The following is a 56,629-nucleotide window of genomic DNA, read 5'->3' on the forward strand; positions in this document are numbered from 1 at the left end:
GGGTGCGTGACCCGCACTAACCGCTGATCTGTGCCGGTCGGGGCTGCATTCTCAGATGAGGTACAAGCGCCTGGAGGAGCACACCTTTACTTGGCCAGATATCCGGGACGGCCTGATAAGCCTGGGACATGCCCAGTTCGAGGCACTATTTGCGGGGCTCGACTGGCGTCGGGTTCGTGCTGTTGGGGCAAGAGCGCCGGAAGGCATCGAGTAGATGCGGCACGATGACTCGGGCGGCAAATTCCGACGGCGAGCCGGGGCGGAATTTGATAAGCTTCGACCATGTTGGATGCCGCCGATCTTCCCGACGATATTGCTGCCCTGAAGGCGATGCTGATCGCGGCCCAGGCGCGTGAAGATCGCAAGGATGAGCGGATCGAACGGCTGGAGAAGCTGGTCGCCGTTTTCAAGCAAGCTGCCTTCGGCCGCAAATCCGAGAAGGCTGATCCCGAGCAATTCGATCTCGCACTGGAGGACCTGGAAACGGCCATTGCGGCCATCCATGCCGAAGATGAAGCCGATAGCCCTTCGGACAAGCCGCGCGCCAAACCACGCTCCGCCAATCGCGGCTCTCTTCCCGCCCATCTCCCTCGCGTTGAGGTGACCATCGAACCGGAAAGCCTGATCTGCGCCTGCGGCGGTGGCCTACATTGCATCGGAGAGGACGTGTCAGAGCGGCTGGATGTCATCCCGGCGCAGTTCCGTGTCATCGCCACTCGTCGTCCAAAATATGCCTGCCGCGCCTGCACCGACGGCGTATATCAAGCGGCAGCGCCTGCACGACTGATCCCCGCCGGACTGCCAACCGAGGCGACTATCGCGCATGTGCTGGTGGCAAAGTACGCAGATCATCTGCCGCTCTACCGCCAGGCTCAGATCATGAGCCGACAGGGCATCGATCTTGACCGCTCAACACTTGCTGACTGGGTTGGCCGGGCAGCATTCGAACTGCATCCGGTCTTCGACGCCTTGATTGCCGATCTGAAGCGCTCGACCAAACTGTTCATGGACGAGACCCGTGCACCGGTCCTTGATCCCGGTTCCCGCAAAACCAAAACAGGATATTTCTGGGCCTTGGCCCGTGATGACCGACCTTGGGGCGGAGGTGCGCCGCCCGGTGTGGCCTTCACCTATGCTCCCGGTCGCAGCGGGCAGCATGCCGAACGTATATTGCAGGGATTCACGGGCGTCCTTCAGGTAGACGGCTACGCCGGATATAACCGGCTGATGGCACAGGATCGTATCCGGCTAGCTTATTGCTGGGCGCATGCCCGGCGTAAGCTGGTCGAGATCACACGCACCGGCTTGGCTCCGATTGCTGAGGACGGCGTGAAGCGCATTGGCGAACTATATCGCATCGAAGCCGAGCTGCGCGGTCTCGACCCGGATGCTCGTCTTGCAGGAAGGCAAGAACGATCAGCAGCATTGATCGCCGACATGCGGACCTAGCTCACGCATCAGCGCGCCCGCGTCACTGGCAAGTCGCCACTCGGCGAAGCTCTCGCCTATATCGCCAAACATTGGGATGGCCTCTGCACCTTCCTGACAAACGGTCGTATCGAGATCGACACCAACACAGTCGAGCGAACTATAAGGCCGATAGCGCTCAATCGAAAAAATGCTCTCTTCGCGGGTCATGAGGCTGGGGCGAAGAACTGGGCGACCATCGCCTCGTTGATCGAGACCTGCAAGCTCAATGCCGTCGATCCGTTCGCGTACCTGACCAGCACGCTCACCGCCATAATCGGCGGCTACAAACAGAACCTGATCGAGGGTCTCCTGCCGTGGAATTACCCAGCAGGGGAGTATGTGCCCAAAGGCTTCTCTTGGTCGTAAGCGGACTTGTTGCTACCGCAGCATCTTGTTGTTGAAATCCATTCCTGCCACATTGAAGCGGTCTGGCAATGCACTGGGCTCTGCGTACATGGATTCAATCGACGACTTCCCGAAAGAACACGTTGACGCTGTCCGTGGCTACTGGGACAACCAACTCAATTATGAGGAGAAGCCCAAGTTTATCGAGCTTCTTACTAAGCTGAACCTTGCCCGAGCGACGAGCAGATATTTGGCCGATTTTACTCCAGAGGGAGAACGCATACGCGCAGTTCTGGTCAAGCAGCTTAGCGACTGGGAAAAAGACTATTATACCGTTGCACCTCTGATGAATTACGTCGAAAAGTTTATGGACGACAGAGAGAATCCGGACGCATGTGCCGAAGTTTTGAAGTTCGGCTTGGCTTTCAGAGGCGCTAACGGACGCGTTTATCTCAACATGCGGGGGCGGCGGCTCGAAAGTGGGATAATGATTGGGAGGAGGTAAGCTCCTTCAAGTATGTCCGAATAAATCGGCCCGAACTTCAGCAACGTGTCTGAACAATATCCTCTACTGGCGGAGGCAAGCTGCCGTCCCCCCCCACGTTGGCAGTCTTTGAAACGACATGGAGTCTCGCGGGTCAAGGTGCGAGAGGGACAGCGCTTACCGACGTTCTACAACTGGCGCAAAAAATACGCCGGCCTGATGCCGTCTGAGATGAAGCGTCTGCGGCAGCTTGAAGAGGAGAATGCTAAGCTGAAGCGGATCGTCGCGGACCTGTCATTGGACAAGGCCATGCTTCAGGATGTGCTGTCAAAAAAGCTCTGAGGCCTGCCCGCAAACGCAAGCTTGTCGATACGGTCAAGGCGGACTGGAAGGTCTCGATCCGGCGTGCATGCTCGGTGTTGAAGATCGACCGGTCGCTGTATGTCTACAAGTCCAGGCGTGGCGAGCAGGCCGAGCTGAAGCTGAAGATTAAGGACATCTGCCAGACACGGGTGCGCTATGGCTATCGCCGTGTTCATGTCCTGCTCAGACGTGACGGATGGCCTGTCAATCCGAAGGGAATCTATCGCCTTTACAAGGAGATGGGCCTCCAACTCCGCAACAAGGTTCCGAAGCGCCGGGTCAAAGCGAAGCTGCGGGGATCGCACGGAACCGACCCATTCCAATCATGTCTGGGCGATGGATTTCGTTCACGACCAGTTGGCTACCGGCCGTAAGATCAGGGTTTTAACAGTCGTCGATACCTTCTCTCGCTTCTCGCCGACAGTCGACGCCCGCTTCAGCTACAAAGGCGAAGACGTGGTGCAGACGCTTGAGCGGGTATGCCGCCAGGTCGGCTATCCAGCCTCCATTCGTGTGGACAATGGCAGCGAATTCATCTCGCGAGACCTCGACCTGTGGGCTTACCACAAGGGCGTCGTGCTCGATTTCTCCCGGCCCGGCAAGCCGACCGATAACAGCTACATCGAGTCATTTAACGGCAAGTTCCGCGCCGAGTGCCTGAACTCCCATTGGTTCATGAGCCTTGACGACGCGCGTGCGAAGATGGAGGATTGGCGTAGAGATTATAACGAGTTCCGGCCACATAGCGCCATCGGCAACAAGGTGCCGATTTCGCTTATGAACGGCTCATCGGCACCCCCGCCGAGCTGAGCCGATAATCCCGGAAATTCCAGCTCCCGCTGGCCCAAAATTGGGGAGCACTTCAATAATCCCGGAAATTCCAGCTCCCGCTGGCCCAAAATTGGGGAGCACTTCAAAAAACCGCTGGAGCGAACTCAAAACTGGATAAAACTTGGGGGCAAGGTCAGCGGCAACGAACACGCGTTCCTCTTGAAGGTTTCACCGGCCTGTGCAATGCAGAGGACCCAAAAGGGGGACATCGTGTCCCCCTCGCCATCCCTGAAAGCCCGCTTTCTAAGGGTTTTGAGCGATGGTGGGCGCTCCCTCCGGGCCCACCATTTTTTATCCACCTCAACTGGTTAACCAAGAAAATCACTGTATGTAGCCGGACGCGAAAATCCGGAATTTTGACACCAGGTTCTGGAATTTTGGATATCTCTTGAAGGTCCTTAGAAGGGCGTGTGATATGTGAGACGACGCTTCTTCCTGCAGCGACTCATATCCCACGTAGGCCTGTAAAAATTCAGTCCATAAAGTGGGGGTGGAAATACCTCTCGAACCGCGCTTGATATAGGAAATTCGTTGTAGCGTACCTGAGGTTGGTTTCTTGTCGGAGGAGTTTGCACCTGAAGCATCGAAGGCGCCCTGAAGTCTATTGGCATGATCAGGGCGATCGTCGAACCACCTGCCTTTCGATAAAAGTTGTGGTACTTTTTTTGTGAATGTCGTTGTTCTCGGGAGGATAGCAATTCATGGTCGTGCACAGGGATATGACGAGCGACGAATGGAAGTGGCTTGTGCGCCTTTGCCAACACGAAGCGGACAGCATTCCGAAGGAAATCGAAGCGCGGTTTACCGAACTTGGTCTGTTGGGGCCGAATGGTCTTTCGGACAATGCCAGGAACCTGGTTCAAAATGAACTGCTGGCAGAGCGGCGGAACAGACTGCAAGGGCTTCACTGATTGATACCGTTGGACGCCAAGCAGGAGTCCAAGGCGGTGATGTTCATGCGGCACGTCCAAGCCGGAATCCGACTATCTCGGTTCCGGACTTGGTCATGGATTTTCTGCCAACGGCCCGAGCCGGCCTCTAATAGCTGCAGGAGCGACCGTCGCTAGGTCTAAACCCACCGCCGCAGGCCGGGTTGAGCGGCATCTCTTCCCGATAATAGCCGCCCCCGATCGACGAGGTCTGATCGAGGTATCCGGATGATGTGCAGGCCGAAGTGATCGTGGCAAGGCTGATCAGCGTTCCGGTCGCGATAAATGCGAAAAATCGGTTCATCTGAGCTTCTCCTTCGGAGGGCCCTTGGCTTGGCCCTGAACGGAGAATTTACCACGCGATCCCGCATGTTCGCGAGGATTTATGGTGTGAGAGTGCCCTTCGGCGGCCCTCATAACGCCAATGTGATCTCCCAAGCCATGCACTGTCGCATAACTGTCATGTAAAATTGCCCATTGCGATGGCAGCTTGGGCAAAATATATGCTGCCGGCTAACAAAAAAAAGAATGAGTGAACTGCCATGAGTGCCCTGCATAAACTTTTCAACCGCAATCTCCTGACCCGTTTCGTGACCGGTCTCGGTGCGGTTCCCCAGCGTTTTCGCGACGCCCGCGAAGAGCGCAAGCCTGCGATCCATCCGTCTTTCATGGATGATTTCGGCGCTTAAATCCGCAATGTGTCCGCTGGCCGAAAGGTAAGGCAAACGACCTTATCCTGGCTGGCGTGCGCCCTCAATTCACTGCGGGCGCTGCCGGTTCTCCCCAGCTCGATATGGGCTGACCGGCCCTGGTTGCCACCCTCACATCATAGAGCGCGAGCGAAGCCTGAAGCTGCTGCGTATCGTTGCAACGGTTGATGACGCCGCCGATATATTGCACGCAGTCGCTGGCGCTGCCCTGCACGGAGCCCGTCGACCAATCCTTGACGATCCCATCGGCGCCCACCAGGAAATAGGACAGCCGGTTGCTCTGCGACACCGTGGAGCTGCCGACAAGGCCGGCAAAGTTCGTGCCGGTCTCGGTCTTGGCGGCGGGCGTCATATGCCGGTAGATCGTCATGCCGTTCTTCAACGGCGTCACGCGATCATCGGCCCATAGGTCGCGTCGGAGCCGGAAAGCCGCGCCATCGGCGATTGGACGAGATTGGCGATCTCCGTATAGTGTTTGCCGAGCGCATAGCTGATGTAGGAGCGGTTGGCGGCATTTTCAGCCTTTTCCGCCACCTGGGAGCAGCCCGCCAGGCCGATCGCGAGGCCGATCGAAAGAATTGTCATGAAGCGCATGCTGCGCCCTTGCCGGTCACAGCATGCCCGCCCCTGTTTCTTAACCCGCCGTCTTTGCTATCAGGTTTGGGGGATTTGGTAGGTGGTGGGAAGACGGAGAAATGGAGAGGCTGTGCCGTGGGCGCTACTCACCGTCGAGCCGGATTCGCGTTCCACGCCCGCACCCTCACATTTTTTCTCTCCGCACACACTCGCCCTTCTCTTCCGCCGCAATAGCTTCACAATCAACCGACAGAAAGTTCATCCGGGAAACGACAACTAGGGAATGAAACATGGCGCCGATTCTCTCCAAGACTCTTCTGATGACTGCCCTTCTCGCCCTGCCGCTCGGCAGCGCAGCGCCGGTGTTGGCGCAGGAGGCAAAGCCGCGTGAGGCGGTGATTTCGGTGACGGGGGATGGTGAATCGGCCCTTGCGCCCGATATGGCCGTCGTCAACCTTGCCGTCGTCAAGCAGGCAAAGACCGCCCGCGAAGCGCTCGACGAGAACAACAAGGCGATGAACGAGGTGCTGAAGGCGCTGAAGGACGGCGGCATCGCCGAGCGCGATCTGCAGACCTCCGGCTTCTCAATCCAGCCGCAATACAACTACCCGCAGCCGGTCGATGGTCAGCAGCAGCAGCCGCAGTTGATCGGCTACCAGACCATCAATTCCATCACCATCAGGCTGCGTGATCTTGCCAAGCTCGGCCAGGTGATCGACCAGTCCGTCACCCTCGGCATCAACCAGGGCGGCGACATCCAGTTCACCAACGACAAGCCGCAAGCAGCCCTCGAAGAGGCGCGCAAGAATGCTGTTGCCGAGGCGGTGAAGAAGGCGAAGACTCTGAGCGAAGCCGCCGGCGTCAAGCTCGGCCGCATCATCGAGATCAACGAGAACGTGCCGCGCCCGATGCCGCAGCCGGCCTATCGCGCCACGATGATGAAGGAGGCCGATTCGGCCGTTCCCGTGCAGAGCGGCGAGAACAACTACACTGTCAGCGTCACCGTGACTTTTGCGATCGAACAGTGAAATGAAAGTGCCGGCGGCAGCCAACACCCCTCCCCAACCCCTCCCCACAAGGGGGAGGGACTAAGCTGCGGTTGCCGACGGCGGCCAAAATGAAGGTCTTGCTGACTGCCACCGTTCGACGAATTGCTTGGATGGAAATTATCTGAGGCGGTGCGGCATGTTAGACCCTCCAGGGTCTACCGAGCGTAGAACAACCTCACAAAAAGAAAACCGCCCTTGCCGATCCGGGGAGACTGGCAAAGGCGGTTCTGGCCGCCGCATCGGGGAGACGAGGCGGTATTCTAGTTTATCAGCGGCGCAGAGCCGGGCAGCCGCGGACGTTGCCGAAGCTCATCTCGCCGGGGCCGCGACGCGTCCAGCCCTGGACAATGACGCGGCGCGGGGTGACGTCGACGACGCGGGCGCGGCGGAAGCCGTAATCGCGGGCCATGTCTTCGGCCATCCGCGGATCACAGCCGCGCGGACGGCGGTCGTAGCCCAACGGCGGGCGATCGTAGCCCGGAGCCGGACGGCGGTAGTCCCGCGGCGCGTCACGGTCCTGATCGCCGATAATGATATTCAACTGCGCGGCGGCGGGCGCCACCGTGCCGGCAAGGGTGCCGGCGGTCAGCATGACGGCAAGACCCGCCTTTGCCAAAAACTGCATCATCGAAAAACCTTTCGTTTCAAAGTCGGTGCGGCCGAGCCGCCTGGGAATCACCCATACGGATTAGAGAAGAAGCGGCTGAACGTGTCGCCGTCAAGGCAAAAGCGGCCGGCAAGCGCCGTGTCGGCGCCTGCCGGCGCAGTCCTCAGCGCCGGATCAGCGGGCAGCCGCGGACATTGGCGAAGACCATTCGGTCCCAGCCACGATGGTCGCGGCCGGAAACGACGACGACGCGCGGCGACATGCGAGTGATCTGGGCTCTGCGCAGACCGAAATCGCGCGCCTTGCGCACTGCATGCATCGGCGAGCAGCCGCGAATCGGCCGGTGATATTGCGCCTCGACGACGAAATTCGTCTGCGGCCCAGCGGCTGCCGCGGTGGTGACCGTGGCCGGGACGGTGCAGAGGGCGAGCAATGCGGCAAGCGAGGCCTTGGCGAGGAAATGTGTCATGGGGCGTCTCCGTCGATTGGTCCTATTTCTACGCATATCGTTATTGCGCGACATGCTTGGGTTCTCCCTTAGGGATTGCCTCGACAGTAAACGCTGTAAACTGAATGGCGTTCGAACCGACCATTCACTTCTCATTCACAAGGATTAATCCTTTCACGGGCCAAGATGCAGAACGATTTCCCGCCGGTGCGGCCGGTCGCGATGCTCGAAGAGATAGAGGCCCTGCCAAGTGCCGAGCATCAGCCGGCCCCGCGCGACGGGAATGCCGACCGAGACCTGCGTCAGCGCCGCCTTGATATGCGCCGGCATATCGTCCGGCCCTTCGGCGCGATGCACGACCCAGCCCATCCACGGATCAGAGGCCGGCGGCACGAGGCGGCGGAAGAAGGAAAGCAGATCGGTTTGCACGTCGGGATCGGCATTTTCCTGGATCAGCAGCGAGCAGGAAGTGTGGCGCACGAAGACAGTGAGAAGCCCCTCCTCCCGCCCTGATTGGTTGACAAAGGCGTCTGCCTGATCGGTGAATTCGTAAAGGCCCTGTCCGCGTGTGGACAGTGTCAGGATCGTCTGTGGCAAGGCGCTCTCCCGTCTCGGAATCTTATCGGCGCGAGGTGGCGCGTCAGAAGAGGCAAGTCAATGCTTGATCGGTTCAGAGTTTGATCAGCGTCTCGAAGCCGCCATAGATCATCCGCTTGCCGTCGAAGGGCATCTGCCATTGGTCGCCCTTGAGCCTCGGATCGGCCATCACCTTGGCGTTGACATCGTCGCGCTGCTGCCGGGACCGGTAGACGATCCAGGCAAACACCACCACCTCGTCCTCCTTGGCCTGCACAGCGCGGGGAAAGGAGGTGAGCTCGCCATAGGGCACGTCGTCGCCGATGCATTCGACATATTCCAGCGCGCCATATTCCTTCCAGATCGTGCCGGCAAATGTCGAGAATTTCTTGTAGGCCTCGATATTCTCCTTCGGCACCGCCACGATGAAACCGTCGACATAGGACACGATCATCTTCTCCATCTATCTCGCGCTGGAGGGAGAGATAGGCGCGCGGCCAGACAGATCCAGGGATGATGCGCCGGCAGCGGTAATCAACCTCCGTTCACCAGCTTGAGGATGAGCTGCTGGATATTGCCGCCGTCGCCCATTTCGACCTTGTCGAAGTCGCGGCCGCGCTGGCGCTGCTTTGCAGAGATCTCACCGAGGCGGCGAGTCAACTCGATGCGGATCTTCTTGCAATCGGGATCGTCGGCAACGGTGAGGCCGATGCTCATCGTCTCGATTTCCTTGACCATCTCCTTGATGGTCTCACCGTGCACCCGCTCATGCGCCTGCACGCCTGCGATGAAGCTCTCCCAACTGGCCTGGACGGCCGGCGGCAGCGCCGTGGAGGGTTTCGGCAGCGTATAGGTGATGATCAGTTTCGGCCTGTTGGTGGTGATCACGCAGGCGGCGCCTTGCGCCTCGTATTTCCGGGTCCAGGTCAACTTGAAGGTCGTATGCGCGATCACCCGGCCCGCACCGACTTCAGGCCCCCGCGCCCCGATCGATTCGTAGAGTTCGGCGCCGGTCTTCCCCGATATCGAATAGGGCCGCACTTCTTCCACAGCCTGCCATTCGGCCACTGCGGCGGCTGGTGCTGCGGCGACAATCGCCGCCAGGACATAGGATAGAAAAGTTTTCGTCACGCGGCCCCCGCCGAATAGTGATTTGCGCGGACCCTAACGGCAGCCGCTGCTGCTTTCAACGCACCAGATATGCATCAGCCCTGCAGCGTCTTGACCTTGGTAAGATCGGGGAAGAGCCGCATCCACAAGAGCACGACGATTACAGTGCCGAGCCCGCCGACAATGCCGGTGGCGACCGGCCCAAGTGCTGCCGCCATCATGCCGGATTCGAATTCGCCGAGCTGGTTGGAGGTGCCGATGAACAGCGAGTTGACCGCACTGACACGACCCCGCATCTCATCCGGCGTCAGAAGCTGCACCAGCGAGCTGCGCACGACGACGCTAACCGTATCCGACGCGCCGACGACAAGCAGGGCGGCGACGGAAAGCGCGATGTTGGTGGACAGCGAAAAGACGATGGTGGCGACGCCGAACACGGCGACGGCGGCAAGCATCTTGCGCCCGACATTGCTCTCGAGCGGCCAGCGGGCCAACACGATCGACATGGCAAGCGCGCCGATCGCCGGTGCGGCGCGCAAAAGGCCGAGCTCCCAGGGGCCGGCATGCAGGATGTCGCGGGCAAACATCGGCAAGAGCGCGGTGGCGCCGCCGAGCAGCACCGCGAAGAGATCGAGCGAGATCGTGCCGAGCATCACCGGCCGGCTGCGGATGAAGGAGACGCCGGCAAAGACCGAGGCCAGTGTCACCGGCTCGCGCTTGCCGGGCGCCCATTGCAGGCGGATCGAGATGACGTTGACGCTGGCGGCGGCAAAAAACAGCGCCGACACGGCGAAAGGCGCCACCGGGTTCAGCCCGTAGAGCAGGCCACCGAGCGAGGGGCCGATGATCAGCGCCGTCTGCATCAGCGAGGTGGAGGTGGCGACCGCCTTCTGCAGCATCGAAGCCGGCACGATATTCGGCAGCAGCGCCGCCATGGTCGGCCGCTCGAAGGCGACAACGGCGCCAAGCACGGTGACGGCGACAAGGATGCCTGAAGGCGTCAGCCATTGTTGCCAGGTGGCAACCGCCAGCACCAGTGCCGTCACCGCCTCGATCAACTGGCAGATGAGGCCGATGCGCCGCCGGTCGAAGCGGTCGGCGACATGGCCGACGACGAAGGTCAGCGCCGCCATCGGCAGGAACTGGCAGAGACCGACGAGGCCGAGCGCAAAGGCGCTGTGCGTCTGATCATAGATCATCCAGCCCATGGCGATGCCAATGGACTGGAAGGCAAGCGAGGAAAAGACGCGGGAGGCAGCGAAGTTCAGATAGCCGGGGTGGCGAAGAACGCTCCGCGGGCCTTGGGGTATGTCCATTTGCGATGTCACCGGCCGACGCGGCTGCGCCGGCCTTTGCAGGAGTTTGGAAGGTCAAAACGGTGTTCTGCCCGAACGGACCAATTGTCAATCGCAATGAACCGCTCTCACCGGATTGTGCGATTGCGGAGACTACAGCATTCATGTGGTGAATGACGCCAGATAACCGATATCGATTTTCAATATGTAGACCCGCGCCGTAGCCTTTCGCTCGTCACCCAAGCAAGAGGCTTTCCATGACCATCGACACGACGGCAAGCGCACTGACCGCAGGGCAGCATGCAACGCTTCAAACCTTCTACGGCGCATTCACCCGCAAAAATCCCGATCTTCTCGACGAAGCCGTCACGCCCGGCTGGCAGGACATTCCGCTGGCGCCGGGCCAGGGGCCAGGACCGGCAGGACTGAAGCCGATCATCCTCGGCTTCATCGATTCCCTGCCTGATGTCCAGATCCTGGTCGACGAAGTCATCGGCCTCAACGATCGCGCCGGCGTTCGCGCCCGCATCGTCGGCACGCAGCGCGGCGCGCTCTTCGGCATTCCGCCGACGAACCGCCGAATCGAAATCGCGCTTCATGAATTCCACCGTTTCGAAGGCGACAGGATTTCCCACACCTGGCATCTCGAAGACTGGTTCGGCATGCTGCATCAGCTCGGCGCCTGGCCGCCGAAGACGATGCCGCTGCTTCAGGAGCGCGCGTGATGAAAGCCGCCCGCATCCATGCCTACGGCGCGATCGGCGACATCCGCATCGACGATGTTCCCGAGCCGGTGGTGGGTCTCGACGATGTCCTCATCCGTGTCGAGGCCGCAGCAGCCAATCCGATGGATAACAAGCTGATCGCCGGCTACCTGAAGGATTTCTTTCCCCTCGCCTTCCCTCATGTGCTGGGGACCGATCTCACCGGCACGGTCGTTGCAACGGGCCGGATGGTCGCCACCGTCAAGCCCGGCGACAGGGTGATTGCGCGCACCGAGCCGGCCGCCGGCGGCGCCTTTGCCGAACTGGCGGCCGTGCCCGCGCGCCTGGTCGTGCCGGTTTCGCCGGCGCTGCCGCTCAAAAGCCTCGCCGGTCTGCCGACGGCTGCGGCCAGCGCCTGGCAGGCTTTGTTCGAAGCCGCAACCGTCCAGCCCGGTCAATCGGTGCTGGTCCATGCCGGCGCCGGCGGTGTCGGCAGCTTTGCCGTCCAGTTCGCAAGGCGTGCCGGAGCGCATGTGACGGCAACGGCATCTGCGGCCAATCTCGATCTCGTCGGCTCGCTCGGCGCCGAGGCGGTGATCGATTACCGCAGCCAGGACTTCGCCGCCCTGCTGACGTCCGTCGACGTCGTGATCGATACGGTCGGCGGTGAAACATTGCAGCGCTCGCTCGGCATCATCCGCCGGGGCGGAAAGCTCGTCGGTCTGTCGGCGCCCTTCGACACCGAAGGGGCGAAAGCGCGCGGCATCGATGCGCAATTCCTGTTTCACCAGAGCGATGCGGGCCGCCTCGCCGCAGTGGCAGCGCTCGTTACAGATGGTCACCTGCAGAGCGTCATTGGCCGGGAGTTTGCTCTTGCCGATACCGCTGAAGCGCTGCGGGCTCTTTCGAAGGGCGGTTCTCGCGGCAAGACGCTGCTGATGCCATAGGCAACCGCTGGAGCATGATGCCGAAAAGTGTGCGCGATCTTCTCAAGACATCACGATCTAACTCGTTAATTTAGAAGAGGATTCAGATTTTAGGCCAACGGGCCTAAAATCATCCTGTTCTAGAGCATGTCGCGCAAAAGTGTGCAGCGGTTTTGCGGCAACGACATGCGTAAAAACAAAGAGCTAAAGCGCGTCGCATGAATCAAATTTGACGCGACGCGCTTTAGCGCAGAAGCAGGATCAGTCCGGGTCTCCTGGCCGATCCTGCTTCGCCGCCGCAACGGAACCGATCAGCGCGCGGAACCACTGCTGTCCCACATGAGAATCGTTGCGGCGATGCCATGACAGCGCGAAAGAGACCGGCGGCAGCTCGATCGGCGGCCTGTGGACGGACAGCCTGGCGCGATGATCCGAAACCTCAACGATCCCCTGCATCAGCGTGGCGACGAGATCGGTCTCGGCGACGATCGCCGGCGCCGCATACATTTGCGGCAGCGTCAGGCCCAGCCTGCGCCGCAGTCCGAGTTCCGAAAGCCTTCGGTCGACATGGCCGTAACGATCGCCTTCCGGCGATACGAGCAGATGGTCAAGGCTGACGAAGGTTTCGAGGTCGAGGCACTTTGCCGCTGGGTGATCGGCGCGGACGATCGAAACGAAGCTCTCCTCGAAAAGCAGCCGCGAAAGGATCCGCGGCGACGAGGAGACCGGCACGCCGATTGCCGCATCGACCTCGCCGGCATCGAGCATTTCCACCGCCCGTTCGCGGACGGTGAAACCCTTGACGTCGACGCTGACATTCGGCGCGACCCGCCTGATTGCGGAGAGCAGTTTCGGCAGCAGCACGAAGGCCGGATGTTCGGAGAGACCGAGGCGAAACGAAGCCGATGACGACTGCGGGTCGAAGGCGCCGCTGAAGGCCAGCGCCTCCTGCGCATGCCGCAGCGATTTTCCGATCGGCTCAGCGAGATCGAGTGCCCGCGGCGTCGGCTCCAGCCCGTTCGGGCTGCGCACGAACAGTTCATCCTGGAAAAGCTGCCGCAACCGGGCGAGCGCCGCACTCATCGCCGGCTGGGTGCGGCCGATGCGGGCGCCGGCCCTTGTGACACTGCGCTCTGCCATGATCGCATCGAAGGCGACGAGAAGGTTGAGATCGATCGAGGAGAGATTATTCATGGCGTGGATGATAGGCGCCCGCCGCTATCGATTGCAAGCATGCCGAGAGCCGGTGACGTCAGGCCTGTCGCTGAAAGCGTTAGCGCGGCTCCTTGAAGATGTTCAGATAGGCGGGGTCGAATTCGGCGATTTCCTGCAGGCGCTCCCAGTCGACGATGGTGATCGTCCGGTTCTCCCAAGTAAAGACGCCCTCGCGCCTCAGCGCCTGCAGCGTCTTGTTCAGGTGGACGACGGAAACGCCGAGCACATCGGCCATCTCGATCTGCGTCAACGGAAACTGGAAGCTGGCGCCGCGCGTCCGCTTGACGACCTGCAGGCGCACGAAAAGCTCGCAGACGAGGTGGGCGATATGGGCGCGTTTGGAGCGCCGGCCCATGGCGACGATCCACTCGCGGTGAATGGCGCCATCGACAAGCGTATCGAGCCAGAGCAGCCGCGTCAGATGCGGCATGCGCTCGGTGATCGCCCTGAGATCGGCATGATCGGCGAAGGCGACATGACAGGTCGACAGAGCAACGATGCCGTGATCCATCTTCTTGACGGGAAAGGCATGCAGATCGACGAAATCGCCGGCGACATGCAGCGCGGTGATCTGTCGGCTGCCATCGGCCATCACCTTGTAGCGCGCCGCGAAACCATCGAGCAGCAGCGTGCTGTAGGGCGGGCGGCTGCCTTCGAGGACGATATCCTCTCCCGCAACAAAATGCCTGTCCTTGACCAGGATCGACCTGAGAAGGTTCTCCTCCTCGGCCGAAAGCACGTCGCGGCTTCCAAGATTGAGCAGCAGGGCTTCAATCACGGGCTTTTCCGCCGATAGCACAAGAGGAGATCATGATGATGCGACCTGTATTTTCTATAAGAATCAATGCCTAGCCTCGGGAACAATTGTCTTCATCTGTACTTTCCCCCTGTGACGACAGGAAAAAACATGGCTCGCTACTTTTTCGATCTACATAACGGCGAAGGTCCCACACGCGATGAGCACGGCACCGAGCTCAGATCGCGCGCGGACATTCCGAAAGAGGTGACCCGCATCCTGCTGGATGTGGCCCGTGACGAGCTGCCGGCGGGTGATCGCACCATCATCGCCGTCACCGTTCGCAACGAAAGCGGCGACCCAGTTACGGTTGCCAGCCTCATCTTCAACAATGAGTGGCTCGATGTATTGCGATAGGCCGCCATTCAAGGCTTGCCGTCGATCTTCTCCGCATAGTCCGACGCGGTGGCCGCGACGATTGAGTTCTCTTTATGCATGTCGTCATCCCGGAACCGCTACACACTTCCGGGCGACATGCATTAAGACCCGCCTTCATAGCCGGCAATTAACTTTGACATAGTCGCGCCATTGCTTGGAGCAACATCGTAGACGGCTTGCCGGCTGCGGCTATTTGGGTATTTCCTCGAGGATCAGCCGGATCTCCGCAAGCGGTCGCCGGCTTTCGTCAAAGAGTTCCACCGACAGCATGTTCAAAGGTTCTGCCGGCAGACCTTCGGCGGCCATCTCCGCCAGCACGCGCCGGGCCTCCGCTTTCGCGGCCTCGATGGAGGCGAACTCATATCCTGTCTCGGTCGCCCCGACGCCATCACCGTCGAGGAGCTGAAAGTAGAATTTCGGCACGACACATCCCCCGCTAGATCAGTCTAACGAGCCCGCGGGCCACATGTTCCCGATTGCTGATGTGTCTCACCTGCGGTGGTCAGAAGGTGCCGGCTTCCGGAGACGCCATTTCCTCGATGCCGTCGACGCGGTCGGGATAAAAGGCGAGATAGTCCTTGATGTTGCTGACGGCGGCATTCGGCGCTTCGTAGGTCCAGACGGCATTCTTCGAGCGCTCGCCGCCGGCAATGATGCTGTAATAGGCGGCGTCCCCCTTATAGGGGCAATGGCTGGCATGGTCGGTGCGCTGAAGCTGCGCCATGTCGACATCCCGACGCGGAATATACTGCACCGGCGGATAGGAGGCCTCGCGCAGCGTCAGCGCATCGTGGGTATCGGCAATCACCTTGCCAGCAAGCGTGACGACGACGCGGCAGGGATTGTGCTCGACGGTGATCGGATGATCCGGGCCCGGGATCTTGATCGATTTGTCTGACATGAGGTTCGTCTCCATGAGATATCGATCTGACTGAGATAGGTCGGGCATGCCGCCGGCCCAAGACCTATCCGGACGACATGCATTAGAATTCGAAACGCGGCGATGCCAGGCTCAGCATGGCGGTTTTCGGCTGAACCGCCCAGTGACGCGCCAGCGCCTCCGAAAGCGTTGCGACCAGCCTGCCGATATCCTCGCCGGCGGTAGCGTGCAGCGCCTCGGCGACGATCAACACTGAGCGCGTCTGCTGCCGCACCGCCGAAAGCCCGCTCTGCCGGTTGGTCCAGCGCCGCGCATGCGCCCTGTCTTCGCCGTCGGCAAAGATCACCTCGTTTACTTCCGGATGCTCGATTTTGCCGCCGAAGGTCAGATAGGTCTCTTGGCCGCCGGCGCGCCGAACCTCGAGATCGCCGGCAATCTGTTCGGCGTCGAAGACGGCGATCGGAATGGCGAAGGCGAGCGAAATCGCATTGCAGAGATCGACGAGCGGATGCAGGTGCGGCAGGCCATGCTCCTGGCGGAAGCGGCGCAACAGCGCCTCGGAAGCTGAGCGATATTGCGTCGGCTTCAGCCCCATGCGCGAAAAGCCGCGCCGCCACGCCTGGATTTCAGGAAATTCGCCCTCCTGCGCGGCGGCCAGCCGGGCCTCGGCAATCGTGCTGAAACTGGCAATCGCCTTCTCGACATCGGCATCCGCATGGATAGCGTCGACATGGAGCGCGCCGGCGCGAAGCTCCGGAAACGCCTGCCATATCGCATCGGAATGACGAAACTGCATGGCCTATCTCCCTCCGGATATATTCATTGCCGCCCGGCTGCCGGCAAAGGCAAGCCCGAGCACCGCCGCCAGCACGCAGGCGATGCCGGCGATCTGGTTGAGCCCGATCGGTTCGCCGAGGATCAGGAAAGCCAGCATGACGGCGCAGACCGGAGCGACTGCGGTGAAGAGCGCAGCTTCCGTGCCGCTCACCCTGGCCGCTCCCGCATACCAGAGCAGGAAGCCGCCGACGGTCGGCACCAGCGCATAATAGACGACGGCAATGATGGCGCTTGCAGGTATATCCGGTGTGACAGGCGCCGCGAAAGCCGCCGGGATGACGGCGACGACAAAGCCGATGCCGGCCATCAGCGTCGACTGGGCAAGCGGCGGAATGTCCGCCTTCAGTCTTTTGTTCAGCAGGATGAACAGCCCCTCGCAGACGACGGCGCAGAAGATCAGCAGATTGCCGGCGAGCGACCCGCCGGCCGCACCCGGCGTGACGGCGATCGAAAGCACGCCCGCCGTTGCAAGCGCCACGGCAAGGAGCAGGCCGCGCCCAGGCCTTTCGCGCAGCAGCAGGATGGAAATACCCGCCGAGACCACCGGCAGCGTGCCGATGACCACGCCGGCATCGGCGGCCGAACTGAGGCTGAGGCCTGAGATCAGCAGCGTCGTATAACCGACGCTGCCGGCGCCCGCCTGAACGACGAGAATCAGGCGATCGTGCCTGGAAAGCTTCGGCAGCCGGACGCCGCTTGCCCGCATCAGCACCAGCAAGACCGGAAAAGCCAGCGCGAAGCGCAGGGCGATGGCGGTAAATGGCGGCAGGCCCGATGCGATGAGCTTGCTTGCGATGACGGTGCTGCCCACCGTCAGCATCGCCAGCGCCAGATAGACATACCCTTGAACCTGCCTCGACATTCAACGCCTCCTGTTGGAACGCCGAGGAAACAACAGGGGCGTCTCGCGGTCTTGAACGAAATTGCAGGCGCCGGGACTTTAGAGAAAGGCGCCGGCATAGAGCCGCGGCGACAGGCCGTATTTGCGCACGAAGACCCGCGTCATGTGGCTCTGGTCGGCAAAGCCGCTGGCGAAGGCGGCTTCGGCAAGCGGCATGCCCTGAGCGATCAGCCGCCGGGCGATATGGATGCGGGCCTGGACGAGATAGGCATGCGGTGTCAGGCCCGTCGCCCTGGCAAAACCGCGCAGCACCTGGAAGCGGCTGAGCCCGCTTTCGCCGGCGAGATCGGCGAGCGAGACGGCGGCAAGCGGATCGTCGTCGATCAGATCCCGGGCCGCGCGGATCGACGCCGGCACCGGCGGCCGCTCGTCGCTGCCGCCGCGCTCCCGCATGACGTCGGCCACAAGCTGCAGCAGCAATTGCTCGCGCAACAGCCCATATCCCGACCCGCTCTCGGTCACCGCGCCAAACAATATTTCGAAGCGGGCGGCGATCGCCCTGTTGCGGATGACGGGATGGGGGATTTCCTGCCGCCCTGGCCCACCCTCGCCGATCTCTCGCGACAGGCCGGCGACGATCTCGGGATCGAAATAGAGGATGCGCCACGATCGCCCATCGCCGATCGGCGCCCCGTCATGCACCTCGTTCGGATTGACCGTGATGATATCGCCGGCCGCAGCCTCGACCATGCCGCGGCCGCTCAGCGATTTCTGCGCCCCTGATGAGACGAGGCCGATGCCGAACTGCTCATGCGTGTGCCTGGAGAAACTGTGACGCGTTTCCGCCTCCACCGCTTCGACGCCTGATAGCGCCGAGCGCAGCATCCTGAACTGGTTCTTCGCCATCGTCTGTCCGCAGGTTCGATTGCGGCCACTCTGCCAGCCGGATGGAGATGGCGCAACGGCTAGAAGAATTCGTCGAGCAGCCGATAATAGTCGAGCCTCACAGGATCCGCGGCCGGCATGCCGTAACGATCGAGGAAGGGCTGCACCAGCGCCTCGCCGAAATTAGAGGCGATGCTGCGGCAGGCGAGCGCGATATCCTGATAGCGGTCGGCGACGCCGAGCCGGCTGCAATCGATATAGCCGGAGAACCCGTCCTCGGAGGCGATGAAATTCGGCAGGCAGGCATCGCCATGGGTGACGACGAGGTCTTCGCGGCCCGGCCTTCTGGTTTCGAGTTCGGCAAACAGCGTCTCGGCACTTTTCCCAAGCCGCGTCTCGTCGAAATCGGTCTCGTCGACACTACCGGCCTGCATCCGCGCTTTGGCTACCGCCATGCGTTTCTCCCGCCGGTGATCGAAGGGGCAGGATGTGATCGGCAGACGATGTAACTCGAGAAGCGCCGCAGCCAGCAATTCGACCCGCGCCAGCGGCGTCAGCGCCGATGCACTGGCAAGATCATTGCCCGGCAGCGCGCCGATCAGCAGCCAGTTGCGCCCGCCGTGGCTTTCCCGGCCGATCACTTCGGGACACGGCAAGCCGGCGGTCTTCAGCCAGTCAAGCCGGGCGGCTTCATCGGCAAGCTCGCCGAACGGCCCCGCTGCCTCGACCTTCAGATAGAGGACCGGCTGCCCCTCGCCTTCCAGCCGGAAGACGCTCGCGGTGGAACGGCCGAGCGTATCGCGTTCGAACCGGTAGCCGGACAGCCGCTCGGCAAGCGCTGCCGGCAATGTTTTGGAAAATGTCAATGCAGCGTTTCGGCGGGCGCCGCTTCGAGCAGAATCTCGAACGCCTCTTCCAGAGCCGCCACCAGAATATCGGTCAGCTCGTCACCCTTGTGTTCCAGGAACAGCGCGCTCACGGCTTCATCCTGACGCTCAAGAAAACGCTCGATCTCGTTCGACATATCATTGTCCTCTCTCACCGTATCATCACGGCCATGAGGAGAGGCTAGATGCGGTTCCTTGCGTGTGGCTTGTTGCCGATGAGACGAAAGCCCATCGCGAGGACTAGTCAAGAATATCGTACTTCGCATACTGACTGCGGGGGATCAACCCGCCAACTTCGTGGGCAAACGACACAACTTTCGTCGCTCCCTCATCCAACTCGCACCTGAAACGAACGTGGTACCAGCCTTTGGCTGTGCTAAAGGCCGCATCGTCGACGTTAAGAATGCTGCCGGCTCGCAATCCAAAACTGGGCAATGAGATGGGGAAATAACGCGGCGAACCGTGAATAAGTTGGGCCTGAAGCTCGGTGGCGCAAAGCGTGGCCACTCGATTTTTACGTGGAAGGCCATTGATCGCAGTTTGCGCAAATGAACTGCCATCGTTCGTCTGTGAAAACAGCGTTTTTGCCTTGGGTAGATCGCTGTTTTTAGTAATCACTTTCGGCGTCGCGGTGGTCTTTTCTTCAGACGGTTTGGCCTGCTCGATCGTCGTATTGGCGTCGCCAGACACGTCTGTCCGCGGCCCATCACGCTCCGGCGAAACCTCTGCCGTCGCAACCTCAGGAAGCTTCACATCATCCGGCACTGGTTTTGATGGAGGCTCCTCGGTTTTAGGCTTTTCGGCCGCCGTCTTTGTCGGCGCCTGCTGCGGTTCGATATCCTGCTGCGGCGAGTTCGCTGCAGGTTTAATTTCACCCTGAGAAGAATTTCCCGTCAGCGACTTTTCCGGGCCACTATTCTTGTCGCCAAACTCGATGACCGGGCGCAGGGTCGGCATCGGCTTCGCTTGCACGGGAGCTTTCTTAGCCTGCGGCGGCGGGGGCGGAGGCGGTGGTGGCGGAGGCGGCGGTTGCTTCTTCGCCTGTTCCTGCGGCTTCAGCTCCGGCGGTTTTTCCTCTTTGGGCTCCGGCTTCTTCTCCTCCGGCGGCGGAACGAGTTCGACCTTCACGCTCTCCTCTTCGGCAGGCTTCGGCTCGATCTTCGGCAGCCCGAAGATCAGAAGCGCGACAAGGGGGATATGCAGAAGTACGGACGCACCGATGCCCCAGCGGATTTCAGGCCGCTGTTTTCCCGTTTCGTGCTGCGTTTCCGCTGGTGCCACGTCTTCTTCAGTCACAGCAGCGATGTGGCCTTTAAAACCGGCAGCATCAAGCCACAAAAGAAAAAAACCGCGTGATCGCAACAGCGATTGGCGTCATTGGTCGGCCGCCCCGTCATCGGCCACCAGATCATGCGCCTGCCATTCACCCTGCGGAATGGCATCGCCGACGAGAAAGGCGAAGGACATGACCTTGCCGGATCCGGCGTGGAGCCCGCATTTGAACTGGATGTTGTACCACTTGCCCTTGCTGCGGAAGGCGCCGCCCCTCACCTCGACGCTGTTGCCGCCGACCTTCTCCGGCGCCATCGCATAGGGGGCGAGCGTGTCAGGCCGCATATCCGGCCGGGCGCGGCGGACTTGTTCCAGCGCCTCAAGGTCGCAAAGCTGCAGATTGCGCTCGCCACCGGCAAGGCCGCGCAGCGCTTCTCGGGCGCCCCGGCTGCGCGGATCGGCCAGCACCTTGTCGGAAAACAGCCGGCTTGCCGCAACGAATTCAGCCGGCTTTGGCACCAGTGGAGCGATTGGCGTCACCGACGGCATTGCTGCGGCAGGTGCACTATCGACAACCGGCGCAGGCCTTTGGGCTTGGGGCGCTACGGCTTCTGGCTTTGCCGGCTCTGGCGATAGCGCCCTGGCCGGCTCGGGCATGATTGGTGGCCCCACCGGCTGCGGAACGATCTCCACCGAGAGACCGTCATCCGGCAATGGCAGCGGCGGCTCGGCCTTCGGCAACAGCAGCAGGAGCGCCAGGATCGCTGCGGCATGCAAGGCGAAGGACGCTGCCGCGCCCCACTGGATTCCGTCATCCCGTTTGCCGGCCGTCAGCTCCATCGGTCAGGAAGCCGCTGTCGGAGGATCGGCGGAGATCATGAAACTGAGGCGCGCTTTCATCATGGAACTTGCCGGAATAATCGGGCCAGGAGCCCTGCCGCGGAAATTGAAGCACGGCGAGACACTGTCAGCACAGCCGAAGCTCTGCAACCTTCAAGTTCGACGATCTCCGTTTCCGACTACCCGAGCGAGCCGATGATCTCCCGATAGGCGGCTTCCGGGAATGCCTTCAGTGTCTGGGTGCGGACATTGCCGCCCATCGCCAGCGAGAGGCCAAACCGCGCCATGACGGCATCGTCAGGCGCTTCGCAGACAGCCACCATGTCGTGGCCGCCCATCGTCAGAAAGAACTGGCTGAACGAGCCGCCCATGTCGCCGAGCAGTTTCTTCGCCGCATCCAGCCGTTTTGATGAGTCGCGAACGTTGCGCACACCTTGGTCCGTCCAGTTGATCAGCACAATGTAAGTGGTCACTTCGCACCTCCCATCGGAGGATTCGCCCGACACGGGCATGCGTCGGTCCTCGCTCGCGCATCGCGATCGATTTCTTCCCCCGTCGCCGGACTATAATCTTGTCACCACCGAGCGACAAGAAAGCCACCGGGATCATTGGTATTAGGCGTGTCGCCCAAAAGTGTGCGGCAGTGGCGCAAAGATCGAAAGCAAAAGCCGGACATGAAGCCCGGCTTTCGCAATCCTAGAGTTCTTGTTGCCCCTTAGCTGTCGAGGAACGAGCGCAGCTTTCTGGAGCGGCTCGGATGTTTCAGCTTGCGCAGCGCCTTTGCCTCGATCTGGCGGATACGTTCGCGGGTGACCGAGAACTGCTGGCCGACTTCTTCGAGCGTATGGTCGGTGTTCATGCCGATGCCGAAGCGCATGCGGAGCACACGTTCCTCGCGCGGCGTCAGCGAGGCGAGAACACGGGTCGTCGTTTCGCGCAGGTTCGCCTGGATGGCGGCGTCGATCGGCAGCAGCGCGTTCTTGTCCTCGATGAAATCCCCGAGATGCGAATCCTCTTCGTCGCCGACCGGCGTTTCGAGCGAGATCGGCTCCTTGGCGATCTTCAGGACCTTGCGGACCTTTTCGAGCGGCATGGCGAGCTTTTCCGCCAGTTCTTCCGGCGTCGGCTCGCGGCCGATCTCGTGCAGCATCTGGCGCGAGGTACGAACGATCTTGTTGATCGTCTCGATCATGTGCACCGGAATGCGGATCGTGCGGGCCTGGTCGGCGATCGAACGGGTGATCGCCTGACGGATCCACCAGGTCGCATAGGTCGAGAACTTATAGCCGCGGCGGTATTCGAACTTGTCGACCGCCTTCATCAGGCCGATATTGCCTTCCTGAATGAGGTCGAGGAACTGCAGGCCGCGGTTCGTGTATTTCTTGGCGATGGAGATGACGAGGCGAAGGTTCGCTTCGACCATTTCCTTCTTGGCGATGCGCGCTTCGCGCTCGCCCTTCTGCACCATGTGGACGATGCGGCGGAATTCCGAAATCGAAATGCCGGTCTCGGTCGCCAGATTCTGGATCTCCTGGCGGATGTCGCGGATCGTCGTGTTTTCGCCACGGGCGAATTCCTTCCAGCCGCGGGCGGCCAGATTGCCGATCGACTTCATCCAGTTCGGATCGAGCTCGGCGCCCTGATACTGCTCCAGGAAGCTATCGCGCTTGACACCGTAGGATTCGGCCAGACGCAGCAGGCGGCCCTCGTTGGAAACGAGGCGCTTGTTGATGTCGTAAAGCTGCTCGACCAGGGCGTCGATGCGGTTCTGGTTCAACGACAGAGACTTGACGGCCTTGATGAGCTCATCCTTGAGCTCCTTGTAGCGGCGCTCCTGTGCGGTCGACAGCGTGCCGGAAGCCGACAGGCGCTGCTCGACCTGCTGGTCCTGCAGCTTGCGCAGCTTCTTGTAGGTCTCAGCGATCGTATCCAGCGTCTCCATCACCTGCGGGCGAAGCTCGGCTTCCATCGCCGCCAGCGAAAGGTTGGATTCGTCCTCGTCCTCTTCCTCCTCCTCGGGAGGCAGGCCCTCGCCGCCGACATCGGTGATGTCGTCGTCGCCGGAGCGGGCGCGGCGGGTCTTTTCCTTTTCCTCGGCGGCCTTGCGGTCGGCCTCGATCTTCTCGGGGCTCTGGAACTGCGGCGCGGCCTTGGCTTCAGGACCGGAATAAGTGGTTTCGAGATCGATGATCTCGCGCAGCAGCGTCGTACCTTCGTTGAGTTCATCGCGCCAGATGATGATCGCCTGGAAGGTCAGCGGGCTCTCGCAGAGGCCAGCGATCATCGTTTCGCGGCCGGCCTCGATGCGCTTGGCGATGGCGATTTCGCCCTCGCGGGAAAGAAGCTCCACCGAGCCCATCTCGCGCAGATACATGCGCACCGGGTCATCGGTACGGTCGGTCGGTTCTTTCTTCTTGGCGGTTGCGAGCGCGGTACCGCTCGAAGGCGCGAGTTCGCCGCCTTCGCTCTCCTCGTCGCCGCCGGCATCGTCGTCATCGCCGCCGCCGGAAGCACCGGCTTCCTCGGCTTCTTCATCCTCTATGACGTTGATGCCCATGTCCGACAGCATCGACATCGTGTCTTCGATCTGCTCGGACGTCACTTCTTCGGACGGCAGGACCGCGTTGAGCTCGTCCATCGTCACATAGCCGCGCTTCTTGGCGGCTTTGATCATCTTCTTGACCGCGTCGTCGGAAAGATCGAGAAGAGGGCCGTCGCTTGCGCCGTCGCGTTCGACTTCCGCGTCTTCGTTCTCTTTGACCTTGGTTGCCATTTATATCGTCGCCTTCCTGACGCTATCCAATCTCGCTACGGTGAATGGGCCGTCTCAGGGCCTGACACGTCGCTCGCGCCGCCCTAGAATCACCTTTGCCCACCTAACGGGATGACATTTAAAGCCTGATTAACCACGATCGCCGGCACCGGACAGCAAAGCTTTTTTGCTTTTGGATTTCCGGCCATGGTTGCGCGATCCGCCTTGACCCAGTTCACCGTTTCAACAAGTCGAACGGTGATTCCCACATTTTTTGTTCTCGTCAAGCTTTTCTACAAAAAAAGCTCACGAAAGATCGGAAAAAGCCTTATCCACAGGCTTTGAACCGCGGCAGCGATTGCGAACCCTTATTTAAGATGCGGCGAACAAAAGACAAGGGCAGCATGGATATTGGCCGCCATGCCAGTTGTTCGCGGCATTTTTGCGGTCCTATCGTTGGTCTATTCGCCTTTGTCGGGACAAATATCGGCTACTTTGCCTCGCCGTCATAGGCCGTCACCTTCAGCGCGCCGAGATCGACCGCGGGAATGCAGCGCAGATTGACCGAGGCCATGGCCGCGCCATTCGGGCCTACCCCCTCGCCAAACGGCGCGATGCCGCACTTGGCGCAGAAGTGATGCCGGATGACATGCCTGTTGAAAGTATAGGTCGAGAGATCCTCTTCAGGCGTCTTCAGCACCAGCTTGTCGCGCGGCACGAAGGCGAGAAGCCCGCCTCGCCGGCGGCAGAGCGAACAATTGCAGTCCAGCGCCTCGGTAAATTCGCCTTCGACCTCGAATGCGACCTTGCCGCAGTGGCAGCTTCCTTCATAGAGCATGTCTTTCTCCTCACATCCAATCCATTACGACCTTGCCGGAGTTGCCCGACCGCATCGCCTCGAAGCCGTCGCGGAAATCGTCGATGCCGATGCGATGGGTTATGATCGGCGCAAGGTCAAGGCCGCCCTGGACGAAGGCGATCATCTTGTACCAGGTCTCGAACATCTCGCGGCCATAGATGCCCTTGAGATTGAGCATCTTGAAGATCACCTTGTTCCAGTCGATCTCGAAACCGGCCGGCGCAATGCCGAGAATGGCGATCTTGCCGCCATTGTTCATCTTATCGATCATGTCGCGGAAGGCGGGTGCTGCCCCCGACATCTCGAGCCCGACATCGAAACCCTCCGTCATGCCGATCGTCTTCATCACGTCGGCCAGATTTTCGCGCGACGCGTCGACGACATGGTCGATCCCCAGTTTGCGTGCCAAGTCCAGCCGGTGCGGATTGATATCGGTGATGACGACCTTGCGGGCGCCGGAGCGTTTAGCGACGAGCGCCCCCATGATGCCGATCGGCCCGGCGCCGGTGACGAGCACGTCCTCGCCGACCAGATCGAAGGAGAGTGCGGTGTGCACGGCATTGCCGAACGGATCGAAGATGGCGGCAATCTCATCGGAAATATCCTCCGGGATCGCCACGACATTGCTTTCGGGGATGCAGACGAACTCGCCGAACGAACCCGGCCGGTTGACGCCGACGCCGAGCGTGTTGCGGCAGAGATGCCCCCTGCCCGCCCGGCAGTTGCGGCACTTGCCGCAGACGATATGCCCCTCGCCGGAAACCCGCTCGCCGACATGGTAGCGGGTGACCGCCGAACCGATCTCGGCGATCTCGCCGGAGAATTCATGGCCGACGACCATCGGCACGGGAATAGTCTTCTGCGCCCACTGGTCCCAGTTCCAGATATGGACGTCGGTGCCGCAGATCGCCGATTTCCTCACCCGGATCAGCACGTCGTTCGGCCCGACCTCCGGCACCGGCACATTCTCCATCCAGAGCCCGACTTCTGCTTTCGATTTGACCAGTGCCTTCATCATGTTCGACATCGACTATATCCCGCCCTTGTTCTGGTGCCGGACCTTGCGACTCCCTCTTCTCCCCAGCGGGGAGAAGGTGCCCGTAGGGCGGATGAGGGGGCGGCTCGGCAGGCCATCAAATCCAATATTGCTTCTCGCTCAACGCTCGAAACGTCGCTTCGCTCCGCCCCCTCATCCGACCCTTCGGGCCACCGACCGGGGTCGCGCCACGGGTCTCAACCCGTCCTTCGGACTCCCGATGGGGAGAAGAGGGAGCAAGCCGCGCCGGTCTCACGTCAAGCTAAGAAGCAACGCCTCATTCTCAAATCACACCCAATTCCCGCCCTGCCTCGGCAAAGGCCGCAATCGCCCGCTCGACATCCCGCCTCGAATGCGCCGCCGACATCTGCGTGCGGATGCGGGCCTGGCCTTTCGGCACGACCGGGAAGGAAAAGCCGATGACGTAAATGCCCTTCTTCAGCATCAGCCCCGCCATGTCCTGGGCAAGCTTGGCGTCGCCGAGCATGACCGGGATGATCGGATGGCCTTTGCCGGCGAGCGTGAATCCCAGCTTCGTCATCTCGCCGCGGAAGAGATCGGCATTGTCGGACAGGCGTTGGCGCAAGGCGTCACCATTTTCGATGAGGTCGAACACCTTCAGCGAGGCGGCGGCGATGACCGGCGCCAGCGTATTGGAGAACAGATAGGGCCGCGAGCGCTGCCGCAGCCATTCGACGACCTCCGCCTTTGCCGAGGTATAACCGCCCGAGGCGCCGCCGAGCGCCTTGCCGAGGGTGCCGGTGATGATGTCGATCCGGCCCTCGACGCCGCAATGTTCGGGCGAGCCGCGGCCGTTCCTGCCGACGAAGCCGACCGCATGGCTGTCATCGACCATGACCATGGCGCCGTATTTCTCGGCGAGATCGCAGACGCCGCTGAGATTGGCGATGATGCCATCCATCGAGAAGACGCCGTCGGTGGCGATCAGCTTGAAGCGGCTGCCTTCGGCCTTCTTCAATTCCTCTTCGAGCGCTGCCATATCGTTGTTGGCGTAGCGGAAGCGCTTGGCCTTCGAAAGCCTGACGCCGTCGATAATCGAGGCGTGGTTCAGCGCGTCCGAGATGATCGCGTCTTCCTCCGAGAGCAGCGTTTCGAAAAGTCCGCCATTGGCGTCGAAGCAGGAGGAATAGAGGATCGTATCCTCCATGCCGAGGAAAGAGGAAATGCGCGCTTCGAGCTGCTTGTGCTCCTCCTGCGTGCCGCAGATGAAGCGCACCGAAGCCATGCCGTAACCGTAGCGGTCGAGCGCCTGCTTGCCGGCCTCGGCCAGTTCCTCATTGTCAGCAAGGCCGAGATAATTGTTAGCGCAGAAATTCAGCACGCGCTCGCCGGTCGAAATGGCAATTTCGCCTGCCTGCTTGGAGCTGATCACCCGCTCGGATTTATAGAGGCCGGCATCCTTCAGCGCCGAAATTTCGGCCCTGAGATGGGAGAGAAATGGCGAGGTCATGGGCGGCCCTTCCTGATGTTTTTTATAGCTTCCGGGTTAGCATATCGCCATCGGCTTGTCTTGTTCAGCGCCGGGCCGAGATCGGCAGGCACATCGCCCGATCCTTTCAGCCGTCATGCGCCAGGATGATCTCCAGGAACGCATCGCCATAACGCTCGAGCTTCGCCTGGCCGACGCCCGATATTGCAAGCAGCTCCTTGCGGCTCCTCGGCTTTTCCGTGGCAAAGGCGATCAGCGTCGTATCGGGAAAGACGACATAGGGCGGCACGCCGAGCGATTTGGCGATCGCCATGCGCTCGGCCCGCAACGCCTCGAACAGAGCGCCGTCGGCGCCCGACAGTCCCGACTTGCGCTCGCTGCGTTCCGCCTTCTTCGTGCGCCGTTCGGAGGCCGGGCGGTCCTTGCGGAAGAACACCTGCCGCTCTTGCTTGAAGACGGCGCGCGCCTCCGGCTCCAGCTTCAGCGCGCCATAGGCTTCGTGATCGACACGGATCAGCCCCATGGCAAGCAGCTGGCGGTAGACGGATTGCCAGGTGCGCGATGGAATATCCTTGCCGGCGCCGAAGACCGGCATATCGACATGGCCGAAACGCTCGGTCTTTTCGTTGACGTTGCCGATAAGCACGTCGATGACGTGGCCGGCGCCGAAGCGTTCACCGGTGCGGTAGATCGCGGCCAGCGCCTTGATCGCCGCTTCCGTGCCCTCCCAGGTCTCGACCGGCTTCAGGCAAGTGTCGCAATTGCCGCATTGTCCGGCATGCGCCTCGCCGAAATGCGCAAGGATCGCCTGGCGGCGGCAGGAAGCGGTCTCGCAGATCGCAAGCAATGCATTGAGTTTGGCGCGCTCGACCCGCTTGATCTCCGCAGCAGCATTGCCCTCGTCGATCATCCGGCCGCGCTGGATGACATCGGCCATGCCATAGGCCATCCAGACCTCGGACGGCAGGCCGTCGCGGCCGGCGCGCCCGGTCTCCTGGTAGTAGGCCTCCACCGAACCCGGTAGGTCGAGATGAGCGACATACCGCACATTCGGCTTGTCGATGCCCATGCCGAAGGCGACGGTGGCGACCAAGCAGAGGTTTTCCTCTTTCAGAAAGGCATCCTGATTGGCGTCGCGAACCGCCCTGTCCATGCCGGCATGGTAGGCAAGCGCGCGTACGCCCTGGCCGTTCAGCCATTCGGCCGTATCCTCGACCTTGGCGCGCGACAGGCAATAGACGATGCCGCTGTTTCCCTTGTGGCCGGACAGGAAGCGCAACAGCTGCTGGCGCGGCTGATCGCGCTCGACAATTTCGTAAGCGATGTTCGGCCGGTCAAAGCTGGTGGTGAAGGTCCGGGCAGCGTCGAGCCCCAGCCGCTCGATAATGTCGTCGCGCGTATGCGGATCGGCGGTCGCCGTCAGCGCCACACGCGGCACGCCCGGATATTGCTCGCCAAGCTGGCCGAGCGCGCGATATTCCGGCCGGAAATCATGCCCCCACTGCGAGACGCAATGCGCCTCGTCGATCGCAAACAGCGCGATCTTCTCGTTGGCGATCAGCTCGCGGAAACCATCGGTCAGAATGCGCTCGGGCGTCACGTAGAGAAGATCGAGCCGGCCGGCCGAAAGCGCGCGGCGGACTTCGACGAACTCCTCGCGCGACAGTGACGAATTGAGCGCGGCGGCGCGGATCCCGAGCTGCTTCATCGCCTCCACCTGATCGCGCATCAGCGCAATCAGCGGCGAAACGACAATGCCGACGCCATCGCGGCAGAGCGCCGGGATCTGGAAGCATAACGATTTGCCCGCGCCTGTGGGGAAGAGCACCACCGCATCGCCGCCCGATACCACATGTTCGACCACCTGCTGCTGCTTGCCGCGGAAGGAGGAATAACCATAGACCTGCTTGAGAATATCGAGCGGCGCGCGGCCGGCGGAAAACAGCGCGTCGGAGGCGGAAAAGCCCGGTTCGTTCCGTTCGGTCTGCGGCATCAGTGGTTCGCCGCCCCTTTGACGCGGCCGGAGAGCACGCCGAAGCCGTCGATGATCGCCTCCTGGTTCTCAAGCCGCACACCTTCGAAATGCACTTCCTGCTGGGCCCGCATCAGTTGAACGATCGCCTCGCCGTCGCCGGCTTCGGTCGCCAGCGCAATCTCGCGTTCAAGTTCCATCTTCTGCCGGCGCAGCGCCTTTGCCCGTTTATGGAAGGCGAGCGCCTGGCGATAACCCTCACGCGCATCCTCCATCGCCGCCTCCTCGGTTGCCGTCCAGAGTCTGGCATTGCGCACCTGCTGGTCGAGGTTCTTGATCAGCGGAGCGAAGCCTTCGAATTCCAGCCGTTCGGTCAGATATTCGCGCGTCAGATGCGGGCCGGCGACGGCAGCCGCTGCCCCAAGCACAGCCGACCAGAGCTGCTTCAACTCGCGGCTGTCATAATCGATCGCGGCGATCTCGTCATAATCGTCGATCATCAGCGACGGATGATTGACGATGGTGAGCGCCAGCACACTTTCGCGCAGCGCCGTATTGTCCCTGTGGCCGCGCACCGGGCCTGAGCGGGCGAGCCGGTCGGAAATAAGGCTGGGGCTTTTCGGCCCTGCCTTAACAGCATTGTCGCGGCCAGGCCGGGAATTGCCGCTGAATCCGCGGCGCTCGCCATTGTTGCGGTTCTGAAACTGCGGCTGGAAGAAGACGTTCAGCCGGTCGCGAATATCCTGCTGGTAATGACGGCGCACATTCTCGTCGGCGATGACGGCGACCAGTTGCTTCAGCCGCGCCTCGAGTTCGGCGCGCGCCTCGGGCGTGTCGAACTTGCCGGTATTGACCTCGCGGCTCCACAGCATCTCCGACAGCGGCTTGGCCTGGCTCATCACCTTGTCGAAGGGTGCGCGGCCGTAATCGCGCACGAGATCGTCCGGGTCCTTGCCATCAGGCAAAAGTGCGAAGCGGACGGAACGGCCGGGCTTCAAATGCGGCAGCGCCAGTTCGGCGGCGCGATTGGCAGCGCGAATGCCGGCGCCGTCGCCGTCGAAGCAGAGCACCGGCTGCGGCACCATCTTCCAAAGCAGCTCGAGCTGGTTTTCGGTGAGCGCCGTGCCGAGCGGCGCCACCGCATTCTCGATGCCCGCCTGATAGAGCGCGATCACGTCCATATAGCCTTCGACGGCGATGATGGTGCCGCCGGCATTCTCGTCCTGAGCATCGCCGCGGCCCGGCCCCTGGATAGCGCGGCGCGCGCGGGCGAAATTATAAAGGACATTGCCCTTGTGGAAGAGTTCCGTCTCGTTGGAATTCAGATATTTCGCCGGCGCATCCGATGACATGGCGCGGCCGCCGAAGGCGATCACCTTTTCGCGCGACGAGAGGATCGGGAACATGATGCGGTCGCGGAAGCGATCGTAGGACACCGGCACGTTTTCATGAACAACCAGGCCGCAAGCCTCGATCTGCTCTTTGGTGACGCCCTTGCCGGCGAGGAATTCCTTCAGCGCATTGCGGCTGTCAGGCGCATAGCCGAGACGGAAGGTCTCGATGGTGCGCCCGGTTAGCCCGCGGTCGCGCAGATAGGCGCGCGCCCTCGCCCCATTCGCCGTCTGCAATTGATCCTGGAAAAATTGTGTCGCCATTTCCATGACGTCGATCAGCGAGCCGCGTTCCTTCTCGCGCTTCTCCATCACAGGATCGGCAAGCGGCATCGGAACGCCGGCCATATCGGCGATCTGCTGGACCGCCTCGGGAAAGCTTAGACCCTCAAGCTCGGTGAGGAAGCGGAAGTGGTCACCGGTGACGCCGCAGCCGAAGCAGTGATAGCGGCCCTTCCGGTCCTCGCAGTGGAAGCTCGGGGATTTCTCGCCGTGAAACGGGCAGCAGGCCCAGTAATCGCCGCGCGACACATTGGTCTTGCGCTTATCCCAGCTGACACGGCGCGCAATCACGTTCGAAATCGGAACGCGGTCACGAATATCATCGAGAAAAGTGTTGGAAAAGCGCATTTATACCTCTTGGCCAGCCTCCATATAAGCTGCTTTGCCGCTTCATGCCACGAAACTTGTCACGAAAACCCGCTATTCACAGGCAAGTGCAGCCGTCCTTCGGGGCGTCGGTTATCCAATCAAAAACGCGTTATCGCCCCCTGCGACAGGGTGCGACACTATTGTCTTTCAAGCGTTGAAATTCAACCATGGCAAATGTCTCGGCATGAGTACTGGCCTTTGATGAAGCCAAGGTAAACCGTTTTAAAACAGATGCTTATCACCTGCGTCGATGGCCCAGCCTTATCCTGGCGCCGCCACGCCAGCCTTCGCTTCGAAGCCTCCAAAAACGACGTTTTCGGCAATCATTATTTTTTTGTAATTTGAATAAGCCGCCGCACCGCAATAGGTTCGATCTCAACAAAGCGATCCCCGAGCGAAGCACCATCCCTACCCCCGGCGCCGCTTCGCAAGGGTGCCTTTGCAAATACCCTCCGGCTTGGGCCTCGGCCCTGCGTTTGCCGGCGGAAGCAAAGAGCAAGAAGGCAGGAGCGCCCCCAGCTCCTGCCTTCTTAAATTTTTGGCTTCCCCTGATACAAATTCCCTTTTGAAATTAACCCATTATTGACAAAACCGTTGACAGGCGGGGCTTGCGTGAAAGAAGTATGCGCCGAATTTCCTGGACCTCTTTTACATGGCCTTTACCGCTGAAACTCTTGCAGCAGACGATCGCTTTCTCGCTGCGATCCTGCATTGCGCCGATCAGATGCTCACGATCTATCGTGAGAGCCCGCGCATCGCCTCGATTTTCGCCGCACAGCAACGCTGGCTGATGGCCCATGCCGGCTTTGCGCTTCACTACGGCCAACCCGACGACGGCAAGAGCGGCCTCTATTCCGGCCGCTTCATCGATTTCGCGGTCAGGAACGACATCGCCAGCCGCAATACGGCCGCAGCCTTCATGCAGGAAATGCTGGCCTATCGTTTCCTTCGGCCGGTTCCCGGCCCCGACAAGCGCACGCGCTATCTGGAGCCCACGGAAACTGCCGAGCAGCATTTCACCCGATGGCTCGTCGCCCATCTGACGATCCTCGACAGCCTCGACGGCGGTGAACGCGCCGGCAAGGTCAGCGCCGACCCCTCGGCGATGATGGCAGCGATCCAGCCGCGCATCGCCAGGTCGATCATCGGGAGCGAAGCGGTGCGCAATCCCGGCCCCACCTTCAACCTCTTCAACTGGGCAAATACCGGCGGCCTGGTGATGGACTACCTGATCTCGCGGCTTCCGGAATTTCCTCGCACGGCCGAACGTGTCGTGGTCGGTCCTCTGTCGCTCAGGGAAATCCGCGAACAGTTCATGATCTCCAACACCCACCTGAAGCGGCTTCTGACGCAAGCCGCAAACATGGAAAGCGTCGGCTGGACAGAACCCTCCCGCAAGGGCGACTTCTGGCTGTCAGGCCGCTTCATTCTCGAATATTGGAATTATCAGGCGGCGAAATTCGCCATCATCGATGCTGCAGCCGAAGCGGTGCTCGGGCCTGCGGTCCCAGACGAACCGCAGGCAAGACGCGTGGTCTGAGATAGGATTAGCTCAGCAGTTCCTTGACGGTCGCTGACGCCTTGGCGAAATCCATCTGGCCGGCATAACGCTCCTTGAGCGCCGCCATCACCTTGCCCATGTCCTTGGCGCCGGCAGCACCGGTCTCGGCGATGATCGCCGAGACATTGGCGCGCACTTCGCTGTCCGAAAGCTGCTTCGGCATGAAATCCTGGATGACGGTGATTTCGGCGCGCTCCTTGGCGGCAAGCTCCGGCCGGGAATTCTCCTCGTAGATCTTTGCCGATTCGTCGCGCTGTTTCACCATCTTGGCCAGAATCTGCAGGATCTCGTCGTCACTCGCCTGCTCCTTGCCGGTGCCGCGATTGGCAATATCCCGATCTTTGACCGCGGCCTGAATCAGCCGGACGGTGGAAAGCCGCTCCGCATTCTTGGCCTTCATCGCCTCTTTCAGCTGGGTGGCGAGTTGATCGCGCAGCATGGTCTTCACTCCTGTTTTGATGCCGCTTCATAAACCACGCTGATGCGGCGGATCAAATAAATTGCGCGGTCGCCGCGATAAAGCGCAGGAAAACGGCGGCAATCTCCGCTACAAAGATTGACGCTACGCGATTGCGTGGCTATTTACCGCCACCTGCACCAAAATTCGTGATCAGGCCTGAAGCGCGCGGCATTGCCGTGTCCACACGCCTGCGAGATCAAATGGCGACGAGCGCGGCAACGCGCGCCGGCCGCCGGAAACGGGATGAAGATGACCGCGACAGCACCCTGGACAATCGAAAAGCCGACCGCCCTGCTCGTTCTTGCCGACGGCACAGTCATCGAAGGCAAGGGCATCGGCGCCACCGGCAAGGTCCAGGCCGAAGTGGTCTTCAACACGGCGCTGACCGGCTACGAGGAGATCCTGACGGACCCCTCCTATCTCGGCCAGATCGTCACCTTCACCTTTCCGCATATCGGCAATATCGGGACGAATGATGAAGACATCGAGGATCTGACGCCTGCCGCCCGCCACGGTGCCGTCGGCGTCATCTTCAAGGCCGACATCACCGACCCTTCGAACTACCGCGCCGCCAAGCATCTCGACCAATGGCTGAAGGCGCGCGGCGTCATTGGTCTCTGCGGCATCGACACGCGCGCGCTGACCGCCTGGATCCGTGAGAACGGCGCCCCGAACGCGGTCATCGCCCACGATCCGAACGGCGTCTTCGATATCGAGGCGCTGAAGGCCGAAGCCAAGGCCTGGAGCGGCCTCGAAGGTCTCGACCTTGCCAAGATCGCCTCGTCGGGCCAGTCCTCGCAATGGACCGAGACGCCGTGGGCCTGGAATGAAGGGTATGGGGAACTCGCCGCAGCGGACGCGAAGTACCACGTCGTCTGCCTCGACTACGGCGTCAAGCGCAACATCCTGCGGCTGTTTGCCGGTCTCGACTGCAAGGTCACCGTCGTGCCGGCCGCAACGAGCGCCGAAGACGTGCTCGCCATGCAGCCGGACGGCATCTTCCTGTCGAACGGCCCGGGCGATCCGGCCGCAACCGGCGAATATGCGGTGCCCGTGATCAAGACCCTTGTTAAGACCGATATCCCGGTCTTCGGCATCTGCCTCGGCCATCAGATGCTGGGGCTCGCCCTCGGCGCCAAGACCGAGAAGATGCATCAGGGCCATCACGGCGCCAACCACCCGGTCAAGGATCATACGACCGGCAAGGTCGAGATCGTCTCGATGAACCACGGCTTCGCGGTCGACTCGAAGTCGCTGCCCGATGGCGTTGAAGAGACTCACATTTCACTTTTCGACGGCACCAATTGCGGCCTGCGCGTCCTCGGCAAGCAGGTCTTCTCCGTCCAGCACCATCCGGAGGCCTCCCCCGGCCCGCAGGACAGCCACTATCTCTTCCGCCGCTTCATCAACATGGTGCGCGAGAAGAAGGGCGAACCGGCACTCGCCGAACGCTGATTTCAAGAACTGCCGATTTCGCAAAGGCCCGCCACTAACGTGGTGTGGAATCTCTTGAATCTTGAAGACAGCAATGAGAGGAAGGACCGCTATCTGCCGAAGCGGTCTTTTTTCGTTATAGAAGAATAAGGCTGCTTTGCGCCTTCATATCGACCACAGAGGCGATCTTTGCCTTCGCCCGGGAGCAGAGCAGACATTGGTGACCATCTAAAGTTCATAGTCGCGCCACATGCGGCCATTCCCTCAAGGTCTGTGTGCCTCACGCCCGGCTCGCCCGAACGCTCAACCACCGATCATGAGGCCTTCCGACGCACCGACGTACCTCGCTGACGATCCAGCCGGCGTCGGTGAGTTCGGACCGCAGGGCAGGTTCGCGCCAGTACGTCTCGACGTAGTGCCGCGGCGCTGCAGCACCGCCGTGTGTGGACACATCCTCGCCGTCGCCCTCTCTAACCGAGGCGTGCAGTCGGCCACCGGTCCGGGTCGCCTCGGCAAGCCGTCCAAGCACCGTACCGAAATCATCGCGCGCGACGTGAATCAGGCAGGCACAGGCCCAGATCCCGTCGTACGCTGTGCCAGGACGCTGCGGGTCGGCCAAGTCTTCGGTCAGCGGGTCCAACAGGTCGGCCGCGAAGCCACTCTCGCGAAGCAGTTCGACGAAACCTTTCGAAATGTCGGTGCGCCGGACGCTAATCCCCCGCTTCTCAAGCTCAAGTGCATCTCGCCCGCCACCGCTTCCGATCTCCAGCACCCTGCCCGAGCCACCCAGCCCGGTCACGAACACATCGATCTCGGTCGCGACCCATTCGGGCATCGCCGCGGCCTCGGCAGCGTACTCCGCCGCGACTGTATCATAGGACCGCACGGTCTCCCGGTCGGTGCTCATCCTAGTGTTCCTCCTTCAAGAGAAGAGGCTCGATGAGCGAGAGGCCCATCAGCCCGTTGCGCCTTTCACACTTCGGCAGTTGGTGACATCGCGGGCGATTTGCTTCCAAGCTTAACAGAAATGCGATCAGAGGCACCACCGATCGATTGCCGATGCTGCCGGGCGGCAATGCGCGGTGTGGGGTCAAAGAGCCGCTGGTGAGTTACTCAAAGCCATCACACCGCCCGCTGCGCGCCCTCCATTGCGGCCGCCAAGTAGATCGAACTTTGGTCCTGGAAGTGCCGCCCTGCAGCGCTAGCAATGCCAGTCTTGAGCCGTTGCCAAGACGGCGAGTCATGCAACTTTCTCCTCTTGGTCGCGCAGATGTTCCAAATTCACCATCTGCGAGGTATCATTCGGAGGCACATTGGGCGGGATATTAAATTCGCACGCCTAAGCGAGAATACAGGAGTCGGCCGATGACGCCCATTCGCAGGACGTCCGACATGGGCGCGACCTCTCGCCCGAGAACCACTGGCCTGCGGCAATTCCTCGACCTTGAGCAGCAGCGCGATTGGATAGCGGGCAAGATCGACTTGCCGGACACGGGCGACCGCTTAGAGTCCCTGGAACAGCGCTTCAAATATGTCGCTCGATTTGAGAAACTGCTTAGCCGCCCGCAAGCAGGGGAAGTCCTGGAGATTCTCAAGCTATACGGTCCAAACTGCATTCCGATCCTGCGCAAGACCGAGCGCTACTACTGGTCGGTTTCCTGTCTGCCGTCGACCTCGGACAAGCCGCTCGTACGCGTCAATGCGAGCTGGATGGAGCTTTTTACGCTCTATGCCCAAGACGAAGATATCCGCTCCCGAATCATCGTGCATCTTTCGGATTTCACCACAGATCGTTCAGCCACGCCGAGCCGAGTCGACGAACCCTTTCTCGAGCAAAGCGTCGCGATGCCAGAGCACATCAGCTATTTCTTCCCGCGTGGTGCGGACATTTTCGGCATCAATGTGCGTGGCTCTGTCTCGATCCGCAAATTCCTCACTAACCGCCGCGTGTTGCGTGCCATTCGGACGTTCAACTTGACGCATATGAACCGGGGGCGGAACGCCTACCAGGCGAGCCACTGCTACAGCGTGGCGGATTACATGCAGGCAGATTGAGGGGTTCTTCAGGAAGCGCCATCCTGGCTAACTCCCCGTCGCGTCCCCATTTCGCGAGGTCGAAAAGACAACGGAAGCGTACTTGAACTCTGGAACACGACGGCTTCAGGAAGCGGGCGCCCCGCAATTCCAAGTTAGTGACCGGACGTCTTCGCTTCCATATTGACCTCAACCATACTTGAGGAATTACAAACTCCCGAAGACATCTGATTCAGGGGAAAATGGATGAGCGGAGCTTTCTTTCGTGTCGACAAATTCGTCGTGCCGGCTGCGGCACGCGAGGAATTTCTCGTCAAGGTGATGATGACCCACAAGCTGCTGGAAGCGCAAGAAGGTTTCATCGATCACAGGGTATTGGAGCAGGTCGCCGGTCCCGGCGAATTCAATTTCGTCACCATTGCCGAATGGGAAAATACCGAGGTCGTCGAACGCGCGCGGGCAACCGTCGCGGCCGCCCACAAGGCCGCCAATTTCGATCCGCAGGAGATGTTTGCGCGTCTCGGCATTCGCGCCGATATCGCCAGCTACAAGCCTGTCGCGGCTTAAAATAACGCTGCCGGCTCAGGCGCCTGAAGTCGCGCCCTCCCGGCGAAGGAGAAGATAGAACCGCCAGCAGAGCATGACGGCCGCCGCCGCCAGCCCGACGAGGAAGCCGAACCAGATGCCGATGCCGCCGAAGCCCAGCGGGAAGGCAAAGGCCCAGGCAAGGAAGAAGCCGATCGGCCAATAGGCAATCAACGCCATGATCATCGGCACCCGTGCGTCTTTCAGACCGCGCAGCAATCCGTTGGCGACCACCTGCAGCCCGTCGACCAGCTGGAAAAGCCCGGCGACGACGATCAGTGGCCCGGCATAGGCAAGCACGGCAGGCGCCTCCGGCGAATTGACGTCGAGGAACCAGCTGCCGAGGAATTGCGGCATGGTGGCAAAGAGCACCGAGCCGACCGCCGAAATGGCGCAGGCAAGAATCAGCACCATGATCGAGGCGCGCACCAGCCCGCGGTAATCGCCCTGCCCGTGGGCGACGCCGACGCGCACCGTCGCCGCCTGGCTGAGACCGAGCGGGATCATGAAGGCGATCGAGGCCCATTGCAGGGCGATGCCGTGAGCGGCGAGTTCGATGGTGCCGATATAGCCCATCAGCAGCGAGGCCACCGTGAACAGGCTAACCTCGGCAAGCACGGTGACGCTGATCGGAAAACCGAGCCGGAGAACCTCAAGCAGCGCATGCCAATCAGGCTTCCAGAACCGCACGAAGATCTCGTAGCGCCGTGTCTCCTCCCGCTTCTGGACGAAGGCGAGAATGAACAGAAAGCCGGCCGTCTGCACGACAACAGAAACGATCGCCGCTCCTTCGAGCCCCATTGCCGGAAAGCCGAAATGGCCGAGCACCAGGGCATAGGCGAAGATCGCGTTCAGCACCAGCGTGGCGATGGTGACATTGAGGATGATGCCCGCCTTGCCGATGGCGCTGACGAGGGCCCGCATGACGTTGAAAAGCAGCGCCGGCAGCACGCCGAACTGGCCGATCATGATGTAGCCATGGGCGAGCTTGGCCACCTCCGGCTTCTGTTGCGCGAAGAGAAGGATCTGCTCCGAATTGAAGAAGGCGGGCTGCATGATGACCCAATATGCGATCACCACCCAGAGACCCATGCGCAGCGCCCGGCGCACGGAGACGACGTCACCGCGGCCATAGGCCTGCGCCACCATCGGAATGACGGCGATGGCAAAACCGGAGCCGAAGATCAGGATCGTGAACAAGAACTGAGCCGAAAGCACCATCGCCGCCAGATGCTCGGCGCCGAGGCGGCCGACGATCATCACGTCGGTGGTGTTGATGCCGAGCTGGGCGAGCTGCGCGCCGATCAACGGAATGCCGAGCGCCAGCGTTGCACGGAAATGTGCGCCCCAACGATTATCGGTTGTCGGCGCAAGCCTGCGCGCGTCGATCGGCGTGTCCATGACACCTAGTCCTGTGATTGAAATATGCGCCGCCGCACAATTTGCGGAGAAATATCATCGGGATTTAGAGGAAAGCCCCGCAAAGAACTACCCCAAAACAGGCAGATGATGAAAAATTCATCATCGCATCACCATTTCTGATTGATCAGCCCGCCGCCTCAAGCGCATCCGCCGGCTGACGGACCCGGACCCGCACGAGGAACACGCCGGCGGCCACCAGGATGAACAGGGCGGCGGTCAGGTAGGGCGCGCCGGCAAAGGTTATAGGCGCCTCTGGCCGGGTGAAATAGCTGAACAACTGGGTGAAGATCAGTGGTCCGACGATGGTGGTGATGCTGCTGAGACTGGTGAGCGCACCTTGCAGCTCGCCCTGCGCCGAGGGCGGCACCTTGCCGGCAGCGATACTGCGCAGCGGCGGATCGGCGACGTTTTCCATGACGGTCGCAACGATCACGACATAGACCACCCAGCCCTCCCACGCGAAGGCATAGCCGGTCAGCCCCGCCGCCGAAAAACAGAGGCCGAGAAGCGCTGTCTTCCATTCGCCGAGCAGAGGCACGACACGCGGCAATACCAATCCCATCACCAGCGCGGCGCCGATGCCGTAAATGCCGAGCGACAGGCCGATCTGTCCCTCGCTCCAACCGTAGCGATAGGTCGAGACGAAGGACCAGACCGAGGGATAGACGGCATGCGCGAGGAAAAACAGGAACATGACGAGGCTGACCCAGCCGATGCCCGGATAATGGCGCATCTGCCGCAACGCGCCGAGCGGATTGGCGCGTTTCCACTCGAAGCGGCGGCGATTCCTGGCCTCCAGCGTTTCCGGCAGCAGGAAGCAGGCGGCGATGAAATTGACGAACGAGAGGGCTGCCGCGCCGAGGAACGGCACACGCGGGCCGAATTCGCCGAGGACGCCGCCGATGACGGGGCCGATCGTGAAGCCGACACCAAAGGCGATGCCGATCAGCCCAAAATTCTTCGCCCGGTTCTCCTCGGTGCTGATATCGGCGATATAGGCCGAGCATGTGGCGAAGCTGCCGCCGCTGATGCCGGCAAGCACGCGGCCGACAAACAGCATCCAGAAGCTGGTGGCGATGCCGCAGATGAAATTGTCGATCGCGAATGTCAGCACCGACAGCAGAAGGATCGGCCGGCGGCCGAACCGGTCGGAGAGGTTTCCGAGCAGCGGCGCGAACAGGAATTGCATGCCGGCATAGACGAGCATCAGCCAGCCGCCATCGATCGCCGCATCGCTGACGCCGCCGCCGGTCAGTTGTTCCAGATAGGCGGGCAGCACCGGCATGATGATGGCGATGCCGATAATGTCGAGGAAGAGAATGATGAAGACCAGGAAAAGGCCGCGACGGACGAATTTGGTGTCAAGCATGAGGCATCTCTACAGCGGTTCGTTCTGAAAAGACGATCTCGTCGCCGAGAAACTGACATAGCTCAGAAAACAAAACGAAACAATCCGTGAACATTTCAAAGTTTTTGATAATGCAGAACGGGAAATTTATGAAATCCTTCAACCTTGGGGCGCGGCAACGTGATCATTGGCTCCCTTGCAATCGCATTGACGACGTCCAGATCATTCGGGGAATGATCGTTCATTGTGCGGCCCTGCGCACGGCCCGTTCGAGACCATCCGGATTATCGCGCAGGGGCGAAGGCTGTAAAAACGGCATCCGGCAGCGCCGCTCGTGCGCGCATTAGGGAGAAGACAATGCAGACCTATCGTTTGGGAAAGACCGGACCTAATGTTTCGGCCATCGGCCTCGGCTGCATGGGCATGTCGGGCATGTACGGCCCTGCCGACCGCGCCGAAAGTATCGCGACGATCCATGCCGCACTCGATGCCGGCGTCAATCTGCTCGACACCGGCGATTTCTACGGCATGGGCCATAACGAGATGCTGATTGGCGAGGCGTTGAAGGGACGCAGGCGCGAGGATGCGGTCATCAGCGTCAAATTCGGCGCGCTCCGCGATCCCGCCGGCGGCTGGAGCGGCATCGACGCCCGCCCGGGCGCGGTGAAGAATTTCCTCGCTTACACGCTGCAGCGCCTCGGCGTCGACTATATCGACATCTACCGCCCGGCCCGCCTCGATCCCAACGTGCCGATCGAGGATACGGTCGGCGCCATCGCCGACGTGGTCAAAGCAGGTTATGTCAGGCATATCGGCCTGTCCGAAGTCGGCGCCGACACCATCCGCCGCGCAGCCGCTGTTGCCCCGATCGTCGACCTGCAAATCGAATATTCGCTGATCTCGCGCGGCATCGAAGAGAAGATCCTGCCGACGACGCGCGAACTCGGCATCTCGATCACCGCTTACGGCGTACTCTCGCGCGGCCTGATCAGCGGCCACTGGCAAAAGGGCCAAGCCGCCGCCGGAGACTTCCGCACCCATAGCCCGCGCTTCCAGGCGGGCAACATCGAGCAGAACCTCGCTTTGGTGGAAAAACTGCGTGAGATCGCGGAGGCAAAGAGCGTCTCGGTCGCCCAGATCGCCATCGCCTGGGTCGCCGCCAAGGGCAAGGATATCGTCCCGATCATCGGCGCCCGCCGCCGCGACCGGCTGACCGAGGCGCTCGGCTCACGCGCAGTGGATCTGTCGGCGGAAGATTTCGCCGCGATCGAACGGGCAGTCCCGAAGGATGCGGCTGCCGGCGGGCGTTATCCGGAGCATATGCTGCAGCATATGGATAGTGAGAGGTAGTGAAGTGGGACGAAGGACTAAAACGAGCGTCCTGCCGTGCAGCCCCCTCATCCGCCCTACGGCCACCTTCTCCCCGAGGGGAGAAGAAGGAATGAGATGCTGCGGCAAGTCCTCTTCTCCCCGGCGGGGAGATAGGTGGCCCGAAGGGTCGGATGAGGGGGTGAATGACGAAGGAACCAAGTCCTGAGCGCAAACGAAGGACAGTCCCTTCCCCTCACACCGGCCCCGAGAACGTATCGCAAGCCGACAGTTGCCCGCTGTCGAAGCCGCGCTTGAACCATCTGACGCGCTGGGCCGAAGTGCCGTGGTTGAAACTCTCGGGCACGACGTAGCCCTGGGACCGCTTCTGCAGCGTGTCGTCGCCGATCTGCTGGGCGGCGTTCAGCGCCTCCTCTAGGTCGCCGGACTCCAGCAAGCCCTTCTGCTGGGTATATTTGCCCCAGATGCCGGCGAAGCAATCGGCCTGCAGCTCGACGCGCACCGACATCTTGTTGGCCTCTTCCTCGCTCATGCGCTGGCGGGCCTGGTTGAACTTCGGCAGGATGCCGAGCAGGTTCTGCACGTGATGGCCGACCTCGTGAGCGACGACATAGGCTTCGGCGAAATCGCCGGACGCGCCGAACCGGTTGGAGAGTTCCTGGAAGAAATCCGTGTCGAGATAGAGCTTGTGGTCACCGGGGCAATAGAATGGTCCGGTTGCCGCCGATGCGGAGCCGCAGGCCGATGCCGTCGAGCCCGAAAACAGCACGAGGCGCGGCTCCTCGTAAGTCTGGCCTTGCGCCTGGAAGATGCCCGTCCAGGTATCTTCGGTTTCGGCAAGCACGGTCCGCATGAAGGCGGTCATCTCATCATTGGCGGGCGTCCGCGTGCCTTCCGACTGGCTCTGTTCGTAGCCGGGGCCGCTCGTCATGCCGCCGCCTTCGAGCACCTGCAGCAGATCGACGCCCATCATCTTGAAGATGAAATAGATGACGACGAGGAAGATGATCGTGCCGATGCTCAAGCCGCCGCCGGCGCGGCGAACGCCGCCGCCGGAAGGAAAGTTGAAGCCACCGCCGCGGCCGAAACCGCCGCTGCTCGGGTCGCCGCGGCGATCCTCGACATTATCGGACTGACGCCGGCCTCTCCATTCCATCTTCGTTCTCCCCGGCAATGCCCGTGATTGCACTTAACGAATCTATATATCCGTCGACGGCTGGAATTCCAGCGAGTTCATCGAGGGCTAGTAGTCCTGCCTGACGAAATAGTCTTCCGCGCCGTGTTGGATTCCTGTCGATTCCGCGATTTATGGGGTTCCGTTTGCAAATACATTTGCCTATAAGCCGCTTCTAGCCTGAAAAGACCTTCAATGCGCGACCCGACCCGGTGATCTCCCACCCTGGCCGGCTTTTTGCGCAGCCAGACAATGGATATCGCCCATGCCGAAGCGCCAAGACATCAAATCGATCCTCATCATCGGCGCGGGACCGATCGTCATTGGCCAGGCTTGCGAGTTCGACTATTCCGGCACCCAGGCCTGCAAGGCGCTGAGGGAGGAAGGCTACCGCGTTATCCTCGTCAACTCCAACCCGGCGACGATCATGACCGATCCGGGCCTTGCCGATGCAACTTACGTCGAGCCGATCACCCCCGAGGTCGTCGCCAAGATCATTGCCAAGGAGCGCCCGGATGCGCTGCTGCCGACGATGGGCGGCCAGACGGCTTTGAATACCGCGCTTTCGCTGAAGCGCATGGGCGTGCTCGACCGCTACAATGTCGAGATGATCGGCGCCAAGCCCGCCGCCATCGACATGGCCGAGGACCGGGCGCTGTTTCGCGAGGCGATGGCCCGCATCGGGCTGGAAACGCCGCGCTCGATGCTGGCGAACGCCACCGATATCAAGGATCTCGACCGCAAGACGCATGAGGCCGAACGCAACAAGCTGCGCGAAAGCCTCTCGGGTCCCGATCTCGACAAGGCATTGGACGAACTGGAAAACCAGTGGAACCTCGGCGAGAGCGACCGAAAGCAGCGCTACATGAGCCATGCCATGGCGATTGCCGCCCAGGCGATCGATCATGTCGGCCTGCCCGCCATCATCCGCCCCTCCTTCACGCTCGGCGGCACCGGCGGCGGCATCGCCTACAACCGCTCGGAATTCTTCGAGATCGTCGGCGGCGGCCTCGATGCCTCGCCGACCACCGAAGTGCTGGTCGAGGAATCGGTGCTCGGCTGGAAGGAATATGAAATGGAAGTCGTCCGCGACAAGGCGGACAACTGCATCATCATCTGCTCGATCGAAAACATCGATCCGATGGGCGTGCATACCGGCGATTCGATTACCGTCGCCCCGGCGCTGACGCTGACCGACAAGGAATACCAGATCATGCGCAACGCCTCGATCGCGGTGCTGCGCGAGATCGGCGTCGAGACCGGCGGCTCAAACGTCCAGTTCGCCGTCAATCCGAAGGACGGCCGCCTGGTCGTCATCGAAATGAACCCGCGCGTCTCGCGCTCCTCGGCGCTCGCCTCCAAGGCCACCGGCTTCCCGATCGCCAAGGTCGCCGCCAAGCTCGCCATCGGTTATACGCTCGACGAGCTGGACAACGACATCACCGGCGGCGCAACCCCTGCCTCCTTCGAACCGTCCATCGACTATGTCGTCACCAAGATCCCGCGTTTCGCCTTCGAGAAATTCCCCGGCGCCTCGCCGGTGCTGACGACGGCGATGAAATCGGTCGGTGAAGTCATGGCGATCGGCCGCACCTTCGCCGAATCGCTGCAGAAGGCGCTGCGCGGCCTCGAAACCGGGCTGACCGGCCTCGACGAAATCGAGATCCCCGATTCCGAGGAAGGCGAATCCAGCCACAACGCCATCCGCGCTGCCATCGGCACCCCGACGCCGGATCGCCTGCGCATGGTCGCCCAGGCGCTGCGCATGGGTCTCAGCATCGAAGAGGTGCATGAGGGCTGCAAGATCGACCCCTGGTTCATCGCCGAGCTCAAGAACATCATCGACACGGAAGCCCGCATCCGCGAGCACGGCCTGCCCGAGGATGCCGCGAACCTGCGCATGCTGAAGGCCATGGGCTTTTCCGACGCCCGTCTGGCCACGCTGACCGGCAAGCGCCCGAAGCAGGTCGCCGAACTTCGCAACAGCCTGAACGTCCGCCCGGTCTTCAAGCGCATCGATACCTGTGCCGCCGAATTCGCCTCGCCGACCGCCTATATGTATTCGACCTACGAGACACCTTTCGTCGGCGCCGCCCGCTCCGAAGCTGAGGTTTCCGACCGCAAGAAGGTCGTCATCCTCGGCGGCGGCCCGAACCGCATCGGCCAGGGCATCGAGTTCGATTATTGCTGCTGCCATGCCGCCTTCGCGCTGAAGGATGCGGGTTATGAAGCGATCATGATCAACTGCAACCCAGAAACCGTCTCGACCGACTATGACACGTCCGATCGCCTCTACTTCGAGCCGCTGACGGCCGAGGACGTCATCGAGATCCTGCGGGCCGAGCAGGAAAAGGGCGAAGTCGTCGGCGTCATCGTCCAGTTCGGCGGCCAGACGCCGCTGAAGCTTGCCGAGGCGCTCGAGAAGAACGGCATCCCGATCCTCGGCACCGCACCCGACATGATCGATCTTGCCGAGGACCGCGATCGCTTCCAGAAGCTTCTGATGAAGCTCGACCTCAACCAGCCGAACAACGGCATCGCCTATTCGGTCGAGCAGGCCCGCCTGGTCGCCGCCGAAATCGGCTTCCCTCTGGTCGTGCGTCCCTCCTACGTGCTCGGCGGCCGCGCCATGCAAATCCTGCATTCAGAAGGCCAGCTGCAGACCTACCTGCTGGACACGGTTCCGGAACTGGTGCCCGAAGACATCAAGCAGCGTTATCCCAATGACAAGACCGGCCAGATCAACACCCTGCTCGGCAAGAACCCGCTTCTCTTCGACAGCTATCTCAGCCATGCCATCGAAGTCGATGTCGACTGCCTCTCTGATGGAACCGACGTCTATGTCGCCGGCATCATGGAGCATATCGAGGAAGCCGGCATCCATTCCGGCGACAGTGCCTGTTCGCTGCCGCCACGCTCGCTGCCCGTCGAACTGATCGACGAACTCGAGCGCCAGGCAAAGGCGATGGCCAAGGCGCTCAATGTCGGCGGCCTGATGAACGTCCAGTTCGCCATCAAAGACGGCACCGTCTACGTTCTGGAGGTCAATCCGCGCGCCTCGCGCACCGTGCCCTTCGTCGCCAAGACCATCGGCGCGCCGATCGCCAAGATCGCCGCGCGCGTTATGGCCGGCGAGAAGCTCGATGCGACCTTTGCCGCCTATGGCGAAAAGCCCGATCCGCGCAAGCTCACGCATATCGCCGTCAAGGAAGCAGTCTTCCCCTTCGCCCGCTTCCCCGGCGTCGACACGCTGCTCGGCCCGGAGATGCGCTCGACCGGTGAAGTCATCGGCCTCGACACCGATTTTGCGCTGGCCTTCGCCAAGTCGCAGCTCGGCGCCGGCGTCGAGCTGCCGCGTGACGGCACGGTGTTCGTCTCGGTGCGCGACGAGGACAAGCCACGCGTGCTGCCGGCGATCCGCATCCTCGTCGAACAGGGCTTCAAGGTGCTGGCCACCGGCGGCACCGCCCGCTTCCTCGGTGAAAACGGCATCACCGCCACCAAGATCAACAAGGTGCTCGAAGGCCGCCCGCATATCGAGGATGCCATCCGCAACCGCCAGGTTCAGCTGGTCATCAACACTACGGACGGCAACAAGGCGATCTCGGATTCGAAGTCGCTGCGCCGCGCGACGCTGATGCAGAAGGTGCCCTACTACACAACCATGGCCGGCGCCGAAGCTGCCGCCCAAGCGATCAAGGCGCTGAAGGCTGGCAATCTCGAAGTCCGGCCGCTGCAGAGTTACTTCGCCTGAGATAGAGCAATTCCAGCGGCGCCATCGCTCGGTGAGCGATGGCGCGTCTTCACTGGAATCACTTTAGCCGGCGGACGCCATAAGCCGCTGAATCTGCAGCATATCATTGCGAAATCGCACCATCTCCTCCGCTTTCAGTCGCTCGTCGGGAATGCGCAGCAGATAGGAGGGATGCACCGTCACGAAGAGCGTGCGTCCTCCTTCGATCGCCATTGCCTTTCCCCTGACATCCTGCAGGCGCTCCTTCACGTCGGTCAGCGCCGCAAGCGCCGTCGCCCCCATGGCGACGATCAGCTTCGGTTTGACGAGCGCCAGTTCCAGATCCAACCACCAGCGGCAATGCTTCACCTCGCCCATATTCGGCTTCTGATGGATACGGCGTTTGCCGCGCGGCTCATATTTGAAGTGCTTGACGGCATTGGTGACATAGAGCGCCGAACGGTCGATGCCGACGTCCGCGATCACCTGGTCGAGCAGTTTGCCGGCCGGGCCGACGAAGGGGCGCCCGGCAATATCCTCCTGATCACCCGGCTGCTCGCCGACGAACATCACCTCTGCATCGCGCGGCCCCTCCCCGAAGACGGTCTGTGTCGCCTTGGCATGAAGCGGGCAGCGGGTGCAGGCGGCGGCTTCGGCGCTGAGGGCTTCGAGCGTGCCGGCCGGCGCTTCGCGTTCTATGGGAAGGTTGCGGGCGGCCTCCTGAAGCCGGTCGTGAAAGGGCAGCGATTGCGTCGCCTCGCGCGCGGCCATCGCCCGCACCTGGCTCTCGGCGGAGGCGATCAGCCCGGGGATAAGATCGGCTTCCGGCAGGTTCTTCCAGTATTTTTTCGGCATTTCCGCCTGCATCGCCTTCAGCTTCAGCCGCGCCGGATTGAAAATGCTGGCATAGTAGGTGCGCCATAGCTCATCGGTGGTATCGGTGAGATTGGGCTTCTCGCAGGGGGCATCGCTGATCGTCAGCCGCTCGCCATCCCAGGCCGCCGACCCTTTGGGCGTGGCGATCAGCCAATCCATATCGGTGAAGCGCCGTTGGAAGAAGGGTGCCGTGCGCCTGACGATATGATGGTCCGGCTCGAACCAGGCGATGAATTTTCGACGGCCAGCAGCTGCCGCACCAACCTCTTTGAAACGGACGAAAGCCGTCATCTTGTGGGCGTCGCGCCGGACATTTTTTGCCATCAGGCGAGCCCGCACGACATCCTCGTCGGAGGCCACTTCGAGCAGTTGCCGGTCCATCTGCAGCCGCCAGAGCAGGCGGTAAAGCAAGGAGAACCGCGCCGGGTCGGAGTGGCAGAGGACCGTCTCGGCAAGCTCGATAAAGGCGGGCGGCACCGTCATCGGCTTGCGTGTCACCGGCACCGGCGGCATGGCGTCGCGTTGGAACGAAAGATCCGCCTCTGCGCTTTTTTCCCGCCAGTCGATCTCCTCAGGCAAAATGCCGGCGGCGGCAAAGGCGCGCGCGGCATCGCGCCATTCGGCAAGATCGCCCCGTCCCGCCAGCACGACCCGGCGCATCATAGCAGCGACAATTGTTCAGGTTTCGGCTCGAACATAGCGCGAAGATCCGGGCGGTCGATCAGCCGGCGCGGCGACCAGCCTTCCGCCGAGACGAAGGACTGGACTTTCTTGATCGAGATGCCGAGCCGCGAAAGATCGTCGAGCCGCAGCCGGCGAAAGCGGCGGGCCGAAACGATTGATTTGACCGTCTTGGTGCCGAGACCGGGAACGCGCAGTAGGCGTTCACGTTCGGCTTTGTTGATATCGACGGGAAATTCGGCCCGGTTGGCGAGCGCCCAGGCAAGCTTCGGGTCGAGGTTGAGGTCGAGCATGCCGCCCGTCTGGTTGGCGGTAATTTCGTCGATGCCGAACCCATAGAACCGATAGAGCCAGTCGGCTTGATAGAGCCTGTGTTCGCGCATCAGCGGCGGCTTGATCAGCGGCAGGTTTTTCGATGAATCCGGGATCGGGCTAAAGGCGGAATAATAGACACGCTTCAGGCCGTAACTGCTGTAAAGCCGGCCGCTGGTCGCAAGGATCGTCGCGTCATTCGCGCCGTCGGCACCGACGATCATCTGCGTGCTCTGGCCGGCCGGCACGAAGCGCTGACGCTTCTTCGTGCGCAGCGTCGGCTCGCCGGCGGCCTCGATCTTCAGCCTCAGATCGCCCATCGATCGGCGGATATTGGCGGGCTTCTTTTCCGGCGCGAAGCGGCTGATGCCATTATCCGTCGGCAACTCGATGTTGAGCGACAGCCTGTCGGCAAAAAGCCCCGCCTCCTCGATCAGACGCGGCGACGCCTCGGGGATCGATTTCAGATGGATGTATCCGCGAAAATTATGCGTCACGCGCAGTTCGCGGACGATGCGGACCATCTCTTCCATCGTGTAATCGGACGAGCGAATAATGCCCGAGGACAGGAACAGGCCTTCGATATAGTTGCGGCGGTAGAATTCCAGCGTCAGCCAAATGACTTCTTCGGGCGTGAAGCGCGCCCGTTCGACATTGCTCGAGGAGCGATTGATGCAATAGGCGCAGTCGTAGATGCAGAAATTGGTCAGCAGTATTTTCAGAAGCGAAATGCATCGCCCATCCGGCGCATAGGCATGACAGATGCCGGATCCCTCGGTCGAGCCGAGCCCGCCGCTTGCAGCCGAATCGCGTTTCACCGTGCCGCTGGAGGCGCAGGAAGCATCATATTTGGCAGCATCGGAAAGGATGGCCAAGCGTTCTGTTAGCGATTTCTTCATCAGTATGTTCACTATATGTTCTTACGAACAAAGTCAATCGCGGCGATCCGGCCTTGAGCGCGTTTTTGCGCCTGATGACCCGCTGTGGCGGCGGCTCGCTTTTTCGTTAATGCGAATTTTCTGGAAATCGGCCTTGGCGATCTGCTATAAGCACTTAACTAGGATTGTGGCACGGTTCCGAAGCTCCCCTTCGGGACCTGTTTTCTTTTGTGTTCGCGCCTGCTGCGTGGATACAAGGAGTGAAGGACAGAAAAATGGTTGAAAAGGTACCAATGACACCGGGTGGTTTCGTCAAGCTGCAGGAAGAGCTGCGCTGGCGTCAGCAGGAGGAGCGCCCTCGAATCATCGAGGCGATCGCCGAAGCCCGTGCCCATGGCGACCTTTCCGAAAACGCCGAATATCACGCCGCCAAGGAAGCCCAGAGCCACAATGAAGGCCGCATCAGCGAGCTGGAAGACCTGACGGCGCGCGCCGAGGTCATCGACCTGACGAAGATGTCCGGCGACAAGATCAAGTTCGGCGCCAAGGTGAAGCTCGTCGACGAGGACACCGAAGAAGAAAAGACCTACCAGATCGTCGGCGACCAGGAAGCCGACGTCAAAGCCGGCCGTATCTCCATATCCTCGCCGATCGCCCGCGCGCTCATCGGCAAGGAAGTCGGCGATTCCATCGAGGTCAATGCCCCCGGCGGCTCCAAGGCCTACGAAATCCTTCAGGTTTCCTGGGGCTGACCGCCCGCCACAGACGAGACCCCTCCCTTGCCTGATATGCGTGACGTCGAGATCATCGCGCCCAATTTCAAGCGCCGGCTCTCCGGCGTCACGTCGACCATCGTCCAGCTCATCCCCTGCCAGATCCGGCTCGGCATGAGGATCGCAACGCTCGGCCCCGGCCTGCCGGAAGGCTTGGCGAAGCTGAGATGGTCGCAGCTCCTTGGCCTTTGGCGCCCGCCGCCGCGCCGGCGGCGGCGTGTCTGGCACGCCCGCCGCAACAATGAGATGGCCGTCGGCATCCTGCTTCGCCATCTCCTGCGCATGCCGCTGAAACTCATCTTCACCTCGGCCGCGCAGCGCCGCCATACCGCCTATACGAAATGGCTGATCCGCCGCATGGACGCGGTGATCGCGACCAGCGACCGCTCCGGCTCGTTCCTCGAGGTGCCGCACACGGTCATCCAACACGGCGTCGACCTTTCGCTGTTCCATCCGCCGGCAACGGCAGAAGACGGCATTGCCGCCACCGGTCTGCCGGGCCGTTATCTGGTCGGCTGTTTTGGCCGCGTGCGCCATCAGAAGGGCACCGATCTTTTCGTCCGTGCAATGATCGAACTCTTGCCACAGCACCCGGAATGGACGGCCGTCGTCTCCGGCCGGGTGACGGCGGAGCACATCGCCTTCGCAGACAAGCTCAAGGCGGATGTCGCCGCCGCGGGCCTTAGCGACCGAATCCTCTTCCTCGGCGAAGTGCCCGATATCAAGGTCTGGTATCGCCGCCTGACGCTTTATGTCGCCCCCTCCCGCAACGAGGGTTTCGGGCTGACCCCGCTCGAAGCCATGGCTTCGCGAACGGCGGTGGTGGCATCGGACGCCGGCGCCTATGCCGAGCTCATAGCCGAAGGTGAGACCGGATCGGTGGTGGCGGCCGGCGACAGTGAAGCGCTGACACGGGCGATCGCGCCTTATATCGCCGATCCCGGTCTGGCGGTCGCGCATGGCGAGAATGCACTGCGCCATGTCAGAGCGAATTTTGCGCTGGAGAAGGAAGCAAACGCGATCGGCGCCATTTACGACCGTCTTCTCGGCGGCAACCGCTGAAGCAGAAAGCGAAACGGCCCGTCGGATAACGGGCCGCTGCAAAGATTGCCAACAATCGTGCTGATTATTCCGCCGGCTGCAGTCCGGCGGCCGGAGCGCTTTCTTCTGTCTGGCCGCCCAGGGCCCTGGCGAGCTGCGCGGTATCCAGTTCGTTTTCCCAGCGTGCCACGACGATCGTCGCCACGGCATTGCCGACGAGGTTGGTCAGCGCCCGGCATTCCGACATGAAGCGGTCGATGCCGAGGATGAGCGCCATGCCGGCGACCGGCACGGAGGGCACGACGGAGAGCGTGGCGGCAAGCGTGATGAAGCCGGCACCGGTGATGCCTGCGGCACCCTTGGAGCTCAGCATCGCTACCAAGAGCAGCAGGATCTGGTCACCCCAGGAGAGGTTGATGCCGGTTGCCTGGGCGATGAACAGCGCCGCCAGCGTCATGTAGATGTTGGTGCCGTCGAGATTGAAGGAATAGCCGGTAGGGATGACGAGGCCGACGACCGAGCGCTTGCAGCCGGCCTTTTCCATCTTGTTCATCAGGCCCGGAAGTGCGGCCTCCGACGACGAGGTGCCGAGAACCAGCAGCAGCTCTTCCTTGATGTAGCGCAGCAGCGCCAGGATCGAGAAGCCATTATAGCGCGCAACGGCGCCGAGAACGACGAGAACGAAGAGCAGCGACGTGAGGTAGAAAGTGCCGATCAGCATGGCGAGATTGGCGATCGATCCGATGCCGTACTTGCCGATGGTGAAGGCCATGGCGCCGAAAGCGCCGATCGGGGCAGCTTTCATCAGGATGGCGACGAGCTTGAAGACCGGCGCCGTCAGAGCATTGAGGAAATTGACGACCTGCTCGCCCTTTTCGCCGACCATGGCAAGCGCGATGCCGAAGAGCACCGAGAAGAACAGCACCTGCAGAATGTCGCCATCGGCAAAGGCGCCGACGATCGTCGTCGGAATGATATTGGTCAGGAAGCCGACGATGCTCTGCTCATGCGCCTTCGAGGCGTAGGTGGCGACGGCGGTGGGATCCAGCGACGCCGGGTCGATATTCATGCCGGCGCCGGGCTGGACGACATTGGCGACGACCATGCCGATGACCAGCGCCAAGGTCGAGAAGGTCAGGAAGTACAGCATCGCCTTGCCGGCGACGCGGCCGACCTTCTTCAGGTCGCTCATACCGGCAATGCCGGTCGCCACCGTCAGGAAAATGACCGGCGCGATAATCATCTTGACGAGTTTGATAAAGGCATCGCCGAGCGGCTTCAGCTGCGCGCCGAGTTCGGGATAGAAATGGCCGAGAAGGATACCCGCGGCGATAGCGGCGAGAACCTGAACGTAAAGATGGGAATAAAAGGGCTTCTTGCCCTTGCTGTCTGCGACTGCATCAAATGGTGCTGCGATCATGATGTCCTCCTTAAGGCTCGTCCGGAACGAACTCCGGCCTCCCGAGCCGTTCGCTTCAATCCAACAGCTCAGCCGTTGTTGCCATCTCCTTCGCAATCACTGTGCCAGTTTTGACGTACCTGACTAGAGCGTTGATTTTATTTAATAAAAATTTCCACGGCCGATGAAAGCCCATCAAGAAATGCGGAAATCCGCACAAATCCATTTGCAACTAGTGCAGAAAAATGCACAAATTCGCCATGTCCCTGTCCCTGTCATCGCTGTGGCCTTCCCTGCCCCTGCGGCACCGCATCCGCCGGATGTGGTGGGCTTATGCAGTGATCGCGCTTGTTGCCGCCGCCCTCGGTCTGTGGGCAAGCGGCGAGATCGGCCGGCGCCATGCCGAGGCGGCCCTCGAAGAACAGGCCCGCACCGATGCCAGGCTGAATGCGGCATTGCTGCGCACGGTTCTCGAAAAATACCGGGCGCTGCCTTTCGTGCTGTCGCAGGATACGGCACTCGCCGCAGCCCTTGCGGGAAACGATGCCGGCACCTTCGAGCGGCTCAGCCAGAAGCTGGAGACGCTGGCGGCGGGAACCAAGGCTGCGGTCATCTATGTCATCGACAAGGACGGCATGGCGGTTGCGGCTAGCAACTGGCGCGAACCGACGAGCTTCGTCGGCAACGACTATCGTTTTCGGGAATATTTTCAGGGTGCGGTCGCTGAAGGACAGGCCGAGCACTTCGCGCTCGGCACAGTCAGCAAGAAACCCGGCCTTTATATCTCCGAGCGGATATCAGGCAGCAGCGGGCTGCTCGGTGTCGTCGTGGTCAAGGTCGAGTTCGACGACGTCGAAGCGGATTGGAGCGCCACGGACGCCCCCTCCTATGTCATCGACGATCGCGGCATCGTCCTCATCACCAGCGTTCCCTCCTGGCGGTTCATGACGATCGGCCGGATCCCCGGGGACCGGCTGACGACGATCCGCGAAAGTCTGCAATTCGGCGATGCGCCGCTGCAGCCGCTGCCGCTCGATACTGTGCGAAGTCTCGGCGAGAACCTCGACATCGTCGAAGTCGTCATGCCGGGAAGCGCAGGAAAAACCAGCTTTCTCGATGTCGGGATGCCGGTTCCCGCGACCGCCTGGCATTTGCAGCATCTCGTGGCGCTGGGGCCGTCCGTCGATGCGGGCATTCGCGAGGCCCGTATGTTGGCGCTGCTCACGCTCTTGCCGCTGCTGGCGGGCGCCGCCTTCCTGTTGCGCCGCCGCCAGGCGGTCACCCTCAGGATTTTGAGCGAACAGCAGGCGCGGGAGGAATTGGAACGGCGCGTGGCCGAACGGACACAGGATCTCAGCCAGGCGCGGGATCGGCTGCAGGCCGAGATCGTCGGCCACAGGAGCACCGAGCAGAAGCTGCAGGCGGTGCAGCAGGATCTGGTGCAGGCCAACCGGCTGGCGATCCTGGGCCAAGTGGCGGCCGGCGTCGCCCATGAGATCAATCAGCCGGTGGCGACCATCCGTGCCTATGCCGACAACGCCCGCACCTTTCTCTACCGCGGCCAGACCGCGCCGGCCGGTGAAAATCTCGATAGCATCGCGGCGCTGACGGAACGTATCGGCTCGATCACCGAGGACCTGAAGAGTTTTGCCCGCAAAGGCCGCGGCAGCGCCGAACCAACCGGCTTGAAGGATGTCATCGAGGGGGCCGTGATGCTGTTGCGCAGCCGCTTTGCCGGCCGCATGGACACGCTCGACATCGACCTGCCGCCGCCCGACCTGCAGGTCATGGGCAACAGGATCCGCCTCGAACAGGTGCTGATCAACCTGCTTCAGAACGCGCTTGAAGCGGTGGCGCCGAAGGCCGACGAGGCGCGCGTCGAGGTCAGGACGTCAAGCGAAGGGGAGATGGTGACGCTGACGGTTGCCGACAACGGCCCCGGCATTTCGCCTGAGATCCGCAAGGGCCTGTTCACGCCGTTCAACACCTCGAAGGAAAGCGGCCTCGGCCTCGGGCTGGTCATCTCCAAGGATATCGTCGGCGATTACGGCGGCCGGATGGAAGTTGACAGCAACGGCGGCGGGACTCGGTTCGTCGTTCATCTGAGGAAGGCTTGAGATCATGGCCGCACCGATGCCCGTTGCGCTGATCGACGATGACAAGGACCTGCGCCGCGCCACCGCCCAGACGCTGGAACTCGCCGGATTTTCCGTCTCGGCCTATGAGGGAGCGAAGGCCGCGCTGGCCGAGCTGTCCGCGGATTTTGCCGGCCCGGTCGTCACCGATATCCGCATGCCTGAGATCGACGGATTGCAGTTGTTCGCCATGCTCAAGGGCATCGACGCCGACCTGCCGGTGATCCTGATGACCGGTCATGGCGATATTCCAATGGCCGTTCAGGCGATCCAGGACGGCGCCTATGATTTCATCGCCAAGCCGTTTGCGGCCGACCGCCTCGTCCAGAGCGTGCGTCGCGCCGGCGAGAAGCGGCGGCTCATCCTGGAGAACCGCATGCTGCGCAAGGCGGCCGAAGATGCGCAGGAGAATTCGCCGCTGATCGGCCAGACGCCCGTCATGGAAAATCTGCGGAAGATCCTTCGCCACATCGCCGATACCGATGTCGACGTGCTCGTTGCCGGCGAGACCGGCAGCGGCAAGGAAGTCGTCGCCCAAATCCTGCATCAGTGGAGCCACCGCCGGAAGGGCAATTTCGTGGCGCTGAACTGCGGCGCGCTCCCCGAAACCGTCATCGAAAGCGAGCTGTTCGGCCACGAGGCCGGCGCCTTTACCGGCGCCCAGAAACGCCGCACCGGCCGCATCGAACATGCAAGCGGCGGCACGCTTTTCCTCGACGAGATCGAGAGCATGCCGGTCGCCACCCAGGTCAAGATGCTGCGGGTGCTGGAGATGCGCGAAATCACTCCGCTCGGCACCAATGAAGTACGCTCGGTCGATCTGCGCGTCGTCGCAGCCGCCAAGATCGATCTCGGCGATCCCGATCTGCGCGGCGATTTTCGCGAGGACCTCTATTACAGGCTGAATGTGGTGACGATCTCCATTCCGCCGCTGAGGGAGCGCCGCGACGATATTCCGCTGCTGTTTTCTCATTTCGCCGCGCGCGCCGCCGAGCGCTTTCGCAGAGAGGTGCCGGAGCTGTCGCCCGAGATGCGTCGCCACTTTGCCTCGCACGCATGGCCGGGCAATGTCCGCGAGCTCTCGCATTATGCTGAGCGTGTGGTGCTGGGCGTCGAAGGCGGCGCAGCCGCACCGGTCCCTGCTCAGCCGACCGGCGGCGGCACCCTGCCCGAACGGCTGGAACGCTACGAGGCGGAGATTATCCGCGACGCGCTCACGGCCAATGACGGCGACGTACGCAGCACCATCGAGGCGCTCGGCATACCGAGAAAGACGTTTTACGACAAGCTCCAGCGCCACGGGATCAACCGCGGTGGCTATACTGCGCGCAAATAGACTGTTTCAGACTTCCACCAGTCCCAGCTTCTTCACCTGTCGGATCGTCAGCATGGTGCGCACGGTATCGACATGTTCGTTCGCCGTCAGCACCTCGATGACGAAATCCTGGAAGTGGGTGAGATTCTCCGCCACGCAATGCAGCAGGAAATCGCTGTCGCCGGAGACCATCCAGGCCTGGCGCACCAGCGGCCATTCGGCGGTGGCGGCGGCGAAGGACTTGAGATTGCCTTCCGACTGATGCTTGAGGCCGACCATGCAGAAAGCGACGAGGTCGAAGCCGAGCCTCGGGCTGTTCAACATTGCATGGTAGCCCTCGATGATGCCCGCTTCCTCGAGCTTGCGCACCCGGCGCAGGCATGGCGGTGCCGAGATGCCGACGCGATCGGCCAGCTCCACATTGGTCATGCGGCCGTCGGCCTGCAATTCCCGGAGGATCTTAATATCGATGACGTCGAGCTCGGCGCGACCCACATCATGGCCTTTCTTTAATTCTCCGCGGGGAGCTTCTATATAAAGCCGCGGAATACGCAAGAATGTTTCACGCCGATGACGGATTCTTGCACATCCGCCCGATTTGCCTTGTTGGTAACGCAAGGCTGCCCTTGAATAAAAGCATTGGACGTTCATAAATGGCGCAGGGACCGCGAAACGGCCGCAATCGCCACTTAGCCGCCGCCCTCCTGCCAGTCGAAAGGAAATGACATGCCCGCCCGCCACACCAAGGTGCTCATCATCGGTTCCGGACCCGCA

General features: G+C 61.6%; 55 protein-coding genes and 2 pseudogenes (1 of these 57 cut by a window edge). 21 read left to right on the plus strand and 36 right to left on the minus strand.

What is annotated here, in order from left to right:
- The first annotated feature begins 55 nt into the window (after positions 1–55).
- From tnpB to OS035_RS29960, 5 genes and pseudogenes are all read left to right on the plus strand, one after another.
- The gene (gene tnpB / locus OS035_RS33630) at positions 56–214 is read left to right on the plus strand and encodes an IS66 family insertion sequence element accessory protein TnpB (RefSeq protein WP_442967723.1); all 159 of its coding nucleotides are present in this window, start codon (positions 56–58) and stop codon (positions 212–214) included.
- A gap of 68 nt (positions 215–282) precedes the next feature.
- Positions 283–1,836, plus strand: a pseudogene (tnpC, locus tag OS035_RS29945) (IS66 family transposase).
- Positions 1,837–1,924: 88 nt separating this feature from the next.
- Complete coding sequence (locus tag OS035_RS29950) at positions 1,925–2,320, plus strand: hypothetical protein (protein ID WP_331814612.1); 396 nt, start codon at positions 1,925–1,927, stop codon at positions 2,318–2,320.
- A 162-nt stretch (positions 2,321–2,482) separates the two neighbouring features.
- Positions 2,483–3,472, plus strand: a pseudogene (locus OS035_RS29955) (IS3 family transposase); the annotation flags it as partial.
- Between the two features lie 722 nt (positions 3,473–4,194).
- Positions 4,195–4,404, plus strand: coding sequence for a hypothetical protein (locus OS035_RS29960; protein WP_012558428.1), 210 nt, complete (start codon positions 4,195–4,197; stop codon positions 4,402–4,404).
- A 127-nt stretch (positions 4,405–4,531) separates the two neighbouring features.
- On the opposite strand, the gene OS035_RS29965 is transcribed toward OS035_RS29960, so the two are convergent.
- Entirely contained in the window at positions 4,532–4,726 is a 195-nt protein-coding gene (locus OS035_RS29965) for a hypothetical protein (protein ID WP_097628175.1), read from the minus strand.
- A 238-nt stretch (positions 4,727–4,964) separates the two neighbouring features.
- Between OS035_RS29965 and OS035_RS29970 the strand changes: the two genes are divergently transcribed.
- Entirely contained in the window at positions 4,965–5,111 is a 147-nt protein-coding gene (locus OS035_RS29970; RefSeq protein ID WP_003593213.1) for a hypothetical protein, read from the plus strand.
- A gap of 64 nt (positions 5,112–5,175) precedes the next feature.
- On the opposite strand, the gene OS035_RS29975 is transcribed toward OS035_RS29970, so the two are convergent.
- Together OS035_RS29975 and OS035_RS29980 are read right to left on the minus strand one after the other, a co-directional pair.
- Complete coding sequence (locus tag OS035_RS29975; RefSeq protein WP_239620172.1) at positions 5,176–5,523, minus strand: hypothetical protein; 348 nt, start codon at positions 5,521–5,523, stop codon at positions 5,176–5,178.
- Positions 5,520–5,717 (minus strand): hypothetical protein, encoded by a 198-nt coding sequence (locus tag OS035_RS29980; RefSeq protein WP_239620170.1) that lies wholly within the window; start codon positions 5,715–5,717, stop codon positions 5,520–5,522. Before OS035_RS29980 ends, OS035_RS29975 begins: the two co-directional genes overlap by 4 nt.
- 281 nt (positions 5,718–5,998) lie before the next feature.
- Between OS035_RS29980 and OS035_RS29985 the strand changes: the two genes are divergently transcribed.
- Positions 5,999–6,736, plus strand: coding sequence for an SIMPL domain-containing protein (locus tag OS035_RS29985; RefSeq protein ID WP_097628174.1), 738 nt, complete (start codon positions 5,999–6,001; stop codon positions 6,734–6,736).
- A 289-nt stretch (positions 6,737–7,025) separates the two neighbouring features.
- Here OS035_RS29985 and OS035_RS29990 read toward each other — a convergent pair whose 3' ends face one another.
- The 6 genes from OS035_RS29990 to OS035_RS30015 form a co-directional block, all read right to left on the minus strand.
- The gene (locus OS035_RS29990; RefSeq protein WP_097628311.1) at positions 7,026–7,385 is read right to left on the minus strand and encodes a hypothetical protein; all 360 of its coding nucleotides are present in this window, start codon (positions 7,383–7,385) and stop codon (positions 7,026–7,028) included.
- Between the two features lie 142 nt (positions 7,386–7,527).
- Positions 7,528–7,833 carry a hypothetical protein gene (locus tag OS035_RS29995; protein ID WP_064839834.1) on the minus strand — a complete coding sequence of 102 codons (306 nt, stop codon included), beginning with the start codon at positions 7,831–7,833 and terminating at the stop codon, positions 7,528–7,530.
- 153 nt (positions 7,834–7,986) lie between these two features.
- Positions 7,987–8,409, minus strand: a complete 423-nt coding sequence (locus tag OS035_RS30000) for a secondary thiamine-phosphate synthase enzyme YjbQ (protein ID WP_331814616.1) — start codon at positions 8,407–8,409, stop codon at positions 7,987–7,989.
- 73 nt (positions 8,410–8,482) lie between these two features.
- Entirely contained in the window at positions 8,483–8,836 is a 354-nt protein-coding gene (locus OS035_RS30005; protein ID WP_012558435.1) for a DUF1428 domain-containing protein, read from the minus strand.
- A gap of 86 nt (positions 8,837–8,922) precedes the next feature.
- Positions 8,923–9,519 carry a DUF922 domain-containing Zn-dependent protease gene (locus OS035_RS30010; RefSeq protein ID WP_331814618.1) on the minus strand — a complete coding sequence of 199 codons (597 nt, stop codon included), beginning with the start codon at positions 9,517–9,519 and terminating at the stop codon, positions 8,923–8,925.
- A 74-nt stretch (positions 9,520–9,593) separates the two neighbouring features.
- Positions 9,594–10,814 carry an MFS transporter gene (locus OS035_RS30015; protein WP_331814620.1) on the minus strand — a complete coding sequence of 407 codons (1,221 nt, stop codon included), beginning with the start codon at positions 10,812–10,814 and terminating at the stop codon, positions 9,594–9,596.
- 236 nt (positions 10,815–11,050) lie between these two features.
- Between OS035_RS30015 and OS035_RS30020 the strand changes: the two genes are divergently transcribed.
- On the plus strand, positions 11,051–11,518 hold the full coding sequence (locus tag OS035_RS30020) for an ester cyclase (protein WP_331814622.1): 468 nt from the start codon (positions 11,051–11,053) through the stop codon (positions 11,516–11,518).
- Positions 11,518–12,444 carry an NADP-dependent oxidoreductase gene (locus tag OS035_RS30025; RefSeq protein ID WP_331814624.1) on the plus strand — a complete coding sequence of 309 codons (927 nt, stop codon included), beginning with the start codon at positions 11,518–11,520 and terminating at the stop codon, positions 12,442–12,444. Before OS035_RS30020 ends, OS035_RS30025 begins: the two co-directional genes overlap by 1 nt.
- A gap of 240 nt (positions 12,445–12,684) precedes the next feature.
- Here the strand turns inward: OS035_RS30025 and OS035_RS30030 are convergent, their stop codons facing one another.
- Both OS035_RS30030 and OS035_RS30035 read right to left on the minus strand, forming a co-directional pair.
- Positions 12,685–13,617: a LysR family transcriptional regulator gene (locus OS035_RS30030; RefSeq protein WP_183853301.1), complete on the minus strand. Its 933-nt coding sequence runs from the start codon at positions 13,615–13,617 to the stop codon at positions 12,685–12,687.
- Between the two features lie 79 nt (positions 13,618–13,696).
- Positions 13,697–14,416, minus strand: a complete 720-nt coding sequence (locus tag OS035_RS30035; RefSeq protein WP_003593196.1) for a Crp/Fnr family transcriptional regulator — start codon at positions 14,414–14,416, stop codon at positions 13,697–13,699.
- A gap of 129 nt (positions 14,417–14,545) precedes the next feature.
- Between OS035_RS30035 and OS035_RS30040 the strand changes: the two genes are divergently transcribed.
- Positions 14,546–14,791, plus strand: coding sequence for a DUF6894 family protein (locus OS035_RS30040; protein WP_097628166.1), 246 nt, complete (start codon positions 14,546–14,548; stop codon positions 14,789–14,791).
- A 210-nt stretch (positions 14,792–15,001) separates the two neighbouring features.
- Here OS035_RS30040 and OS035_RS30045 read toward each other — a convergent pair whose 3' ends face one another.
- The 16 genes from OS035_RS30045 to dnaG all read right to left on the minus strand — a co-directional run bounded on the left by OS035_RS30045 (position 15,002) and on the right by dnaG (position 31,344).
- On the minus strand, positions 15,002–15,235 hold the full coding sequence (locus OS035_RS30045; RefSeq protein WP_097628165.1) for a DUF6894 family protein: 234 nt from the start codon (positions 15,233–15,235) through the stop codon (positions 15,002–15,004).
- Between the two features lie 79 nt (positions 15,236–15,314).
- Positions 15,315–15,713 (minus strand): DUF427 domain-containing protein, encoded by a 399-nt coding sequence (locus OS035_RS30050; protein WP_183777615.1) that lies wholly within the window; start codon positions 15,711–15,713, stop codon positions 15,315–15,317.
- 82 nt (positions 15,714–15,795) lie between these two features.
- Positions 15,796–16,488, minus strand: coding sequence for a B3/B4 domain-containing protein (locus tag OS035_RS30055; protein ID WP_183777614.1), 693 nt, complete (start codon positions 16,486–16,488; stop codon positions 15,796–15,798).
- Between the two features lie 3 nt (positions 16,489–16,491).
- Positions 16,492–17,391 (minus strand): DMT family transporter, encoded by a 900-nt coding sequence (locus tag OS035_RS30060; RefSeq protein ID WP_183777613.1) that lies wholly within the window; start codon positions 17,389–17,391, stop codon positions 16,492–16,494.
- A 78-nt stretch (positions 17,392–17,469) separates the two neighbouring features.
- Positions 17,470–18,276, minus strand: coding sequence for an AraC family transcriptional regulator (locus tag OS035_RS30065; RefSeq protein WP_097628161.1), 807 nt, complete (start codon positions 18,274–18,276; stop codon positions 17,470–17,472).
- Between the two features lie 59 nt (positions 18,277–18,335).
- On the minus strand, positions 18,336–19,121 hold the full coding sequence (locus OS035_RS30070; protein WP_097628160.1) for an APH(3')-II family aminoglycoside O-phosphotransferase: 786 nt from the start codon (positions 19,119–19,121) through the stop codon (positions 18,336–18,338).
- A complete protein-coding gene (locus OS035_RS30075; RefSeq protein ID WP_003565364.1) occupies positions 19,118–19,279 on the minus strand; it encodes a hypothetical protein in 162 nt (53 codons plus the stop codon). Before OS035_RS30075 ends, OS035_RS30070 begins: the two co-directional genes overlap by 4 nt.
- Before the next feature lie 103 nt (positions 19,280–19,382).
- Positions 19,383–20,480, minus strand: a complete 1,098-nt coding sequence (locus OS035_RS30080) for a DUF930 domain-containing protein (RefSeq protein WP_331814653.1) — start codon at positions 20,478–20,480, stop codon at positions 19,383–19,385.
- Between the two features lie 36 nt (positions 20,481–20,516).
- Positions 20,517–21,254, minus strand: coding sequence for a DUF930 domain-containing protein (locus OS035_RS30085; RefSeq protein WP_183777612.1), 738 nt, complete (start codon positions 21,252–21,254; stop codon positions 20,517–20,519).
- A 179-nt stretch (positions 21,255–21,433) separates the two neighbouring features.
- On the minus strand, positions 21,434–21,727 hold the full coding sequence (locus OS035_RS30090; RefSeq protein ID WP_097628310.1) for a GYD domain-containing protein: 294 nt from the start codon (positions 21,725–21,727) through the stop codon (positions 21,434–21,436).
- A gap of 242 nt (positions 21,728–21,969) precedes the next feature.
- The gene (gene rpoD, locus OS035_RS30095; protein ID WP_097628157.1) at positions 21,970–24,027 is read right to left on the minus strand and encodes an RNA polymerase sigma factor RpoD; all 2,058 of its coding nucleotides are present in this window, start codon (positions 24,025–24,027) and stop codon (positions 21,970–21,972) included.
- Between the two features lie 469 nt (positions 24,028–24,496).
- Entirely contained in the window at positions 24,497–24,844 is a 348-nt protein-coding gene (locus OS035_RS30100; RefSeq protein ID WP_003593175.1) for a GFA family protein, read from the minus strand.
- 10 nt (positions 24,845–24,854) lie between these two features.
- Positions 24,855–25,892 carry an L-threonine 3-dehydrogenase gene (gene tdh / locus OS035_RS30105; protein ID WP_097628156.1) on the minus strand — a complete coding sequence of 346 codons (1,038 nt, stop codon included), beginning with the start codon at positions 25,890–25,892 and terminating at the stop codon, positions 24,855–24,857.
- Between the two features lie 292 nt (positions 25,893–26,184).
- Positions 26,185–27,372: a glycine C-acetyltransferase gene (locus OS035_RS30110; RefSeq protein WP_097628155.1), complete on the minus strand. Its 1,188-nt coding sequence runs from the start codon at positions 27,370–27,372 to the stop codon at positions 26,185–26,187.
- A 106-nt stretch (positions 27,373–27,478) separates the two neighbouring features.
- The gene (gene recQ / locus OS035_RS30115) at positions 27,479–29,344 is read right to left on the minus strand and encodes a DNA helicase RecQ (RefSeq protein WP_331814636.1); all 1,866 of its coding nucleotides are present in this window, start codon (positions 29,342–29,344) and stop codon (positions 27,479–27,481) included.
- Entirely contained in the window at positions 29,344–31,344 is a 2,001-nt protein-coding gene (dnaG, locus tag OS035_RS30120; RefSeq protein ID WP_331814638.1) for a DNA primase, read from the minus strand. The genes recQ and dnaG overlap by 1 nt, the downstream gene beginning before the upstream one ends.
- 673 nt (positions 31,345–32,017) lie before the next feature.
- Here dnaG and OS035_RS30125 point away from each other — a divergent pair.
- Positions 32,018–32,905, plus strand: coding sequence for a hypothetical protein (locus OS035_RS30125; RefSeq protein WP_183777610.1), 888 nt, complete (start codon positions 32,018–32,020; stop codon positions 32,903–32,905).
- Between the two features lie 7 nt (positions 32,906–32,912).
- On the opposite strand, the gene OS035_RS30130 is transcribed toward OS035_RS30125, so the two are convergent.
- Positions 32,913–33,365 (minus strand): GatB/YqeY domain-containing protein, encoded by a 453-nt coding sequence (locus OS035_RS30130; protein ID WP_049736298.1) that lies wholly within the window; start codon positions 33,363–33,365, stop codon positions 32,913–32,915.
- Between the two features lie 270 nt (positions 33,366–33,635).
- Here OS035_RS30130 and carA point away from each other — a divergent pair, with 270 nt between their 5' ends.
- Positions 33,636–34,841, plus strand: coding sequence for a glutamine-hydrolyzing carbamoyl-phosphate synthase small subunit (gene carA, locus OS035_RS30135; RefSeq protein WP_183777660.1), 1,206 nt, complete (start codon positions 33,636–33,638; stop codon positions 34,839–34,841).
- Between the two features lie 259 nt (positions 34,842–35,100).
- On the opposite strand, the gene OS035_RS30140 is transcribed toward carA, so the two are convergent.
- Complete coding sequence (locus OS035_RS30140; RefSeq protein ID WP_097628151.1) at positions 35,101–35,727, minus strand: class I SAM-dependent methyltransferase; 627 nt, start codon at positions 35,725–35,727, stop codon at positions 35,101–35,103.
- Positions 35,728–36,185: 458 nt separating this feature from the next.
- On the opposite strand from OS035_RS30140, the gene OS035_RS30145 reads away from it, so the two are divergent.
- Together OS035_RS30145 and OS035_RS30150 are read left to right on the plus strand one after the other, a co-directional pair.
- On the plus strand, positions 36,186–36,875 hold the full coding sequence (locus tag OS035_RS30145) for a hypothetical protein (RefSeq protein WP_331814643.1): 690 nt from the start codon (positions 36,186–36,188) through the stop codon (positions 36,873–36,875).
- A gap of 225 nt (positions 36,876–37,100) precedes the next feature.
- Positions 37,101–37,421, plus strand: a complete 321-nt coding sequence (locus tag OS035_RS30150) for an antibiotic biosynthesis monooxygenase family protein (RefSeq protein WP_097626798.1) — start codon at positions 37,101–37,103, stop codon at positions 37,419–37,421.
- Positions 37,422–37,436: 15 nt separating this feature from the next.
- On the opposite strand, the gene OS035_RS30155 is transcribed toward OS035_RS30150, so the two are convergent.
- Together OS035_RS30155 and OS035_RS30160 are read right to left on the minus strand one after the other, a co-directional pair.
- Positions 37,437–38,840, minus strand: coding sequence for an MATE family efflux transporter (locus OS035_RS30155; RefSeq protein ID WP_097626796.1), 1,404 nt, complete (start codon positions 38,838–38,840; stop codon positions 37,437–37,439).
- A 145-nt stretch (positions 38,841–38,985) separates the two neighbouring features.
- On the minus strand, positions 38,986–40,230 hold the full coding sequence (locus OS035_RS30160; protein WP_183777609.1) for a TCR/Tet family MFS transporter: 1,245 nt from the start codon (positions 40,228–40,230) through the stop codon (positions 38,986–38,988).
- 336 nt (positions 40,231–40,566) lie between these two features.
- Between OS035_RS30160 and OS035_RS30165 the strand changes: the two genes are divergently transcribed.
- Positions 40,567–41,559, plus strand: a complete 993-nt coding sequence (locus OS035_RS30165; protein ID WP_097626792.1) for an aldo/keto reductase — start codon at positions 40,567–40,569, stop codon at positions 41,557–41,559.
- A gap of 214 nt (positions 41,560–41,773) precedes the next feature.
- On the opposite strand, the gene ypfJ is transcribed toward OS035_RS30165, so the two are convergent.
- Entirely contained in the window at positions 41,774–42,694 is a 921-nt protein-coding gene (gene ypfJ / locus OS035_RS30170) for a KPN_02809 family neutral zinc metallopeptidase (RefSeq protein WP_097626790.1), read from the minus strand.
- A gap of 283 nt (positions 42,695–42,977) precedes the next feature.
- Here ypfJ and carB point away from each other — a divergent pair, with 283 nt between their 5' ends.
- The gene (gene carB / locus OS035_RS30175) at positions 42,978–46,466 is read left to right on the plus strand and encodes a carbamoyl-phosphate synthase large subunit (RefSeq protein WP_097626788.1); all 3,489 of its coding nucleotides are present in this window, start codon (positions 42,978–42,980) and stop codon (positions 46,464–46,466) included.
- A 63-nt stretch (positions 46,467–46,529) separates the two neighbouring features.
- Here the strand turns inward: carB and OS035_RS30180 are convergent, their stop codons facing one another.
- Both OS035_RS30180 and OS035_RS30185 read right to left on the minus strand, forming a co-directional pair.
- Entirely contained in the window at positions 46,530–47,981 is a 1,452-nt protein-coding gene (locus OS035_RS30180; protein ID WP_183777658.1) for a UdgX family uracil-DNA binding protein, read from the minus strand.
- Entirely contained in the window at positions 47,981–49,213 is a 1,233-nt protein-coding gene (locus tag OS035_RS30185) for a putative DNA modification/repair radical SAM protein (protein ID WP_097626786.1), read from the minus strand. Before OS035_RS30185 ends, OS035_RS30180 begins: the two co-directional genes overlap by 1 nt.
- 254 nt (positions 49,214–49,467) lie before the next feature.
- Between OS035_RS30185 and greA the strand changes: the two genes are divergently transcribed.
- Both greA and OS035_RS30195 read left to right on the plus strand, forming a co-directional pair.
- Complete coding sequence (greA, locus tag OS035_RS30190; protein WP_003565408.1) at positions 49,468–49,944, plus strand: transcription elongation factor GreA; 477 nt, start codon at positions 49,468–49,470, stop codon at positions 49,942–49,944.
- A 27-nt stretch (positions 49,945–49,971) separates the two neighbouring features.
- Positions 49,972–51,027 (plus strand): glycosyltransferase family 4 protein, encoded by a 1,056-nt coding sequence (locus OS035_RS30195; RefSeq protein ID WP_097626784.1) that lies wholly within the window; start codon positions 49,972–49,974, stop codon positions 51,025–51,027.
- Positions 51,028–51,091: 64 nt separating this feature from the next.
- Here the strand turns inward: OS035_RS30195 and OS035_RS30200 are convergent, their stop codons facing one another.
- Complete coding sequence (locus OS035_RS30200) at positions 51,092–52,426, minus strand: dicarboxylate/amino acid:cation symporter (RefSeq protein ID WP_097626782.1); 1,335 nt, start codon at positions 52,424–52,426, stop codon at positions 51,092–51,094.
- Positions 52,427–52,650: 224 nt separating this feature from the next.
- On the opposite strand from OS035_RS30200, the gene OS035_RS30205 reads away from it, so the two are divergent.
- Together OS035_RS30205 and OS035_RS30210 are read left to right on the plus strand one after the other, a co-directional pair.
- Positions 52,651–54,522: a sensor histidine kinase gene (locus OS035_RS30205; protein ID WP_097626780.1), complete on the plus strand. Its 1,872-nt coding sequence runs from the start codon at positions 52,651–52,653 to the stop codon at positions 54,520–54,522.
- A 4-nt stretch (positions 54,523–54,526) separates the two neighbouring features.
- Positions 54,527–55,876: a sigma-54-dependent transcriptional regulator gene (locus OS035_RS30210; RefSeq protein WP_097626778.1), complete on the plus strand. Its 1,350-nt coding sequence runs from the start codon at positions 54,527–54,529 to the stop codon at positions 55,874–55,876.
- 6 nt (positions 55,877–55,882) lie between these two features.
- On the opposite strand, the gene OS035_RS30215 is transcribed toward OS035_RS30210, so the two are convergent.
- Positions 55,883–56,350 (minus strand): Lrp/AsnC family transcriptional regulator, encoded by a 468-nt coding sequence (locus OS035_RS30215; protein WP_003593144.1) that lies wholly within the window; start codon positions 56,348–56,350, stop codon positions 55,883–55,885.
- A gap of 231 nt (positions 56,351–56,581) precedes the next feature.
- On the opposite strand from OS035_RS30215, the gene trxB reads away from it, so the two are divergent.
- On the plus strand, positions 56,582–56,629 hold the 5' end (the start) of the coding sequence (gene trxB, locus OS035_RS30220) for a thioredoxin-disulfide reductase (protein WP_097626776.1). Its footprint extends 927 nt past the window's final position; the window shows 48 of its 975 coding nt (coding positions 1–48); its start codon is at positions 56,582–56,584; its stop codon lies beyond the right edge, outside the window.

The organism is Rhizobium sp. 268 (genome assembly GCF_036571585.1).
Lineage (GTDB): Bacteria > Pseudomonadota > Alphaproteobacteria > Rhizobiales > Rhizobiaceae > Rhizobium > Rhizobium redzepovicii.

Excerpts from the sequence above, each read along its gene's own strand:
- tnpB (WP_442967723.1), top strand. The coding sequence starts at position 56 with ATGAGGTACAAGCGCCTGGAGGAGCACACCTTTACTTGGCCAGATATC.
- OS035_RS29950 (WP_331814612.1), top strand. The coding sequence starts at position 1,925 with ATGGATTCAATCGACGACTTCCCGAAAGAACACGTTGACGCTGTCCGT.
- OS035_RS29960 (WP_012558428.1), top strand. The coding sequence starts at position 4,195 with ATGGTCGTGCACAGGGATATGACGAGCGACGAATGGAAGTGGCTTGTG.
- OS035_RS29965 (WP_097628175.1), bottom strand. The coding sequence starts at position 4,726 with ATGAACCGATTTTTCGCATTTATCGCGACCGGAACGCTGATCAGCCTT.
- OS035_RS29970 (WP_003593213.1), top strand. The coding sequence starts at position 4,965 with ATGAGTGCCCTGCATAAACTTTTCAACCGCAATCTCCTGACCCGTTTC.
- OS035_RS29980 (WP_239620170.1), bottom strand. The coding sequence starts at position 5,717 with ATGACAATTCTTTCGATCGGCCTCGCGATCGGCCTGGCGGGCTGCTCC.
- OS035_RS29985 (WP_097628174.1), top strand. The coding sequence starts at position 5,999 with ATGGCGCCGATTCTCTCCAAGACTCTTCTGATGACTGCCCTTCTCGCC.
- OS035_RS29990 (WP_097628311.1), bottom strand. The coding sequence starts at position 7,385 with ATGATGCAGTTTTTGGCAAAGGCGGGTCTTGCCGTCATGCTGACCGCC.
- OS035_RS29995 (WP_064839834.1), bottom strand. The coding sequence starts at position 7,833 with ATGACACATTTCCTCGCCAAGGCCTCGCTTGCCGCATTGCTCGCCCTC.
- OS035_RS30015 (WP_331814620.1), bottom strand. The coding sequence starts at position 10,814 with ATGGACATACCCCAAGGCCCGCGGAGCGTTCTTCGCCACCCCGGCTAT.
- OS035_RS30020 (WP_331814622.1), top strand. The coding sequence starts at position 11,051 with ATGACCATCGACACGACGGCAAGCGCACTGACCGCAGGGCAGCATGCA.
- OS035_RS30025 (WP_331814624.1), top strand. The coding sequence starts at position 11,518 with ATGAAAGCCGCCCGCATCCATGCCTACGGCGCGATCGGCGACATCCGC.
- OS035_RS30030 (WP_183853301.1), bottom strand. The coding sequence starts at position 13,617 with ATGAATAATCTCTCCTCGATCGATCTCAACCTTCTCGTCGCCTTCGAT.
- OS035_RS30040 (WP_097628166.1), top strand. The coding sequence starts at position 14,546 with ATGGCTCGCTACTTTTTCGATCTACATAACGGCGAAGGTCCCACACGC.
- OS035_RS30050 (WP_183777615.1), bottom strand. The coding sequence starts at position 15,713 with ATGTCAGACAAATCGATCAAGATCCCGGGCCCGGATCATCCGATCACC.
- OS035_RS30055 (WP_183777614.1), bottom strand. The coding sequence starts at position 16,488 with ATGCAGTTTCGTCATTCCGATGCGATATGGCAGGCGTTTCCGGAGCTT.
- OS035_RS30060 (WP_183777613.1), bottom strand. The coding sequence starts at position 17,391 with ATGTCGAGGCAGGTTCAAGGGTATGTCTATCTGGCGCTGGCGATGCTG.
- OS035_RS30065 (WP_097628161.1), bottom strand. The coding sequence starts at position 18,276 with ATGGCGAAGAACCAGTTCAGGATGCTGCGCTCGGCGCTATCAGGCGTC.
- OS035_RS30075 (WP_003565364.1), bottom strand. The coding sequence starts at position 19,279 with ATGTCGAACGAGATCGAGCGTTTTCTTGAGCGTCAGGATGAAGCCGTG.
- OS035_RS30085 (WP_183777612.1), bottom strand. The coding sequence starts at position 21,254 with ATGGAGCTGACGGCCGGCAAACGGGATGACGGAATCCAGTGGGGCGCG.
- rpoD (WP_097628157.1), bottom strand. The coding sequence starts at position 24,027 with ATGGCAACCAAGGTCAAAGAGAACGAAGACGCGGAAGTCGAACGCGAC.
- OS035_RS30100 (WP_003593175.1), bottom strand. The coding sequence starts at position 24,844 with ATGCTCTATGAAGGAAGCTGCCACTGCGGCAAGGTCGCATTCGAGGTC.
- tdh (WP_097628156.1), bottom strand. The coding sequence starts at position 25,892 with ATGTCGAACATGATGAAGGCACTGGTCAAATCGAAAGCAGAAGTCGGG.
- OS035_RS30110 (WP_097628155.1), bottom strand. The coding sequence starts at position 27,372 with ATGACCTCGCCATTTCTCTCCCATCTCAGGGCCGAAATTTCGGCGCTG.
- recQ (WP_331814636.1), bottom strand. The coding sequence starts at position 29,344 with ATGCCGCAGACCGAACGGAACGAACCGGGCTTTTCCGCCTCCGACGCG.
- dnaG (WP_331814638.1), bottom strand. The coding sequence starts at position 31,344 with ATGCGCTTTTCCAACACTTTTCTCGATGATATTCGTGACCGCGTTCCG.
- OS035_RS30125 (WP_183777610.1), top strand. The coding sequence starts at position 32,018 with ATGGCCTTTACCGCTGAAACTCTTGCAGCAGACGATCGCTTTCTCGCT.
- OS035_RS30130 (WP_049736298.1), bottom strand. The coding sequence starts at position 33,365 with ATGCTGCGCGATCAACTCGCCACCCAGCTGAAAGAGGCGATGAAGGCC.
- carA (WP_183777660.1), top strand. The coding sequence starts at position 33,636 with ATGACCGCGACAGCACCCTGGACAATCGAAAAGCCGACCGCCCTGCTC.
- OS035_RS30140 (WP_097628151.1), bottom strand. The coding sequence starts at position 35,727 with ATGAGCACCGACCGGGAGACCGTGCGGTCCTATGATACAGTCGCGGCG.
- OS035_RS30145 (WP_331814643.1), top strand. The coding sequence starts at position 36,186 with ATGACGCCCATTCGCAGGACGTCCGACATGGGCGCGACCTCTCGCCCG.
- OS035_RS30150 (WP_097626798.1), top strand. The coding sequence starts at position 37,101 with ATGAGCGGAGCTTTCTTTCGTGTCGACAAATTCGTCGTGCCGGCTGCG.
- OS035_RS30155 (WP_097626796.1), bottom strand. The coding sequence starts at position 38,840 with ATGGACACGCCGATCGACGCGCGCAGGCTTGCGCCGACAACCGATAAT.
- OS035_RS30160 (WP_183777609.1), bottom strand. The coding sequence starts at position 40,230 with ATGCTTGACACCAAATTCGTCCGTCGCGGCCTTTTCCTGGTCTTCATC.
- OS035_RS30165 (WP_097626792.1), top strand. The coding sequence starts at position 40,567 with ATGCAGACCTATCGTTTGGGAAAGACCGGACCTAATGTTTCGGCCATC.
- ypfJ (WP_097626790.1), bottom strand. The coding sequence starts at position 42,694 with ATGGAATGGAGAGGCCGGCGTCAGTCCGATAATGTCGAGGATCGCCGC.
- carB (WP_097626788.1), top strand. The coding sequence starts at position 42,978 with ATGCCGAAGCGCCAAGACATCAAATCGATCCTCATCATCGGCGCGGGA.
- OS035_RS30180 (WP_183777658.1), bottom strand. The coding sequence starts at position 47,981 with ATGCGCCGGGTCGTGCTGGCGGGACGGGGCGATCTTGCCGAATGGCGC.
- OS035_RS30185 (WP_097626786.1), bottom strand. The coding sequence starts at position 49,213 with ATGAAGAAATCGCTAACAGAACGCTTGGCCATCCTTTCCGATGCTGCC.
- greA (WP_003565408.1), top strand. The coding sequence starts at position 49,468 with ATGGTTGAAAAGGTACCAATGACACCGGGTGGTTTCGTCAAGCTGCAG.
- OS035_RS30200 (WP_097626782.1), bottom strand. The coding sequence starts at position 52,426 with ATGATCGCAGCACCATTTGATGCAGTCGCAGACAGCAAGGGCAAGAAG.
- OS035_RS30205 (WP_097626780.1), top strand. The coding sequence starts at position 52,651 with ATGCACAAATTCGCCATGTCCCTGTCCCTGTCATCGCTGTGGCCTTCC.
- OS035_RS30210 (WP_097626778.1), top strand. The coding sequence starts at position 54,527 with ATGGCCGCACCGATGCCCGTTGCGCTGATCGACGATGACAAGGACCTG.